Source organism: Bifidobacterium aemilianum (assembly GCF_003315635.1).
GTDB lineage: Bacteria > Actinomycetota > Actinomycetes > Actinomycetales > Bifidobacteriaceae > Bifidobacterium > Bifidobacterium aemilianum.
On record NZ_PDCG01000001.1, the window covers coordinates 230,686 to 285,532 of the forward strand.

Sequence of the window (54,847 nt, forward strand, 5' to 3'; positions counted from 1 at the left end):
TTTGTCAAGCAGAACAGCCACCTCCTCGACACCTCTGGTCGGCTTTGCGGATAAAAAACGAACATCGGGGGGATACAGGCACTATGCCCCGGGGGTGCTGGGAACCGGGGGGTAGGGGGACCCGCCCCCCCCATAATGCCGGTCACCATGGCTGCGACAGCGGTATTGATTGGGTCAATGTCGCAGTTTTGGCTTGTTTCAGCGGCCTGTTGCCTCTTGACTCATTGCACCGAAGGTGCATGAGCCGACAGTTATCGAGCTTGAATGCGCTGCCGCCTTTGCTGATGGGCACGATCTCATCAATGCTCGCGCTCCTTGGGTCAGGATGCTTGATGCTGAGGTCGATGGCTTGTCCGCATGCTGGGCAGATTGGATGTCCGCCGCTTAAAGCTATGAGCCTTTGCTTGATCTTGGCTCGGGCGGCTCCATTGCTGCGCCTAGGGTTTACTGTGCCTGCTGGTCTTGCCATGTGGAGGTGGGTGGGATCTGGGTGATTGCGGTCCATGCATTTTGCGGATAGGCCGCTATGGTGCGGAAGTGGCGGCCCCAGAGGGTGAGGGTGCCGGTCTTCTTGTCGATCCGGTAGCCCTTGGCGGTGGGTAGCTCGGTGGGGGCTTGGTTGGGGTGGGATACGTAGTACATGGGACCCTCCTGGTGTTTTGTGTGGGACTGCCCGGCTCGCGTCCATGGTGGTCTGAGCGTGGATGGCGTGGCCGGGCAAGAGGGATGCCCGCAGCGAAAGTCGAGTGAAAGACTGCGGGCAAGGATTACTGACGGTGCCGGCTGACGAGGACCGGCAGGGTCCGAAGCAGATACGGCGAAGGCCCCCGGAGTTGTTCTCTCGGAGGCCTTCACTAATGACATAGTCATCATAGCACACTGCGGCTTCAACCTACAAATCATTGGGTTTTGCTCTGGGCCAATTCGACCAGCTCACCCACCAGCAACTCGTAGTATCCTCCCTCCAGCCTCTCAGCATGAAGCTTGCCTCGCAGTAGCCAGTTGGTCACATCCTTGCGCGTGACCTTGATGCCGGTGTGCCTGGTGACCCATTCCGCGGCTCCCTTGGGTGTCTGCGTGGTGTGCATCCGCTCCCACTGCTCACGGGTCTCCTGCCGCATGCTGTCGAGGTCGAGCCAATGCCCGCATTTGCAGACGGCCCCGTGCTCGTCCGTGTCGGCGGTCACGTCATGCCCGCAATTAAGGCAGCGGCCCACGAAGGGCTTGACCCGTTTGCGCTCGGTCCGCTCTTCGATCCGCTGGTTGAGATGCACGATGGTGCGGTAGGACTCCCCCGCGCTCGCCACCTGGCACAGCTGGGCCATCCTGCCGAGCATGGCCGGTATCAGCTTGCCCCATGCGGCCCATAGGTTGATGGTGGCGGCTATGTCGTAGACCCTGCGCTGGATCTCGTCCTCCAGGTCTCCGGCCCCAAGGTCGATACCGGCGGGTGCAAAGCCGTCGCCGGACCCTCCACCTTCGCCCAGCTTGTACTTGCGCAACTTTTTCGACTCCAGCTTGCGCAGGTTGATTCTCAGGTCGTGCAGCTGTCTGGCGTACTCCTTGCGGCACTTGTGGCATATGTGCCAGCCTGGGTTGAGCTCGGCACCGCAGGTCTGGCAGTTGCTTGTCTCTCTCGCCATCTAGGCGCATCCCTCCTCGTCAGCCTCGGTGTAGTACACGTACTCCAGGTCGGAGTCGTCCAGCAGCCGGGTCAGCTCACTGGTCCAGTCGGCCACCGGGATACGGCTGAGCTCCCCGCAGGACAAGTCACCATTGCCGATGAGCATGTAGGCCAGGGCGAAGTCCTTGGGTGCTCCCGACTGCTCCATGGCCTGGTCCCATTGGTCCACGGTCACGGCACCGTAGTCGCCGAGCCTGTAGATGCCCTCTCCGGGCCTGAAACCGTCCGACCGGCACTCGGGTAGGAGTCGGTCGTCAACGGCTTTGTAGAGGCCCTCTATGTGCCTCTCAGAGACTCTTCCGCGCCCAGCCTTGGCCAGCACCGCCACAGTCAGCAGCGAGCAGGCTGGTATGGTGAGCACGCCCAGCAGATACCCGAACCAACATCTCATGACTCCTCCTTGCTGATTACCGCCCGTATCTCGTCCTCGCTGGCGCTGACCAGCGGGGCAATCTCCTCGACCGTGTAGCCGGCGGAGTGCCACCGGCGGATACGCTCCTGCAACGTCTTGCTCACTGTCCTGCCTCCCGTCCCAGTACGTCTGCGAGGCTCCCGGCCCCGGCTCGTGTTTGTCCCCTACCGATGAAGTGGTGGACGACGGGCTTGCGCGGCTTGGCCGGTGCCGGCTCGATGGACAGGGTGCTGGCGGCCTCCACCGCCAGCATTGCCGCCTGCTCCACGCTCATGCCCCGCTTGATGGAGGAGATCAGCGTCCTGCGGTAGGCCAGGTATCTGCCGCACTCCCCCAGGTCAAGACCCGATCGGTCCATGAGCCTGCCTATCTCGGCCTCTGAGGGTATGCGTTCGGCATGCATACTGCGGACCATGGCGTTCACGTCAGCCGCCCCCATCCACCTGCCCGAAACGCTCGAGTAGAAGCGTCGGACCGCCTCGATGGCCTCCTGGAAGGTGATGGACGGGTTGAGTTCGCTGTGGAAGTTCTGGGCCTCGAAGTCATCGAACGGGGCGTTGCCGTGATGGCTGCGGATGTTGGCGAACACCAGCGTGGCCTCCGATAGCTTCATGATCCGATCTCCTTCCTCGCTGCTTGCTCCTCTGCCCGCTCCAGCGCCAGCGCCCTTTCGACGACCTTCCGGTTGTGGTCCAGGTTCTGCTGACTGCGGCTCGGTCCCGGTCCTCCCCCGCCGCCGGCCCTGCGCTCAGGTAAGGGCGGGTTGGACCAGCAGTCACCCCGCAGCCAATTCGCCATGCTCTTGACGTAGGTCAGGTCAGAGGGCAGGTTGGGGTCAGTCGCGTACTTCTGAACACCTGCGTAGATGACCGCGAACGAGGTGCGTCGCTTGGCAGCCTTGAAGGCTTTGAACGCTTCCCGCTTGTCGGTCTTCTTCGGGTAGGCCGTCCAGCACTGCTCGAACTCCTGGGTGTACTCGTCGAACTCACCGCCCCCTGGGGGGCTATAGGGGGATTCATCTTTAGATGAATCTTCTTGTGTTCTTGTGTTCTTGTGTTTAGTCCGATTCAGTTCACTTTCATCCGGATGAATGTCGGATGAAAGTGAACTGAATCGGCGTTTTCTGTAGTTTTTAGAACTTTGCTCGCGTTTCTTCTCCACTTGAGCGCGCCGACTGTTGTGTTCGGTGTAGTCATGGATGACATAACCGCCGTTGCCGTCAGGCTCCAGCATGTCTACCGCACACAAGGCATCAATCTCCTCGTCGCCGATGCCGAGCACATAGTGCAGGTCACGGTCACTGATCCGACCATCGGTGAGATTGTCCGAACAATACGTGACCGCGAAAACGAACGCGCCCAAAGCCGACGGGCAGATGGACCTGAGTTCACGAGCCTTGCCGTTGAGGTAGAAGTCGTTCTTGAACTTCGCATATCCACGCCTAGCCATCGTTATCTCCTCTCTCTGGAAGCCATATCCATCCACTATGCTCACTGGCCGATGGGTACCTTCCAGGATCATGGGATCTGGGCAAGAAACGGGTTGCAACCAGGTAAAACCTCATCTTTTGCCTCCGATCCATGCGATGCCCACGGTCGCCACGAGCAGCACCACCACAAGCCAGCTCATGACTCCTCCTCCGGCCTGTCCTTTTGGCCTGCGATGGAATCCAGGAGCTCGTCCACGCCATCCAGGTGCCATTTGTCGGTGATGGTCTTCCCGTCCTTGCCGACCTTGACGGCCATCCACTCTCCCGTAATGGGGCCACGGAACAGCCTCAAGGTCCCATGCTGCCTACTCATCGCCGTCTCCTTCCACTGCCCCGGCCAGTCTGGCGAGGGTGTTCAGGTCCATGAGCACGTACTGGTCGCCCATGCTCTTCTCTCCCGCACCGGGACGCTTGAAGACCACCATCCCGTAGTCCGCTCCCGCATTGGCGGCCTCCTGGTGGGCCTGCTCCAGCCAGTCAGCCAGGGCGAAACGCCTGTGGGCCTTGCACTCCAGGACCACGCTCCTGCCTCCGATGTACAGGCCCTTGATGTCGCCCTCGTCCTTGGTGCCATGCAGGGCCTCGCGGTGGATCATGCCCTCGGGGTCGTCGATACGGTCCCGAAAGTACCGGACCGTCTGGGTCTCGAAGGCCGTGCCCTTGGCTTTCTGACGGCTCATGCGACCACCTGCATCTCAATCGACCAATCACCCAACGGGGATGTGACCACGCGCCACCGCAGCAAAGACCGGTCCACACGGAAGGCATCCACCTCGCCAGCGGCCAAGCTCTCGGCAATCGCCACAGCGACTGCACGACCACGGAAGGCATGCGGGAAGATGTTCCACTCCCCCGGATGCGTCGACAGCCACCGGCAATACGCCTCGATCTGCCTCTTATCCATGCTCATAGGGTCTCCCCCTTCCAAATCGCCACTTCGTCCTCCTCCTGCTTGTCCCATGTGGCCTGCAGGTATTCGATCGCCGCCTCGATCGCCTCAAGGTTCGGCGGGTCCACTGGCGGCTCAGAATGCGTCATTGGGGTCCCCCTCACCGAACTCGGCGTTGCTGCCAGCATTGCCTCCCCACGGGTCTCCTGCTGGAGCCTGGGCGTTCTGCTGGCCCCAAGCGGACGACTGCTGGGACTGCTGCTGGAAGCCATTGCCGCCACCGTTTTGGGTCTGCCTTTGCACCTGGGCGACCGCATACCTGAGACTGGGCCCGATCTCGTCCACGGTCATCTCCACCACGGTCCGGTTGGCACCGTTCTTGTCCTGATAGGAACGCTGGGAGAGACGTCCCTGGGCGATGACCCTCATGCCCTTGGACATGCTCCGCGCCACATGGGCGGCCATGTCACGCCAGACGGAGCAGCGCATGAACAGAGCCTGCCCGTCCTCCCACTGGTTCGTGTTGCGGTTATAGGTGCGTGGTGTGCTGGCGATGGTGAAGCTCGCCACCTGGCTGCCATTGCCCACCGTCCTCAACTCAGGGTCGGCGGTCAGATTGCCGATAATCGTCAGTACAGTCTCTCCGGCCATCACTCGGCCTCCTTATCCTCATATTTCGCCCTCAAGTCCCTCAGGCACATGTCCACCACCTGCTGGGCCAACGACATCTGATCGAACCCCTTGGCCTTCCCGTCGACAATCAAATCGAACAGTCCTTTGTTCCAACTGATTTTGGGATTCGCCCAGACCTCACCGGCCTCACACTCATAACCCAAGGAGTCGAATGACAGGGTGATGTAGCAGATGTTGTTCTTGTCGGTGTATGCCTTGGTGAAGGACGGGAACCCGTGCTCTTCCGTTGGTGTGAACTCACCATGGGGCTGGCAGGCCCAAACTACCGTGCAGAGCGCCATCCAGTAGCGCTTGGACAGCGGTGCCGCATCGTCACACAGATAGCACGGCATCTTCGGGATCACGTTCTCCCTGTAGTTGCGGTCGGAATAGGAGTCCAGCCCCTTGTCGATGCGGATGCCATGGCACTTCTCGCACTCATAGACACCCTGATAGTCGTTTCTGACCTGCTTCAGCACTTTGACCAGCCTCATGCCTGGCCCTCCTTAAACGTCGTTTTCAGGTAAAGATTCAATGGTTTCCTGCGCTTGCGCTGTTTCGCATCCATGACCGTCAGGTCATTGCAGGAGAAGCCATGCCATTCGGCATGGGGATACCCGTACACGCGGCCATGCGGCTCGTCCTGTCCTGCGGTACGCTCGCACTCCTCACACCAGCCGTCACCATGCGAGCATCGCCGGCACGGACAGCCATGGGCATCAGGCATCACACCCATCACTGCTGCGCCTCCCCTGTCTGGGGTCGACCAGATAGCTCCTCGACCAGCCTGTCGGCCTCGGCAGGGGTCAGGTTCGCGTCATCGAGACGCCCCTGGACCTCACGGCCTATGATCGAGCCGACCGTCTCACGCTGCGCCTTGGGGTCGGTGACCCCGGTACGGACCAGCAGGCCACGGATCTCGGTGAGTTTGGCCGCCGGCACGCCCTGGAAGCGACGCTTGGCCACAAACCCACGGGTCTGCCGCTCCTCCTGCCGTGCCGCCGCCTGCTCGGTGCCGCCCTCGTCACCCGAGGCCAGGTTGAAGGCCGAGGTGATCGCGTAGCGCTTGCAACTGGTCCACATGCCAGCATCGGCCTTCACGTCCCTGCCGGTCAGCACGCATGGATAGGACAGCAGCTCCTGGCTCTCACCGGTGCGCACGTCAACAACCCGCACATGCACCCTGTCCCCTTCCAACGGGGTGTTCAGCCACAGGTCCTGACCCATCAGGGCATTGGACACGGTCTTGTACAGGTCGTCGATGGTGGCGTACTGGATCCTGTCCCCTCCCAGCGTCATGCCGCCAGACTTCTCCAGGCTCATGGACTCCCTGGCCTTGGCTATGCGAGCCCAGACCGAGCCCTCAGCAATGTTCTTCTCGCTCATGCTTCCATCTCCTCGTATTCCCGCTCGATCTGCCACGACGTGAACGTCACCTCCTTGGGTGTCTTGTCCAGCCCGTAGCCCGCCATCCGCTGCCGCCAACCGTCGGGACTGTCCCTTTTGAAGGCGGCCAGCTCGTCCAACGCCTGGGCGATATGCTCCGAAGCCATGGACACCTCCTCACACCCCTCCGAGAAGCGCCACACCATGAAGTCGTATGGACGTTTCTTCTCCTGCACCACGAACTCGAAACCGATAGGACCCTCGTAGCCGGTGAGCCGGTAGAGCATCATGTAGAAGGCGGCCTGGATGTGGTAGCCAAGCCGGGCAGCCACACGAGGGAAGTCCCTGGGATCGTCAGCCGTGGTCTTGTAATCACGGATGCGCAGCACCCCATCCTCATCAGGCCCATCAGGCAGCCAGTCATACTTGCCCTTGAGCGCCAACCCCGACACCGGGTCATCGGCCAGCACAGCGACCTCACCACGGCCAGGAATGGCCTGGAAGTATGGAGCCGTCATCTTGGACATCCTGCGGGCCAGGTCCATGTCGTCCTGGGAGACCACCGTCACACCCTTGGCCTGCAAGACGGCCATCTCCTCCTTACCGGCCTTGGTACGAAGGTTGGGCTTGAGCGCCACCTCACCACCAGTGCCGAGCACCAGCCCATGAGCCAACGTGCCGAAACTCAAAGCGGCAGAGGACACGTCCAACCCATGCTCCAGATAATCCACATAAGCCAACGGACTGACCATGAACCGCTTGAGAGCGGACTGGTCCACCGCATCCAAGGCGAAATAATCCTTATCCGGCATCTCACGAATCTCAGCAACCATCACCCACACCATCCCTAGATCTCTTCAACCGCTCTTGCATCAACCCGCTCTCGTAGTCCCTGAGCGTCTCCACCACACGGTCCAGCAGGCCATCAACCGCATCATCCAGGTAGTAGTCATGGCCACGCTTCGAGCAATGCGGGAACTCCGCCTCTTTAACCTGCTTGGACGTGATCGGCTTCATCCCGCTCCACCTCCTCAGCCTGAAGACGCGCATACACACGCGGTGGCAGAAGCTCACACTCAATCGGCAAACAACCAGCACTCATGACTGCCTCCCGTAGACCAAGCTGTCCCTGACCTCCACGAGGTCCTCAGGCCGGTAGTAGTTTTTCTTGCCAATCCGTATGGCATGCGACCCGGCCAGTTCCGCAAGCCTTTCGCCGGTGATTCCACCCAGCACTTCACAGGCCTGCTTCGTGTTGTAGAGCAGGTGACCGCTGGCAATGGCCGAAGCAGTCAGCTCAGACCTATCAACGTCCTTCTTCATCACTCACCTCCAATCCACGTAGCCATGCCAAGGGTCGAGACCCACAGCCAGCCGAAGGCCACAAGATTGCCTATAGGGTGCGCGCACGCCTCATGGGACAGGAGCCACACGGCAGCCACAACGAGGGTCACCGCGTAGACGGCGAGCGCCACGGTTTGCTTGCTTCTGGTCATGCGGCCACCTCCATGTCTGCGAGCTGGTATCTGGTGCAGGCGTTGCCGCCCTTGCTCCTGCCCTTGCGGTCCACTTCGACGACATGGCCGATGCGGGTAAGCTCCTTGAGCCTGCTCCTGATCGTGCTGTCCGCTATCGGACCACCGGACAGCTCCTCGGCCTGCTGCTTGACCCGCCACTCCTCGGACGGGTAGTCCTTGGTGTGGCTCAGCCGCCCCAATGCCCGCAAAGTCAGTCGCTTGTACTTGGAGACATCCACGGTCTGCGCCGCCATATAGGACGTTTCGGGAGACCCAGCCCGTGTGGGCGCTGTCTCTGGTAATCTGGTTGATGACATGAGATTCCTTTCTGTGTCATCGCCGCAGGTGCAACTGCGGCATTTACTTTTGTGGAAACATGCAAAGAGTGGAGCAATCACCTGATGAACTCAGCAGCTTTCGTTCTGAACTTTTTCTTAAATGGCTTCGACGGGAGCGAGGGGGAACAGTTCAAATACTCCGATCTGGTAACCGCCCTTGCCGATGTCGACAACTCTCTGACCACAGCAGCCGCAAATGGCGACGAAGAAGCAAAGCTAGCCATACAGTGCATCAACGGCTTATGGGACTCTATAACCACCGAGTTCTCCCAACATCCAAGCACCGGATTCATAACCGCGAGATTCTCCCTGAACACCGAAAGCCAAATGGCGCTACGCATAGCTGAACGCATACTTGCCGCAAAAGTCGGCGAATATTCTCCCGAGAGACGCGACAGCATCAAGAAACTCATCGAAGGCATACCGGAACTGCTTAGCGAAATGACTTTGCCGCAAGAGTTGAAGCTGTATGTACTACGCCTCACACGAGAAGTAGAAACCGCTTTGGAAGAGTATGCGGTGACGAGCGACTTCAAGCTCGATCTCGCATTCTCCAGGCTGCAAACGTGTCTTAACACCGTGGCAGTTGTTCCAAAACCAGAAGAGGAGCAAGGAAAGTTCATTACATTCCTGAACAATAAACTCATCCCCTGCCTCATGGCTGTGAGTCTCTTTGCGGACATTGGCTATACCGGGATTGAGACCTATCAGTTCTTTGCTCCCCGGATTGCTCCCGTAAGTCAGCAAACGTCCGCTCAATAATCCCTGTCCGATACTCCCCAAACTCTTCAAGGGACAGACGATTAGACTCGCCATTCATGGCTTTCCGGCTGAACAATTCCTCCAGATCGGCAGTCAAGGCGAAGAAGACATCTGCAGCAGAGGTGAACTGATCACCCTGATACTTGGCTAGATTCAGCTTTGCCATCTCTCCCCCCTCACGCCGTCAACTGGTAGGAGCCGTCGAACCGGTCGGCCCACACCCTGTCGAAGAGGGGACGGTCGGCCTCCGTGTACGCGTTGACCTTGCGTATCTGACCGGACCCGGTGGTGATGTCCGCACGCTGCGGATCCCTGCCATGCTCCTTGACGTACAGCTTCTTCAAGTCCTTGCCGAACGGTCCGGCATGACGCTTCAACCCAGTACGGCCCAGGCCCTTCTCCCGCAGATAGTCCTGCACATACAAGGGGCGGGTCTTCGGGTCCAGTTCGGGGGTCTCACCCATCTCACGGGCAATGACGATACGGGTCTTGGCTTCCAGGAAATCCGGATGCACCAGCCCCTCCACGGCCTTGAGCAATTCCACCTGCTCCAACCGGCGCAGATGCTGCGCCTTCAACAGATGCTCGTTGACCGCCACACCAGTGGAGAAGTAGGCATCCAAAGCGTCCGCGGCCTCCTGCTGGTAGGCCACGATCAGGTCACGCGCCGCCTGCGACTTCACACGGGAGGTGTCAATCGTAGCCAACCACATCGTGAACGTACGACGATCAAGAGCAACCATCTCGTAAGTCTTGCCATCAGAACCAGTTGCGTGTATGACACACGTAACTGCCCAAGGCTGCCTCTTCAACCGTTGTATCTGACCATTTACGTCAAGGCCCAGGTTCTCGCATACTGGCTTGAGGGCCACTCGGACGCTCTCACCGTCCTTTTGCGCCTCGATTACCTGCCCCTTGAATGGGACCAGTGATAATGTTGATTCAGTCATTTCAGCTCCTTTCAAGCTGGTTTGATAAGCCAGGTTGCAGCCGGGCACTTCTATTGGTTCGGAGAAAGGCTTCCCATGGAATTGGTGGGTTACGTGCTGCAAGGTCTCACCGCCCTGTTCACTGGATCCACTGCGATAGCGGGCTTCTTGATGCGAAAGCGACCCCGTTGGGAAGCGTTCACCGTGTCCACGCAGCCGTTGATGCAGAGCAACCCACGCATCTTCGTGCGCATCGACAATGTCGGCAGCGGCACGGCATACAACGTGCGCACCGGCTCCAACCACAAGAGCGAATACAAGTTCCGCAGGAAACTGCAGGACAAGCTGGCACGAGTCGATCCCGGTGAATCCATCGAGCTGGAGATCGAAGGCGTTCCCATCGACCCGAAGAACCCCTTAGCTCCTGTGCAATTCGCTTCCGACACCACCGTGGAAGTCACTTGGACCCAGCCTCCCCTCTGGAGACATCGGAAATCCCACCATTGGCTTCTGGAGAATCTTGAGGTGGACGACTAGACCTGCTGCCAATCCTCGCCTTCAACTCCCAATACAGGTTCCATAGCCTGTAGAAGGCGCAGTACAACGGCGCAGTGCCGACAACCACAAACACCAGCACGACCACCACCAACTTCAAATCACTCATATCCACACCTCCTCTCACGCCGTCAACTGGTGGTCAGAAACACAAAATGAGTCAGGAAGCATAGAAAGCGGGCTTACTTGCAGACAATCCGCGTAGGTTGCAACCTGTCCGATTGAGATTGAGGACTTTCCTTCCAACTGCCTGCGGAGAGTCACGTAGGGGGTACCTGATTGGTCTGAAAGCCACTTGACTGAGCGGCAAGAGGCTTTCAGAGCGGCGATTATCTTGCATGCCGCCTGCTTTGTGACGCTTTCTTGATTAACCATACGGTTAATCTAATCACCGTTTGGATATACTGTCAAGTTAAATAACGGTCTATTTGGTTAATATATCCCCCGTATAGTGCTATCATAAAAACCATGACTGAATATGGAGACCACTTCGCCAAAGCGATAGCAGAAGAATTGCGCGCCCAGAAGGCTCGCACCGGAAAAACCAATGACGAATTGGCGGAAGCCGTCGGAGTCAGTGCCGTGACCGTACTACGGTACCTACGCGGCCAACGCCAAATTCCCATAGACGTGTTCGGAGACCTGTGCAACGCCCTCGGAGTCAGCGCAGCCAATATAACGGCAGCGGCCTTCGATACAGCACAAAAGGCTCGAGACGAGAAACTGGATCCATCACAACTGTCTGAAGACGAGAAGCATCGCATCATGAAGAAAAAAATTGCAGAGAAGGGACTTGGACTTGCAGCCAACGACGACCCAAACAAGTTCATCGAAATGGAACACGAAGACGAGAGCGCTTGACACTGCACTACTGGCCCATATGACATACGCGCAGATGCGCAACTATGCCAGCTCGTTAAACGTGACAGTTTTCAGCGATCCCCTCCCCGGAAGCCTCAAAGGGTTGTACGACGAGGAAATCCAAACCATTATCATCGACCGAAGACTCACCTACCGACAGAAACGATGCACCCTGGTCCACGAGCTCTTCCACTGGTCTTATGGTGACGATGCCTGCGAGACCATCGGACAATCACGAGCCGAGACCAGGACACGCAGGCACACCGCCCTCACCCTCATAGACACTATCGAATACCAGGCCGCCGAGGCCATGTACGACGCAGACCCCTACCAAATCGCCAACGAGCTCGACGTGACCCTGCAAGTCATTGACGACTACAGGGCCATACTGGACGAGCAGCGCAGGCTCGTCACCTTCCGCCACGACTGGGGCGATGACGTGCTTGTGAGCGCTTGACGCCGCCTGGCGGTAGGCTACCTATAGCAACGCACCGTAGCCAAGGAGAGCAGACATGACAGCGCCGCAAGGATTCCAGCCACAGCCGCCACAAGACGATTACATGCAAAACTCACCGCAGCAGCAAAACCTAAATCCCCTCTATCGCGAGCTGCAGAAATACAAGAAAAGAGCAACGGTTTTAACGGTATCCACTTGCATCCTGTCAGTGACAACCCTTGTTTTCGGCGGCATCGTGGGCACTGCCCTGGTCATGACCATCGAACAAAACAATAATGCTCTAGTTAAGGTATATGACGCTTGCATGTCAACGGATTTGGGCGCAATATCGCTTGGCGACAATAATTCCACACTGACGGTTAGCGAGAGTGGCAAACTGGACGCATACGACTGCGTAGCCTCCAAGCTTCCGATCCCCAAAGCCACCCAAACCAAGATAGGTGCCACAACAGGGTTCTCTGGTTCGCAATCGGATTCATGGGACGGATACAAGGCCACATGGTCGTACAGCGGCAGCAACGGTCTGGATCTCGTTATCCAAAAAGACTGATACCAGCTACCTTTGGCCCCGTTTCGGCGGGGCTTCCTTATGTTTGACCCCACCTGACGGTATCCTACCCATGTAAGCGCAGCAGCTACAAAGGAAAGAGAGAAGATGTCAAAGCAAGACAACGCCGGAACGAAGAAGCCGATCTTCAAGCGTGCATGGTTCTGGATCATCGTGGTCCTCGCCATCATCGTCATCTATTCGGCAACCATGAATGGCAACAAGACCAAGACCGACACCTCCGCGACCAGCGCCACAAGCTCAAGCCAGACACAGCAGCAGAAGCCGGAGGAACCCAAGAAGGAGAGCGTTCCCGCCGAGTACACGTCCGCACTGAACAAGGCCAAGACCTATTCCGATATGATGCACATGTCGAAGAAGGGCATCTATGACCAGTTGACCAGCGAGGCCGGGGATAAGTTCAAGCCCGAGGCAGCCCAGTACGCGGTGGACAACCTCAAGGCCGATTACAACGCCAATGCCCTCGCCAAGGCCAAGGTCTACCAGAAGACCATGAGCATGAGTCCCGACGCGATCCGTGACCAGCTGACCAGCGACGCGGGTGAGAAGTTCACACCGGAAGAGGCGCAGTACGCCGTGGACAACCTCAATAAGTAGCCGCTCACAACTTCCATTTGGCCCCGTTTCGGCGGGGCTTCCTTATGTTTGACCCCGCCAGGCGGTAACCTTCCCAGGTAAGCACCGAAGCTGAAAGGTAAGAGATGAAGAGGAAAGCACTGGCCCTGATCGTATGCTGCGGACTGATGGTCAGCATGGCAGGATGTGGAAACAAAAGCCCGAATTCAGCAGGGAAATCGTCAGATGATTCCTTGGATTCGCTGTATGAAAAACGCCCTCTTTTCTTTTCGTGCCGAGAGAAGGATGCCAGCGGGAACGATGTCAAGGACAGCAACGGCGAAGCAAAACTAGTGACCATTCACAACTATAAGGATTCATGGGAATACCCCGCACCGCTCGATTGCATGGCCCAAGGAGTCACACCAGACCCAACCGCGGAGCAGAAGGCGGCTCTGTCCAAAATAACCGCAAAAAATGATGAGAGCGACAAGGATAACGGGTTCACGCGGGTTCTGGCCGAATGTGCCAGCACCACCGGATACCCGATCGATGGAAGAAGCGACACCAGCACCGACCCCAACCAAAACCCTTTCAAAAACGCGGATGATGCAAAGGACGGATACAAGGTACTAGCCTTCTGCCCTGACCACCCACAGGCAGCGAAGATAAAGCAGAACGCGGATCAGGCATCAGCGAAGAGCACAGAGGCCCAACAGCCAAGTCAGTCTGTCCCTGTCGATTATCAATCTGCTCTTTCAAAGGCCCAAAGCTACTCGACAATGATGCACATGTCCAAAGCCGGCATATACGACCAGCTCACCAGCGAATACGGAGAGAAGTTCTCCCCCGAGGCCGCCCAGTACGCCGTCGACAACATCAAGGCCGACTACAACGCCAACGCCCTGGCCAAGGCCAAGACCTACCAGCAGTCGATGAACATGAGCCCCGAGGCGATCCGCGACCAGCTCACCAGCGAATACGGAGAGAAGTTCACACCGGAAGAGGCGCAGTACGCAATCGACAACCTCAACAAGTAATCAGATACAGCCTTCACTTCCAGGCCCCGTTTCGGCGGGGCCTTCGCATATCTGGGAAAGGCCACCTACCACTTATAAGGAATGGGAAAGCTCACACCAATGGCCTTCTCCACGACCATCGATATGAACACGACAGACAGGATGACCACCACCGTCTCCAAGGCCTCATCCATGATCCATGAGAACCGGAAGAAACCGGGATGCTCCTCCTTGAGCTTACCGGCCCTGTCACACGGGTCAGCGTCGCCGTGCATCATGTTGGCCACCTTGACGAAGAAGTGCATGAACGGATGCCAACCTGATGCCGCCAGCAGTGGAGCTGCATCAGAAGCGCTGCCGAATGGCCCGTTTTCGGGACTCATGTCCTCCACCATATCCGTGCGATGGTTGCCCTCCACAGGCTTAGACCCCACTTCCTTGGGAGATGAGGAAATCTCCCCGCCATTCAGGGGCTGGTCATCGCCGAATATAACATTCCCATCACCGTCGAGGATTTCATTTCCTTCACTATCGGTCATGAAGCTCACGACAGTCCCAAGAGCCTTGACCTATATGAGACCGCATCCACGGAAACCTTGAAATAATTGGCGATGTCGATATCCGAATTGCCATTCTCTTTCAGCTCACGGAACTTCATCTCAGGCATGAGGAGACTTCCCGCGAATTCGTTGGCTATGACCTCGAATACGTTCCCACGGTTCTCGTCCGATCTAGCGTCGACGTATCCCTCACCCGACCCGATGGGTTTTACCTTGAACCCATCGAAGCTGTCCGTGGACGCATGCGTCATGTAATGCCCAAGCTCGTGCGCTGCGGAGAATCGCTTTCTGCTCGGTGGCTGGTCTATGTCCAAATACATGGTCGCCGAATTGTCTCCACCGACGAGCATTCCCCAGCGATCCGTGCCAAGTTGCGAATCATATACTTCAACACCTGCCGCAGTGGCGATCTTGATAGGGTCGACGGGAAATTTGCCAGGCGTCCAATAGTTCTTCAATGCATCAGAGGCAAGTTTCCTGGCTATCTTCCGCGCGTCACCATAGGTCATTACCTTGTCGTCCGACACTTCAGCCACCTCCTGCCCGCTCGATTAACTTTTGCCCCGATTGAGTCACAATAGACACGCATCGGCGCTCTTTACATTCAGTATAACAAATCCTCCTATCACAGATTCCCGAACGGTCCTAATGGAAGTGTGTTGGCGTGTCACCACAAGTCATCCAGCTTCCTCGGAATCCAGAATCCCCCGATTCCCCTGGTCGGTAGGCCGTCCGCCACGATACCTGACCTGAGGCATCCGGATTGCATTTTAGTATACATATAGTATACATTTCCCGGTCAGCATGATTCGCCAGAGATAAGGAAGAAGCCCCACAGCCGTTGTGGCTGCAGGGCTTCCCTCTGGTGGGGCCTCTCGGGCTTGAACCAAGGACCGACGGATTATGAGTTACACTGCAGTGACAACACAGTTCCCACTGGCCCCGTTTCGGCGGGGCCTTCGCGTATGCGGGACATGACTATAAATCGTTTGGCTTCTCGTCTTCATCATGCGTCGCATGACCAGCATCCGCCATAGTGTCTTCTGATCCGCGCCTCTCGGAAAATCTGTGGCTAATTCGCCGTAGCGCTTTCCTAATGCGCCGAAACCGTCTGCTCTGTTTGATGTCGTCCCTTTCAGGGATGTACCAGGACATCTGCTTTCTTGCTTCGTTCTGGAGTGAGACAATCTGACGCACATATCTTTTGTAAGATATCCAATATGGAATGAGAAGGAACACCGCTAGTAATATCAAGCCAATAGCAAGATTCAAAAATCCCGAGTCCAAGTGATATGGGGAGGATCCTGGGAAAAAAATCAATACAAGTAATACCCCGGCAACCGAGACTGCAATAGATGGTGCAGCGAATATGGCAGAGGCAATATACGACTTTTTTCTCAAGTCTGCGTTGTCGTAGACTTCTTTGAAGGCCTTCATCCCTTTCTCTATCTCATGCTCGATTCCCACAGGAAGCTCATTCTGCAGGAAAACGGGATCGACAAATACTTTAAATCCCATACGGCGACGACAATAACAACAGATATTCGTACAGATTAAAATGAATAGAATCATACCAAGTAAATCCGCATATACGCATAATAATTGTGTAAAGAAACCTCTAATCCCCTTATTCGACATCGTAAACAACACGATGCACATGACTGCACTTGCCGGCCAAACAGCTACACACCACGTAACCAAACATCCAACCTGTGATACTCGTTCATTTCCTATTTGATCGTTCACTCTCCAGTTGCCCAGTAGCCGTATGAAACGTCGTCTCGCAAGTTTGCGATTGCACGCATTCTTTCTCGCATTGATCTCATGACGCAGCAAGTCATCAGTTGTTTTGCCCTGCTGCTCATCCAACAGATTCGATTGCTTGATCAGTGCGCTTGTGGTGATTTTGAGATGGAATCCGGGAATGCCGCTTTCCTGGCGCAAGAATTTCACAAAACCCAAAATAGCGGTCACAGCCGGAAGGACAACAGCGGCAGTCTTGCAAATATTCTCCCAGTTGTCTTTGAAGAACTGTAATACAGAACCCATCAACTTCCCTTTTCTGCGAAATCCAATCGGCTTCAGGAATACGATGAATAAGCATATGCCCAAATCGGTCCTTTTCCCAACGTGACCTGAGCGAATGTGTGACAAGGTGAATCTTTTTCACACCCGCATATAACACCCTATTCTCCGTATTCCTTCCGCATGAAAATGCTCGTAATTGGAAACCGTCATTCGATGCCGAGGGCTGAGTCCAATTTAAGCATGGCCTGCTTGCGTTCATCCAGGCCGGCGGTCCGGTAGTGCATGGTCATGGCCTCGCTGGAGTGGCCCACAATCTCTTGGATGAGTTGGAGGTCGACGCCTTGGGAGGCGAGGAGGGTGACGGCGCTGTAGCGGGTCTCGTGCCCGGTGTGCGCGTCGGGGTCTATGCCGGAGGCCCTCATCAGGGCGCGGAAGGCCTCGGCATCATCCCTCTTGGGAATGGGTGTGCCGTCCGCACGCCTGAAGATGAGGCCGTAGGGGTTGGGTATGGCCTTGGAGGCCTCCTTGTATCGGCGCATGGCCTCCATCAATGGTGGCACGATGGGCACAATCCTGCCGGTCCTGGACTTGGGCCGGGTCAACGCATAGGGGCCGCACAGGGGGCGCATGTCGTAGCCGTCCGGTGTCAGCCACTGGGCGTCCGGGCACATGGCCGCCTTCCTCCTGCCGCACGGGTACCCGCCGCCCGTGGGGGTCCCGCAGCCGTGGACCTTGGTCACGGTCTGCAGCTTCCAGTCGACCGCGTACACGCCAGTCCTCATGTTGAGGCTGTCCCAGGTCGCCCCAAGTATCTCGCCCTGCCTCATGCCCGTCAGGAGCCGCCACCACCAGATGGTGCCCTCCACAACCGGCATATGTGAGGACACGTCGAGCATGGCCCTCAGCTCGGGCACGCTGAACGCGCTGCGCCCCTCCCCCTGGTCCTTGCGGCTTGGGGTCCTGACGGCCAGGACGGGGTTGGAGGGTATGAGACGGTCGGCCCAGGCGGCCTGCATGATCTGGTTCAAACAGGTGCGGATCTGCCGTTTCAGGCTCAGGCCCGCCGGACCCTTGGGGTTGCCTTTCTGGTCGTAGGCCTGGGCGTTTTCGAGGATGCGGCGTACGGTGCTGGGCACGATCTTGGCCAGGCTGGTGCCTGCGTACCGGTCCAGGTGGCGGTCGATGACGGTGCGGTACATCTCGATGGTCTTGGGGTCCGCCTCGTGCGCCTTGTGCTCCAACCACTGATGGGCGTACTCACCCAGTCTCACGTCAGCCTGGCCGACAGCTCCGGTGGCCGCGTACTCCTCACGGGCGGCCTTGAGCTTGGCCTTCACCTCGGCGCTGGTCGTGCCGGTGAGGGTCTTGCGGATGCGTCTGCCCGCCGAGTCGTAGCCGAGGTCGACCCGGGCCATCCAGCGTTGGCTGCGCTTGGTGACGGTCCGCCCGTCCTTGCCTTTGACCTTGTAGGTGTGCCAGTACGTGTATGGCTTGGCCGCACCGGTCGCCCTCCGCTTCGGCATCGCTACCTCCTGAACAAAAATGTGTGACCCATGTGTGACCCATCCTATCGCGTATTGATAGGGTTCCTATCGGATGCCGATAAGGCTGTAAACGTTGGAATCAAGCCATTCCTGACATATACATCCTAGCAGGAAAAACACGGTTCACATAATTGTGGTTCAGGAGGTCGCGCGTTCGAGCCGCGTTAGCCACCCCAGACCAAACCCCTACTCCCACAAGGCGAGCAGGGGTTTTGCAAAGCTGGAATCAGAGCACTCAGCCCAAGACTTGTGTGCCATTTGTGTGCCATAATTCCCAAAACCAAATCCGCAGTGTGTCACATGCACCTGCACTTGCGGCCCCATCAATCCGAAGGACCAACCTGCACCGGCTTGAATCGGAGAGGCTGTGGAAGCACAAATTGGGCGATGGCGGCAGGTCAGGCGGAACTAACCAGGCCAACCGCCCGGCACGGCAGTGGCCTGCACCGTCACCAATTGGCGGCGGCCGTGTCCAGCATCATACGCACCGCCTGCTCGGTCGCATTGATGAGCTGTGTGCTATCCATGCCGAGATCCTTACGAAGCACATGATCGCTGTCTGCTACCACGGATGGCTGCCTGTTGCACAAATAGACCGTGGTTACCGATGTGCTTGTGCCATCGCTTACTCCCACATCGGCGGCTTGACCGATGAATGCATCCGATGAGATTCCTTCATCATGATTATAGGGGGCCTTGACCATGAACACGAGTCCTCTGAACCTGATCAGAATCGGAAACTTCATGTTTCCCTGTTCATGGTCTGCAAGCACGGTGATGAGCTTGTCACCGGCCCCGTCGAAGACGTGCTCGACCTGGTCGGGGCCGGCCTTGAAGAGCACATCGAGCTGTGAGCACTGGTCCCGGTCATGAAGCTGGTGGATGGGCAGCGACCAATGATGGGCCACCCCCAGCACCAGTGCCAGGATGAGCACGATAGCCGGGACTTTACCCTTCAATGAACGCCGTGGCGGTTCCTTCATCTGCCACGATCCTTCCCCAACGTGTCGAAGAAGCGCCGCTCGGCCTCCCGCACATCATCCCCTGCCTTCATGGGGGTGCCCCTGAGGAGCTCGGCCAGGGCCTTCGTGTCCCTGATCATCTGGTTGCCCAGGGGTGCATCCATGACCGCCAAGGCGCCGATCAGCACCAGCATGACCACGGAAGCGGCCACATACATAACAATGCGGCCCCTTAAAGCAATGCCACCCGTCCGGCGGAGGGCGTTCAAAGCCGTCAAAACCCGAAGCACCAGAATCGGTCGGATCATGGGAAGCTGCACGACCGCCAAATCGAAAAGATGACGCTTGAACCAATCCCACTTCCTGGGAGCCAGCAGAGTGGGTACAAGATAGTCGACCGCGAACACGCCCAGAGGACATTCATCATCCCATTGGCCAGAACATCCCATATTCCCGTTGATTCCCCAGTATCTGCCAGGCATAGACCAGGATGAACAGGACCGGCAACCCCGTCAATGGCCACTCTGTGGCCCTCTCCCACCCTCAAGCTTCACACTCAGATAGTACAACCCTCCATCCGATGGACTGACCCCACCCGGCGGTAGCATGCCCAGGTACACGTTGAAGTTCAAGGAGAAACAATGAAGAGGAAAGCGTTCGTACGCTTTACGCTGCTGCCATGTCTGGCAACCATCCTGCTCGTACTGCCCACAGGCCCCTCGGCACAAGCCGCCGATGCCGACACGGCTGAAAAGATCCTGCAAACGATTCCGGTCAAGGGACGGGCCCCCAAAACGGGATACGCCCGTTCCCAGTTCGGTCAGGCATGGAAAGATGTCGACAAGAACGGCTGTGACACACGCAACGATATTCTCAACAGGGAACTGACTGATAAGAAATTCAAGCCCGGCACGCATGACTGCAAAGTCATATCCGGAACACTCGCCGACCCTTACACGGGTAAGACCATCACCTTCAAGCAGGGGAAGAAGACCTCCAGCGCAGTTCAGATCGACCATGTAGTTGCCTTGTCGAACGCCTGGCAGACCGGAGGGCAGAAGCTTTCAAGCGAGCGGCGCGAACAATTCGCCAATGATCCCTACAATCTTCTGGCGGTGGACGGGCCATCCAACCAAAAGAAGAAAGACGGCGATGCGGCAACCTGGCTGCCGAAGAACAAGCAATACCGTTGCGACTATGTGGCCCGGCAGATCGGCGTGAAAAAGAAGTATGATCTGTGGGTCACCAAGGCAGAGAAAAAAGCCATGAGCAGCACTCTGGAATTCTGCCCGTCACAGTCAATCCCCCAAGACACTGACGTCGAAAAGCAAAACACCACTCCCGCACCCGCACCTACTCCGGCACCGGCTCCCGCTCCGGCACCAGCACCGACCCCTGCTCCAGCACCAGCACCCGCACCCGCACCCGCGCCAGCGCCAGATGGCAATGTCTACTATCAAAATTGCACCGCCGTCCGTGCCACAGGCAAGGCTCCTCTATAAGCCGGGCAACCTGGCTACCGCCCAGCCCTCGATCGTGATCACGATGGCATAGCCTGCGAATAGGATACGACAGGTCCTTTTGCACATAGCTAAGCATGCATTCCCGAAGTCGTTAACCATGCCATCTTCTGCTACGGCACCAGAGGCTGACGACGACCTCTCCCGGCCCCGCTTCGGCGAGGCCTTGGCATAGGTGATGGGTGAGGATGGCCCTCAGCCAGCAGGGTCATTCACCGGCACAAACCCGCAACAGCGGAACCTGGCCCCTCATCCAGCGACGGATGAGGGGCCAGGCGATGATACCTAGGCATGTGGCGGCCATGGCCACAAGGGTGACGAGGTAGAGGGCACGGACCCAGCCGCTTTGCCAGTGGTTCCACTCGTTGACCAGGACGATGGTGCTGTTGTTTCCACCCAGGATCACCGTGCCTTTGCCGGAGACTTTATGGACCGACAAACCCGGCCATCCTTCCCTATACGCAGGCCGAGGGGTTCCATATCCGCCATGTCCATGCTCTGCTCGACCAGATAGTCAACCGGGGGCAGGCGGCCGATCACCGTCCTGGCCTTGCGATTGCTCTCTTGCGCCGGTATGGCCATGAAACCGGCCTGCCGATCATCGGACACCTTCTTCCACTCACCCGCCGCCAAATCGGGCGACGGCCAGTCGCCGCCCTTGGTCCGAACGCGGAAATGGCTGGGAGGATACTTCTGAAGTCCCTCCACATTGGTCTCCACGAAGGCATTGATCGGCCTGTCGGGAATTGTCCTCGCCTGGCCTTGGCCTGTGTAGGAGCCCCCGACGAGGTCCCACACTTTGACCTCAAGGGGGTCTGCCCGGCCTCGCCCGCGGCCTGGGTCAGGGGCACGCGGACGGCGATCTTCCTGCCTTCCATGTACTCCAGATAGGGTGCCATATCGATCCTGAGCACCCCGGACCGACCGGGGACCAGCTTGGCGGTCTTGACGACCTCGCGGTCGGAAGAGGCTGGATCATCATCGGGGTCACGCACGATCTGGACGGGGACCGAACCGTTGACTTTTGCGAAGGCGGCCGATGTCAGGTCATATGCCAACCCACCCATAGGGGCGGAGCTGGGCACCTCCTTGTATATCTCGGCATAGTAGGCTCCAGGTCCGGAATCCCCCCGAACCTTAGGCCTAATAATCGCCTCTTGGAGGCCCGAACATGCGATTTCAACACACTGCCCCGGGTGGGGTCCTCGAGGTCGGCCGCCGACGCAGGGGCATAGAGGCTGGGGGTCACCTGCCCCTGACCCATGCGGGCATAGTCATCGCCTCTGCCAATCTGCCGGGGACCGGTCGCCACCACCATGGGACCGCCGGCATCATCCACTATCAGATAGACCCCAGCAGGGACCATGAGGGTTATCCTTCCGCCCTGCCCCTGCAGACCCGACATGAACGGCTTGAGGGTGTGGTCAGCCTGGATGGCCTTCTTGAAATCCCAGTCGATCTACCCCATCAGGGACTGAAAGTTCTCCTGCTGCTGGCTTTCGTAGCAGGACCCCAAGGAAGACCTGTAGGAACCGCTGGCCAGGGCACCATAGACGAACCGGGCCAGCCGCCGGCAATCAAAGGGCTTATCGGGATCACCGGACTTCCTGTGCTTGCCTCCCAGAATCATGTCATCCGGTTTACCGCCCACATGGGGATTGAGGAAGGCGGAGACCAGCATATCCCCCAGCCGGTCATCGATCAGACGTGTATCGGCATAGCTTTTGCCTGCGGATACGCTGACCTTGGTGTACTGCCCAAGCCTGATCAGGTCGAATCGGTGCCCCCGCAGGTCGCCATCGTGGTCAGCGTAGATCCTGATGGGCAGCTCCGGAGAGAGGACGGGATCGGGAATGGTCCGATCCTCGATGCGAGGGCCATCACTATCTCCCATGTGTATGGTGGCTGTCAACAGGTAGGCGAGCAACCCCACGGACAGAAGCAGCACGACCAGAACCGGCAGCAAGCCCGCCTCACCTGCGGTGATCTTCCAGCCAGGCTGGAGAACCTCAAGACTGCGGGGACTTGACGGCGTGAGCCATCCGCGGAAGACCCTTTACCACCGTCCTTCTTGCCGGGCACCTGCCCTGCCATCCCGGTCTGCTGGCAGGAACCCCGTCTTGCCTTCTTTCATGCACCCATTGGGATCACACCTCGATATTGAGTTGGGCCACGACCGCCCCCAGGACGGCCGCCTCAGATAGGAGGATGACGGCGGAGAACCACTGCCAGGCCGCGTCCTTGCCGATTTTTATGAACGTGACCACCCTCCGAATGTCCACCGGCAGCATATACATCATCAGCGCCAACAAGACCAGAGCGGTGACATTCGAATCCAAGGATTGGTAAAGATTGAAGATCAGGAAACGGCAGGCGACCGTTCCAAGGATGATGAGCGGCACGATGGCAGACAGCCAGGTCAGGGCCCTCCCCCAGAGCCCGCCGCCCACCCGGCCGACCAGGACCGGCTGGCAGATCATCACCCAGGCCAGGATCAGCAAGGCCAAGACCCACCGGGGCCAGAAGACCCTCCAGGAATAGAGGAAAACCTGATCGACCATGTTCACAAAGATCACGCCGGACCTGTGGGTGAGGGCGAACAGTATGGGGTTGGTCAGGGCCGAGCTGAGGAAGGCTCCAAACTAGATGATGAAGTAGGTGCTGAGAAAGTTGAGGAGGAGGTTTCGCTTGGAAACCTGGACCAGAATGAGGCAGGCCACCATGGCCAGGGCGGGTGTTGGAAAAATGAGAAGCCCGCGTCACTGTTCATATACACGTTGTCCTTGTATATGCCCATCGGCGCCCGGAACCACAGTTCAGTACCTTTGATCCTCATCTCCTTGATCTCGTAGAGGACCTCCAGAGCATCACTGGCGCAGAAGACCGAAAGTGGGACCAGGAACCGTGCGAGAAGACCGCGAGCGCTGAAGGCCTTGCCTGCACGCTCTCCAGCATTGGGCCCATCGTCATCGGCCACAAGCCGGTCGCTCTCCTGGACCGTCGGCATGCCAACAAGCATCGTGCCGAAAGTGGCCCCAGTATATCCAAGGACACAGGCACGTACCTCCCCGACATAGACCAAGCGCTCACCCGACTCACGCCCAGCGCCCAAAAACCCAAGGCGTGGGCTGCAAGCCTCACCACTGTACACACTCATCCACCCATGACAGGGAAGGGCACCAAAGTTGCCCCCTGGGCTATAGTCGAAGAGTCATGTCTGATTTCAATCAGCACATGGCTGGTGAAATATTGTGGTTTATTTAGGGGGGAACCATGAAAATAGCTGTAGCAGGAACAGGGTATGTCGGCCTATCGGTGGCGGTATTGCTAGCACAGAACAACGAAGTCCATGCAGTAGATATAGTGCAGGAAAAGGTGGCACTCATCAACGATGATGTAAGTCCCATCAGAGATACGGAGATTTCGACCTTCCTGGCCAACGACAAATCCGGCCGAAAACCATTGAACCTCCACGCAACCACAGACATGGAGCATGCTTATCGAGATGCCTCATTCGTGGTCATCTCCACACCTACCAATTACGATCCCTCACGCAACTATTTCGACACCTCAAGCGTCGAAGATGCCATCCGCTCCATACGTTCGGTAAACACCCAGGCATGGATCGTCATCAAGTCGACAGTGCCTGTTGGCTACACCAATCACATCAGACATGCCATGCATGATGACCACATCATATTCTCCCCCGAATTCCTGAGGGAGAGCAAGGCCCTCTATGACAATCTCCATCCCAGCAGGATAGTAATAGGAACTCCTGAGGATGATTCAGAGGCACATGAAGCGGCACGTGTCTTCGGGCAGCTTCTGACTCAGGGGGCCGACCCCGCCGAGCAGGATCGCACCAACCCCGATGGCTCCCAGGGCATACCCATTCTTTTGGTGGGAACCACCGAGGCGGAAGCCATCAAGCTCTTTTCCAACTCATACCTGGCCATGCGCATCTCGTACTTCAACGAACTTGACACCTACGCCTTGTCACGGCATCTGAACAGTCGGGACATCATCAGAGGTGTGGGTATGGATCCACGCATCGGGTCGCATTACAACAACCCCAGCTTCGGCTACGGCGGGTACTGCCTGCCCAAGGACAGCAAACAGCTCCTGGCCAACTACGATCAGGTGCCGCAAAAGCTCATTTCTGCCATTGTCGAGTCCAATCAGACCCGCAAAGATTTCATCGCCCAGGAAATCATCGAGCGTGCCCGGCATCGCACCGACCCCAAGGTGGGGGTCTACCGGCTCATCATGAAGCAGGATTCAGATAACTTCCGCGAATCCGCCATCCAGGATGTCATCCGCAGGATTACGGAAGCCGGCGTGCCGATCACTATTTTCGAGCCGACCTTTGATGGTCAGGAATTCCTGGGCTGCAAGGTGGTAAGTGATCTGGAAGAGTTCCTGGAAGCTTCCGACATCATCCTGGCCAACCGTTGGAACAAGGAACTCAGCCCCGCGAAGGACAAGGTCTACACCAGAGACCTCTTCGGACTCGACTGATCCTCTACCGAATCAGCGGGGACGGATGGCGAACATCCTCCGTCTCCGCTGCGCCTTCTTACCAAACAAGGGGTCTACTTTCCTATGACGAACCATCTGCGCAGCGGCATCCTATACACGGCCCTGGGCAAATACAGCAATGTCATCATCCAACTTCTGGTGAACATAGTCCTGTCACGACTGCTTTCGCCCCACGATTACGGGGTCGTGGCAGTCGCCCAGGTCTTCCTGCTGTTTTTCACCACCCTGGTCGATGCAGGACTGGGACCGGCGCTCATTCAGAACAAGAGTCTGACAGAACATGACAACCGGGTGCTGTTCCGGTACTCCATCCTCTTCTCCCTCTTGCTGTCACTGGCCTTTATGCTCCTGGGACCAGGCATAGCCCGCTTCTACGATGACGGGACTTACATCCCCTTGTCCATATCCATGGCATCGACCTTGTTCTTTCAGGGAATCAACATGGTGCCGAATGCGCTGATGAACAAGGACAAACGCTTCAAAGAGGTCAACATGCGGCTGGTCTTCAGCAACCTCTGTGGCGGTCTCGCAGGTATCTGCGGTGCTCTGGCGGGCTGGGGAGTCTACGCGCTGGTCCTCAGTTTCACCGTTCCAGCCATCTTCGCCTTTGTCATGAACATGCTCCTCTTACGCATTGCTCCAGCTCGGCGCTTCGACCGCTCCAGCCTGTCCAAGGTGTGGAATTTTGCCAAACACCAGTTCGGCTTCAACTTCATCAACTACTTTTCACGGAACGTGGACAAGATACTGGTGGGGAAGATGATGGGACCCACGGCTTTAGGAAACTACTCCAAGTCCTACCAACTCCTGCTCATGCCCAACCAGGTCCTGCTTGAGGTCATCAACCCGGTGCTTCTCCCTGTTCTTTCCGATTATCAAGACGATATCGTCTACATCCGGACCGTCTACTTCAAGATCGTCCATCTGCTCCTGCTCATCGGCTTCCCTCTTTCGGTCTTCATGTCCTGGGAAAGCGGGGACATCATCCGCGTCCTCTTCGGCAACCAGTGGGGTGGGGCCGTGCTACCTTTTTCCATCCTGGCGCTGACCGTCTGGATTCAGATGTCCCTTTCGTCCACCGGCGCCATCTTCCAGGCCCTTGGTCAAACCGGCTACCTCTTCTGGAATGGCTGCATCACGGCCATCGTGATGGTGTCGGGCATTGTCATCGGCTGTCTGATGGGCTCCATAACCTCCCTTGCCCTGACCTTGTCGGTCAGTTTCCTCATCAACTTCATCATCATCTTCTTCCTGATGATATATAGGCTCCTGGAATCAACCGTGCTTGACTTCGCCCATGAATGCATCGTGAAACCCTTGGGTGCCGGCCTGCTGCTTGCAGCAACCCTGGTGCTGGTACGAGTATTGATACCTCCGATGCCTCCCCTGGTGAGACTCCTTCTGACAGCCCTGACCTCGGTCCTGGTCCTTCTGCCGTATACCGCCATCACCGGCGAACTAAGTCTCCTGAAATCGCTCTTCTTCAGGTACAGCAAAGGAGCCCGATGACCATGTCCAGAAACGGGATCGACCCTGGCCCAGTTCCACCGCCACCCACCGGCAAGCGCCTCCAGACACAAGCAAGTAGGCAGCCGGCCCATGCGGCCAGGAGGGGAATCGGACGTATCCACCGCCCTAGCCTCACCAACAGCTGTTACTATCTGGCCTTGGCTTATTACACCGCTGCCACACTGCTCTCATACAGCTTCTTCATCAGCAGGCCGATCATCCATCTTCTATGTGGCGACAGCAAGCGGGTGCTTATCCTCTGCATCGTGTTGATCATCATCAATGAGTGCCTGAACGAACCGAAGTACAGTTTCCTTGGCACCCTGGTCTTCCTGCCCCTCATGCTGACATGTTCCCTGGTCACCATCAACACCGGCAACCCCATGACCCTGGCCATACTCTTCTTTGTCTATGGAGGTCGGCGTCTGAACCTGACAAGGGTGCTGGAGGTGGCCATCGCCGTCAGCCTGCTTACCGCCGCAGTCATCGTTCTCAGCTCCCAGGCCGGAATGATCACCGATTACATACAGGTCACCGATGAACGACGACGGCACTTTCTGGGCTTTCTCTATGCCCTTCATGGCCCTCAGGTCATCTTCAACTGCATGCTCTCCTACATCGTGGCCAAACAAGAGAAAATCAGGCCCCTGCCCTTACTCTCCCTGGTCCTGCTGTCACTGGGAGGTTATCTTCTGACCAATTCACGGTCACTGACCTTCATGTCCCTCCTGGCCGCTGTGATGGCGGGCCTCTATACCCTCTTCTACCGTAGGATCAGACAGTCCTCGGTCCAGTACTGGATTCATCTGATTCCCGCCATACTCACCTTCCCCATCCTGGCTGTCCTGTCTTTCTATATCCCCCTGCAGTACACGGCTGGAAACGGGATGATGGCACAACTCAACCGGGCATTAGGCTATCGTCTGTCCCTGGCCAAGGATGCCCTGCAGTCCCATGACCTGCACCTCTTTGGTGACCATATATCCTGGTCCGGCGGAGGGATAACACCCAAGGGCCAGGCCAACAACATCGCCGATTACAACTATGTGGACTCCAGCTACATCAAGGGGGCACTTGATTATGGAATCATATTCATGGGCCTGGCTCTGGCTATATGGACTCTGCTCATGATCAGAAGCGTCAGACGCAGGCAATACATCGTGATTCCGATATTTCTGATCCTGGCCCTGCATGCCACCGCGGACGACCTTTTCCTTCGTCTATGTTTCAACAGCCTCTGGCTCTGCGCCATCTGGCTGGTCCAAGACCTGGAACGATGGTCCGGGACTGAATGGGTGGAACATAGACTGCAGCACATCCGCAGGAAACTCGGATTCATGCCTAGCCATGCCAGCAGACGCTCACTATAGTAAGGCTGGAAAGCAAATCGGTACGCCTGCTCACTCCGGGAAGACTGGAAGCCTTCCCGGCCCCACAATCACCAAAGCTCCAACGCTCGCCTAACGACCCTGTCATTGGCTTGCAAAATTCCCATATTCCCTGGTCAGCAATTGGGAGCTGGCAGTGATGTCGACCCGGGCACATTGGGCGGCATGATCCCTCAGAAATGCGGAGCGGTTCCTGTTCATCTCCATCGTCGCCAACTGCTGGGCCCACCTATGGGCCGAGCCCTCCAAGGGCAGACTGGCAACCATATCGGAGAGGAAGGCCTGACCATCCACCCGGTCGGATACCAGACAAGGCAGACCGGATATCTGCGCCTCCAACAAAGTGATCGGCAATCCTTCAAAAAGGGAGGGGAAGACCAAGACATCCATGACCATATAAAGGTCTCGGGGATCCGATGATTGGCCATAGAGCATGATCCGGTCACGATGGGGACTGCGGGAGATGCGTTCAGCCAGCATCTGGCGGTCCGGCCCATCCCCGACCATGAGCAAGACGGCATCCGGCCTGTGCTGGGCCAGCTCCTCAAAAACCTCAATCAGGAAGACCTGGTTCTTCTGGGTGTTCAGACCGCCTACATGCCCCAGCACAAACCTGCCGTCAAGTCCCAGACGCGAGCGCTCCGACCGTCGTACATCACTGTCGTAGAGGAAATGCTCTATCTGCACACCATTGGGGATCACAGTGAAGGGTCGGTCGTCAAAGAGCCATCTCCCCGCTGAATCACTACAGGCGAAGCCACTGGTATAGGCATGGTTGAATGCCGGTTTGAGGAGAGTATGTAGGATCTTGTGGGTGCAGGTGGTGTTGTGGCTATGGGCAATACGTACGGCAATGCCATGATGCCGGGCTATAAGCAACTCCATGGTCATGGTCCGGCTGTTGCCGTGGATATGGACCATGTCGACCTGATGCTCCTGCAGGTAAAGCCCCAGTTGCCGGTAATATGCCAGGGGATTGTGCTTGCGATTCGGCAACTGTTCGATGGGAATCCGGGCCTTCATGGCAAGGTCCGCATATTGCCGGTCGACTTCTCCGCCAACCAAGACAGTGGATCGCACCCGTTCTCGGTCCATATGCCGGCAGGATTCCATGATGAAGGAGGAGATGCCGTTGCGTTCCAGGTTGTCGGCCACCATGACCACCTCCAATGGCCTGTCCCGCTTTATCGCCCTAAGACCTCTTTGCATAGCTCCTCAAATCTGCCCGTGAATTGTTCCTGATTGCTCTTGAAGTGCAAGTGCCTGGATTCGACCAGATGGTCGAAGTTCTCAATGGCATCACCCAGGTCATCCATCTGATAGATGGGGATCATGCCGCCCATGCGCTGGTCGACCATGTTGACGAACCTGACCTGGTGATCATTGACGTGCTCACCGAACTCAAAGCGACGGGGCACGACCAGGGGAACCTTCCCCATCTGCATGGCCGCCATGAAGCTGGCCGGCCCTCCATGGGTGATGATGATATGTGCCCGATTCATATACCCCTGCATGGCATCAGCATCCAGAAAGTCTTCTGCCTGGCAACCCCGGGGCACCAGTGTCGAAAAACCATATTGGACCACCAACTCCTCCTTGATGGTCTCCTGGGCCACGAGCTCGGCCACAGCTTCCATCAGTCTGTTGAAAGGCTGCTCATGAGTGCCCACCGTCACGAAAATCATCTGTTCCCCCTCCTAGAAGATTGATCCGAGATTAACGGCATTCCTATAGACCTTTGTCATCTCCTCCCACTGCACTATGAAGAGGTCGCTCACCGAGTGGACCAGTTTGCCTGTCAATGTGGGGGAATCAAAGCGGTCGAAAACCTCCAGATAGACCAACTTGGCTCCGAAGAGCTTACCCAGGTAGAAGAAAGGAACCGCCACGGCCGCCCCACTGGAAATGATGAGGTCCGGCCTTTCCCTGCGAAGGATCTTCCAGGCCAATCCGGTATTCCTCAGCAGATTCAGCAGATTGCGGTTGGTCGGGTAATAGCAATGGTAAACATGCTCCCCCTCCAATCGGCTGCGGGCATCCTCCTTGTCGAAGGTAACCCAGAAACGCTCATGTTTGCTCCAGAATGGTCTCAGCATCATCATGTGTGTCAGATGCCCACCACTGGAACCCACCAGGCAAATCTTCATACCATCATCCCCCATTCCACGATTCCCATTCCTACTCAACGAGTTGCCTCTATGGCGCATAGGATGGGATAAGCCAGGAACCGGCTCTTCCTCAAGATGGACACACGCCGGGAAGCCCGGCTGGCCTGGTCCACCAGCTCCGGGCACCGGCCACGCAGGCGCCGGTCAAAGGCGATGAGCTCATGCATGTGGGCCGGGGTGGGGCTCAGGTAGCAGAACCAGTGGAATTGCCCGCAGATCTCATCCACCAGCCGTTGCCCCAACACCCTTCTCTTGCCGGAATCGGAATCAGGGAGTGACTGATATGTATCCAGGAGCCTCCACAAGACACGTTCGTGCTCCCGGTAATGGGCCCTCACCCCCCGTTTGCTGATGCTCTGCCCGTCCACACCGACCCTATGGCAGTAAATGGGCTGGTGGGATACATACAATGTCTCCAACAACGGCAGCGGCAAGTAGACCAGTTCCACATCCGTGTAGAAGCAATGCTCACTGAGGGACTTGTCCATGGCCTGCAGGATCCGTGTCCGATAGCAGATCTCATGCATGCCCATGGCTGGGCGGAAAGTCACCTGATCGAAGGTATAGAGGCCTTCGGGATAGTCTTCCAGACAGTCCACCAGATGCTCGCGCCGGCGGCTTTGGTCTACGTTCAGCCGAGGTGTGATGATGCAATCGGCATCACAGCTCCCCAGCATGGCGACCAAAGAGGCTAGGTGGTCGGTCTTGTACCAGTCGTCACCATCCAACTGTTTGAAATATTTTCCCCGGGCCAGGCCTATGGTCCGATTGATGACGGACCCGTAGCCACCGTTCTCCTTGTAGACGGGATGAATGGATGGGAAGCTGGCGGCGTAGCGCTCGACCCGCGCCATCGTACCGTCCCTGCCACCATCGTCGACGACCAGAACCTCGATGTCGTCCACCACCCGTGGATCCGTCAATGAGGCCAGGGCACTCTCTATGGTGTCCTCAACCTCATATGCCGCAACCGATACCGTCAGAAGCGGATTCTTGGTCCGTCCATCCTCTGGCTGACTCATACATTCCCCCATCGGTTATCCTTGACTTATGGCCTACTCAGCCCTCACGCTTCAGACAATCCGCTTTCTGACCAGAGGCCTGAGCGTCATACGAAAGAAATCCTTGATATTCCGTTTCAAATCAAAAGGTTTCAGTCTCACCGACCTCCTGTAGTAGGCCATGGCCTGATGACCATCTCCCAGAATGCTGTAGAAGTAGGTACCCATACGGTAGAAACCGGCCGCCGCTGATGGATCGCCGTCCAGATCCTCGGCGAATTCACGGTGAATTCGTTCATAGGCATCGGTCCTTCCTTGAGGATGGGCTGAGATCCGGTCTCCGGCGTGAAAATGATATCGGGCCAAAGGCTGAGAACAGCAGGCCGCTGAACCCCTCTTGGCCAGACGCAGGTACAGCTCCCAATCCTGAAGGGCAGGCATGGCCTCATCAAAGCCACCTACAGCCAAAAGAGCCTGTCGTCTGATCAGAGGGAAGGAGCAGGAACCGATGAAATTCTCCGACAGAAGCTGCGAAAAGATGTTCCCAGAAGGAAGGGGCCGTTCCCCCAGCAGGCTTCCCCTGCGTGAAGGCTCCTGATCATAGAGCAGCTCCGCCTCACAGTAGACCAGGTCAATCGCGTCCCCGTTTTCTGCCACCGCCACCTGAGCGCCAATCTTGTCGGGCAACCATTCATCGTCATCGTCCAGACAGGCCACATAGGTGCCTCGAGCCTGCCTGATGGCCAGATTCCTGGCCTTGCAAGCCCCTCCATTATGGTCGACCACTATATAGTTGACCGGCCGAGAGGAAGAATAGGACAGGCAGAGATGCCTTAGGGATTCGACCAGCCCGGCCTCCTCCGGGCAATCGTTGACCAGGAAGACCTCCAATTGGGGGTAGTCCTGCGCCATAATGCTGTCCAAGGCTCGGCGCACCACTGCCTCCGGCCTCCTATAGGTGGTCATAATCGCTGATACCAGCGGATGCTTCCCTTCTTCCATATCTGTCTCTGCCCCCTTCATTTCATGCATACGAAACTGCGCAAGACCGCAGCTTCAGCGAATCAATCCCGCCAGTATCCACAGCTCATTCGGATTGGCCGGTCACTTGCTTGACGCGAAACATTGATTGATAACTCCAGGCCCCGGATCCATCCACCCCATCGGGGTCTGATCAAGGGCAAGGTCCTGCTGCGCCTGTGGAGAAGTAGTGACGTCAAAGGACAGGACCACCGACTCTCCTGGGGCCAACCGGGCAACCGTGGCATAGAGGTTCTTCCCGTCCATCCGTTGTTTGCTGACAGGGTCGGCATCGCCCTTGACAGAGATGTTGGACAGTTGTCCTCCAGCCGGCGCGTAGATCAGCGTCTTCTCCACCGCCGTGCGTCTGGGCTGCCCAGCCTGCCCCTGGCCGGTCACATAGGTTGGCACCAGGTCCGCCTGCCAGTCCTTCAACGTGTTGGTCATGGTGTACTCAAAGTGATACCGCTTAGGGCCGCGCTGCTGGCAGTCACTGCTGACGATTTTTGCGGAACGGTGGACATACCAGTCCATTTTCGAGGAATTCTGCTCGGTCACGTATACGCCCACCGTGGGCTTTCTCGCATCGTCGGGAGTATGAGCGGTCAAATTCGCCTTCTCCATGACCGATTCCTCCTGCCGGTCAAACATATAGATGGCGAAGTGTCGTTGCAGTGACAAATCTCGCCAATTCCTCAGAATCCGGCTGACCTTGCCCGCGTCCAGCCCCGAGAAGACCTGGGTCATGGACTGGCGGGCCACTTGTCCAAAATATACGTCCTGCTGCTCAGGCGTGTATTTCTTGTATATGGTGTTGAGCAGAAACTCCGCTGTGTCGATGCCCGTCAACACCTGGCCATCGGGCATGGTGACGCTGCCACTGACCTTGATCATTTCCTGCAGGCATACCGGATCGACCAGGATGACACCGTCCAGTTGCTTCTGCTTCCCCCAAGGAGTCTTACCCCATATATTCCTCATCTGCTCAGCTGTCCGTTGGGTATCAGGAACAGCAGCAATATCCCTCACGTCCAAAGACATCTTCAGGGGACCCCATTGCGAAAAGATACGTTTCTCATCCTCGGTGGGAGCGCCCTGCCCGGCACTGATGTATTCGGTGTTGGACCGGAAGTCACCGAAACTGACCCTGCCCGTGTCGATATCGGCCGTACCGACTGCACCAACCAGGCCTCCGGCAGAACGGGCCTCCGCAGGCGTCATGGCCACAATCGCATAAGTTCGTGGACCGGATTGGCCCAAGAGTCCCGGGAGAACCTGCAGGCCATATGCGTAATCGTCAAGAACTGTGGATACATAGTCCAGTCGTTTGGCTGCCTCCTCGTAACTCTGTCTGAACTTGCTGAGACGCGGTCGGGGCAAGGCCTTGAGGGCTCTGTTCTGTTCCTGGGTGATGGTGTTCGCCTTCGACAGCGACTTTCCCGCATCAAGCAGCGGGGTCAGATTGATCTGGCCATCAACCGTGCTCAAGGGTGCCCCCTGCAAGTGCCCTAAGGCACTGGAAAGCTCCGGCAGCGCGTCGGCCATGAGGGAATCCATGGTGGATGCCATACCCTGCATGGTACGGACATCGTCACCCACCACCGGCACTCCGACCAAAAGCTTCCAAATAAATCCCTGGGTAATCTCCCGGGCCTGTTGGGTGTTCTGCCGCTGAGGCTCAAGTTGCCTGAGAACCTGGGACATGCCCTCAACATCGAGGCTGGAATCGATCTGGGAGATGCTGGCCATTGATATGTTGAGATCTTTTTTGACCTCCTGAACCTGCCCATAGAAGAGGGCCAGGCAAAAGGTCAGCAGAAAGAGGAATGCCATTGCTGTCCACCGGACAATGAGACGACCAATCGAACGGGTACGCCCATCCTTGTCAACACTGATAGCATCATGTCTACTCACGGATTCCCCCAAACCCTAGTCAACCCGCTTAGCCTAGCAGGACCAGCCCACCACATCACGCCCGGGGAGTTTCATATGAACGCCTTGAAACAAGAAGACAGTCCATGCCCATACCGAAAGATCCGACACGAGCGGTGTCTTAGCGTTCGCAGGTAGCGTATACTCCTGCCCTGAGAGGGCATGGGAATTCTCGAGGGAACGCCATTCAATGGCAGTGCGCTCGGCCGGTCCCACGCCATCCTGATTGCCTATCTTGGGGGAGGTAAGGAAGGGTGTTCATTGGCGACAGCATACGAACTGAGGACGAATGTCCGGTATGCGGGCAACCATCTTCTCGTAAACCTTCGCATGGAGGCAGCCGGATAGGGCTGAGGAGTCCGGAGGACACAGCAGAAGAAGACAGAAACCGCCAGTTTCCTGCCTATTCGTTTCCTCGCTGGAATCTTGGCTACACCGCCGGCCTCCTGCTCATGGATTCCCTGATGCCTTGGGGCGCCACGCTTATATCCCTTCCTCTCCTGTCCACCCATAGCCATCCCATTCCACCAGGGGAGTACTCCTCCAACGGGCTGGTCTTCTTCCTGGGGCCGCAAGCATTGCTTGGATTATCAGCCTGGGGGCCACCCACATCTATGCCCAGCACAGCATGGATGCAGGTCCGGAGATGTATGGCAAGGTGATTACCGCCTTCTTCTATGACTTCCTCATCCTCAGCACCGTCGATAATCTCCTGGATCTTGCCATCCCCCACAGACTCATATTCCTTGTGCCCTTCCTCACCACTGTGCTTGCTCTCTTGGAACGCTGGCTCATGCGAAGGGAACTCCACCGCCAACGCAGGAAGGGCAAATGCACCTATCCGACCCTGCTGATAGGCTCCCCCGAGAAAATTCGTCTAACACTGAAACGGATGGAAACCAACACGAGTGTGGGTTATGAACCCATAGCCCTGTGCGCCATTAAGGACGACCCCGGACAGGAGCCGGGCACTCCGACAAGCGCCGACTTCCAAGCCAGTACGGAGCGGGAACGGAATCTGCCCCTCCTGCCCCTCGACGCAGACCTGCCGAAGAATGCATAGTCCCTACAGGCCCATACCGTCTTGGTCACTGATGTCATCAATCGTGATTCCGAAACTATGAAGACTCTGGCACTTGCCGTAGAGGCCTTGGGCATGGAACTGGACATCCCCACCTCGGTGGCGGACATAGGCGGCTCTTCCCTCTGCCTTCACAATGACCCCACCATGCCGGTTTTGACCGCCCAACTCCCTCAATATTTTAGGACGACCCTGATCTTGAAGCGCCTCTTCGATTTGCTTCTATCCCTGTGCCTAGTGGCGGTGGCCTCTCCTATCATGCTGGGGGTGGCTTTCCTGGTCAAGCGTGAGAACAAGGGTCCCATTATCTTCAAGCAGGAGCGGATCGGCCTCTACGGTAAGCCCTTCACCATGTATAAGTTCCGATCCATGAGACCCGATGCCCACAAGGCCAAGACTCTCTTGGCCAAAAAGCACAATATGGAGGACCGCTTCATATTCAAGCTCAAGGAGGATCCCCGGGTCACCTCCATCGGGCATTTCATCCGCCGCACCTCCCTGGATGAGCTCCAGCAGCTCTTCAATGTGATCAAGGGGGACATGAGCCTGGTTGGTCCTCGCCCTGCACTGGCTGAAGAGGTGGCCAGATATGACTTCCTGTACTCCTCCCGCCTGCTGGCCAAACCGGGCATCACCGGCCTCTGGCAGATTTCAGGCCGAAGCAACCTCAACCAGGCTGAGTCCGAATTCGCCGACATCTCCTATATTCAGGATTGGTCACTGCCTGGAGACATCGCCATTCTTCTGAATACCGTTGTGGTGGTGCTCAGGGGCACAGGATCATACTGATACCCATTCCCCTATGCCCCGTCACTGTCCGCAAGAACAGGGCTGGGAGTCTAGGAGACTAGGGCCTAGCACACCATCACAAAGCTCACAGCCGCTGCCGACCCCCGTATCAGACAATGCCCTCCTTCCGTAGGAAGGAGGGCAGGATGGAAGGGGCCGGCAACCACCAAGGCATATCAGGCGAAGGCCCCGTCTCATCAGTACTTGAAGACCGGCACGTTGGCGCCCTTGTAGATCTTGGTCGTCATGTCCGCCACGGCCTTGGTGTGGTAGGCGTCCACCACCTTCTTGTAGGTTGGATTGTTCTTGTCCTCCTCGCGCGCCACCAGAATGTTGACGTAGGGGTGGTTGGCGGGGCTGGTCAGGTCACCGGGGGCGGTGAAGATCGCCTCGTGCACGCTCATACCGGCGTCGATGACGAAGTTGGCGTTGACCACTCCTCCGGCATAGTCTGGCAGTAGGTTGATGATACCTGCCGGGTCGGTCTGGACGATGTCGAGATTCTTGGGGTTGGAGATGATGTCCTCGGGGTTGGGCGTCATGGCGTTGGGGTCCTTGAGCTCTATCAGGCCAGCCTGCTGGAGGACCTTCAGGGCCCGGCCCATGTTGATGGCGTTGTTGGGAATGGCCACCTTGCTGCCGTCGGGAAAGTTCTTGGGGCTCTTATAACGCTTGGAGTAAAGGTTCATGGGTGAGATGTAGGTGTCGCCGATGACCGCCAGCTTGTAGTGGTTGATTTTGACGTCGTTGGCCAGGTAGGCGTAGGTGACGGCGGCGGAGATGTCGACCTCATGGTTGGCCAGGACCTGGTCAACATAGTTGGCTTCCTGGAAGGGCTTGAGGACAATATGGATGTTGTCGCCACGGCGGTCCAGCTCCTGCTGGACGGCGTCCCAGATCTGGTCGTCGGAACTGCCGATCACCGACACGGCGACCTTGGTCTCGCCCCTGTCTGCGGCATGGAGTCTCCAGGAGATGCCACAGATGACGACAAGGGCCACCACCATGAAGGCGCTCAGTATGGTCAGCTCGATCTTGGCCCTGCGTTTTCTGTTGGAACTGCGCCCTGTAGCCATGGTGCTCTCCTTATTTATCTAACTAATTCCAGCCGGGATACCCACCTACCGACTTGGCTGGCGGACCATCAGGCCCTTTCCCGACTCTCTGTCTACATGTTTCCTCAGTGCTTCCCAGCGCTGCCTAGTGCTCGACGACCTCGGCCAGAAGCCGTCCGAAGAGTTCGATGATGGCCACCAGCAGCACCAACACTATGACTGTTGCGATGGTCACGTCGTACATGTAGCGCTGGTAGCCCAGGCGGATGGCGAAGTCACCGAGTCCGCCGCCACCGACGATGCCGACCGTGGCGGTCTCGCCGATCAGCGAGATGAGCGTGATGGTGGTCACCCGGATGATGGAGGGGACTCCCTCACGTAGGTAGACATGCCAGATGATCTGCCAGGTGGACATACCCATGGACTCCGCAGCTTCGATATAGCCGGGATCCACCGATTCCAGGGCGGATTCGATCTGCCGGGAGAAGAAGGGCGTGATGCCGACGACCAGGGGGAAGATGGCACCCTTGGGGCCTATGGCCGTACCCATGAGCAGACGGGTCAGCGGCACCAGGGCCGCCGCCAGAATGATGAAGGGGATGGAGCGAAACAAGTCGATGAGCTTGTCCAGAATGTTGAAGATCAGGCCATTGTGACGAATACCGCCACGCCGGCTGACGATCAGCGCCACACCGATGACCAAGGAGCAAATGAAGGAGATGACCCCGGCCGCGCCTACCATGATCAGGGTCTGCACGAAGGAGTCGAAGAACTCCGGCAGACGGCTCATGACATCAGGAAACCAACGGTTCAGCAGATCAACCACGGCTCAGAACCTCTCTTCCGATATTACGGGATTTCAGATATTCCAAGGCCTGCGCGATGTTCTCGTCGCTGCCCTCAAGCTTGACCACCAGACCACCCAGGGGCGCCCCCTGGACCACGTCGACATCACCGAAAATGATATTGACATCCAGGTCGAAACGCCGGGACATGTTGGAGACCAGGGCCTCCGAGACCTCCTTGGAGACATAGCTCATCTTCAGGAGCACCTGCCCGGCTTCGAGATGCACGATCGGCGAATCCTGGTCGATCAGATCGTTGACCTTGTCCAGGTTGGAGGTCGTGGCCACAAAGGACTTGGTCAGGCTGGCCTGGGGCTTGGCGAAGACGTCGAAGACCCGGCCCTGCTCGACTATGGTGCCCTGGTCGATGACGGCGATCTTGTTGCAGATCTGCCTGACCACCGACATTTCATGGGTGATCATCACGATGGTCAGCCCCAGATCATGATGCAGCTGCTCCAAGAGCCCCAGAATAGACTTGGTGGTGTTGGGGTCCAGGGCGGAGGTGGCCTCGTCGCTCAGGAGGATGTCAGGGTGGTTGGCCAGGGCACGGGCGATGGCCACCCGCTGCTGTTGGCCACCTGACAGCTCACCGGGGTAGGCTTCGGACAGCTCGCCCAAACCGACCAGGTCCAGCAGTTCCATGGCCCTACTGGTCCGCTGCCTGCGGCTCATGGTCGAGTTGTGCAGGGGCAGCTCGACGTTGCCCACCAAGGTCCGTGAGGGCATGAGGTTGAAGTGCTGAAAGATCATACCGGTGCGCTGGCGGAGGTCACGCATGCCGGAGTGGTCCAGGTCCTTGACCTCCTGGCCCCGGACCTTGATGCTACCCGCATCGTAGCCTTCCAGACCGTTGATGCAACGGACCAGGGTGCTTTTGCCTGCACCGCTCAGACCAATGATGCCGTAAATGTCGCCCCGATCAATGGTCAGGTTCACATTCTCCAAGGCTGTCTTGTCGCCTTCGTCCTCAGTGCGGTAGGTCTTGGTCAGATCACTGATCTGCACCACCGGAGTCCCAGCATCAATGGCGCTTGCCATGTCCCGTTCCCCTTCCATTCGTTCCAATGCTCGGAGGTACACAGCTGCTGCCCGCCTCCGAACGCTCTGTCAAGAGTACGGCAACCCGGCACGGACACGAGGAGGTGGTTATAGAGGAAACTTATGGACGCTTATCAGCGCCCGGATCGAAGGCACGCTACATGGCCCCGCAGCAAATCCCAAGACTCTCTAGACTGTACGTTTGCTTACAGTTTGCGTGGGGCAGGCGGACACAGCCCCGCCGAACCCGGCAAGCTGCCATAATGAGTAGCTGTACTTGCTCAGTCTGGGCATTCGGACGAGCAGCAGCGTACAAGGTCATGAGTAGGAACGAGAGGACCACAGCATGAAGGACAGCAAGGAAACCGACGCCTCCACAGCGGCGACAGGAGAAAAGGCCGGCAGCGGGAATAAGACACCTGTGGACACCAAACCCCTCTTCCCCGGCCGCACCTTCATATCCAACGTGCTTGACGTGGCCGGCAACAAGGACACCATGACCGACCAGATGACCGGCAAGTACCTGCAGCGCGCTGTTATGGCCGGCCTCTTCGTCGGCATCTTCTTCACCGCTTTCTTTATTATCATCGGCCAGTTCAGCACAGACCCGGGCGACCCTGGCCTCAAGCTCTTCGGGCGCGTGCTGGCCTCCTTCACCTTTGGCTGGGCCCTGGTGCTGATCTACTACACCAATTCGGAGCTGCTGACCTCCAATATGATGGTGGTCGCCGTGGGCAGCTACCACAAGCGTCTGGGTTGGCTCCATTCCCTGCGAATCCTTGGACTCTGCCTGCTGGGCAACCTGCTTGGCGCCCTGGTCGTGGCCCTGATCCTGCGCTGCTCCACCATCGTCTCCGGCCCCACCATGGATCAGATGCTGGCCGCAGCAGCGACCAAGACCGGCTACATCAGTTCTGGCTGGACCGGTTGGGCCGACCTCTTCGTACGCGGCGTCCTCTGCAACTTCTGCATCAACATAGCCATGCTCATGGTCTATAACGGCAAGCTGACCAATGACTTCACCAAGTGCACCATCATGGTGGTGGCAGTGTTCGTCTTCGCCTTCTGTGGCTTCGAGCATTCGGTGGCCGACTCGGCACTCTTCCTGATCCTGGGCACCTATGGGGCCGTGAACGCCTGGCAGGCCATCGCCGTGGTCGTCATCGCCATGCTGGGCAACTTTGTGGGCGGCGGTATCCTCATCGGCCTGAACTTCGCCACCATGAACGACGAGCGGGGCGTTGTCGCAGAAGCCTAACGCTTCCGGCAGTATGCAGGGAGGGGGCTGTGGCCACTGACGATGTCTCAGCGGCCACAGCCCCCTCCCTGTCATTAGGAACGAAGCGCTTGGGCGATAGGCTCATCACCACCGATAATGTCGTAGACCCGGCCGACACTCTGCGCAAGCTCCAGGCTTTGCGCCAGGGCCTGGGCCACATCCGCGATGGAAATGGAACCCGACTGGCCCGGTTGGGCGTTGATGTGACCGGTTGCCGGGGTCTCGACCAGGGTGCCCGGCTCTATGATGGTGTAGTCCAAGCCGGAGTTGAGCAGGTGCTCGTCGGCCACGAACTTGGTCACATAATAATCCGGCAGCCCGTCGATGGCCGACTTCACCTTGGGGTCCTCCCAGCGGGAGATGTCGGCGGCATACATGGCACCCAGCATCACATAGCGCTTGATGCCGGCCTTCTTGGCGGCATCTATGGTCTTGATGGCGCCGAAGGCATCCACCTGAACAATGTCCTTGCCCCGCGATCCGGCAGTGAAGACGATGGCGTCGGCCTTGGCTTGGGCAAAGGCCTTGGCGATCTGCGAGATGGACTCATGGAGGTCAAGTTTTCTGGCCTCCATGTGCTCTCTGGCTTCCAGGGACTCAGGGTGCCGGGCGAAGGCCACCACCTCATACCCCTTATCCCTCAATGCCTCACAGGTCAGCTGACCGACCCGCCCCGTAGCGCCCACAACAATGACCTTCATAGCCGACTCCTTTAGATATTCTTGGCTTCCAACGCTCTCACTGTAGGTCCCCCAGCAGGAATGCGCCCAGGAGAAAACCACCTGGGCGCCCAGTTTCCGAGGTCTCAACGCTTTGGGCACATATGATCGATGACTGCATTAGGCCGAGAAGAAGGAGGGCACGACCGGGGTTGGTGGTTTAGACTGCTGATAGTCGAATAAGGAGCGAGCGCATGCTGTCTTTTGAGAATGATTACAGTGAGGGTTGCCACCCGGCCATTTTGGAGCGCCTGAAGCAGATCAACCTGGAGAAGAACCCTGGCTACGGTGCTGATGGTTACTGCCAGGCGGCCAGGGACAAGATCCGGCAGGCTTGCGAGAGTCCCCGGGCTGATGTCTGGTTCCTGGTGGGTGGCACCCAGACCAACCAGACGGTCATTGATGCCATCACACCCCAATATGCCGGGGTGGCGGCCGCCGAGTCCGGGCATATCAACGTCCATGAAGCCGGGGCCATCGAGGCCACAGGTCACAAGGTGCTGACCCTTCCCGAGCATGACGGCAAGATTGACGCCAAAGAACTGGATGCCTACTGTGGGGACTTCTACCAGGACGGCAACTATGAACACATGGTCTTCCCCGGCACGGTCTACATCTCCCAGTCCACAGAGTACGGGACCATATACTCCCTGGATGAGTTGAAGGCCATCTCCCAGGTCTGCAAGCGTTATGACATGCGCTTGTTCGTCGACGGTGCCCGGCTGGGATACGCGTTGAGCGCCCAGGGCAACGACGTCAGCCTGGTCGACCTTGCCCGCTTGGCCGATGTCATCTACATTGGCGGCACCAAGCAGGGGGCCCTCTTTGGCGAGGCCGTGGTCTTCCCCCGGGGCGACTCCCCCAAGCACTTTCTGACCCTGATCAAGCAGCACGGCGCCTTGCTGGCCAAGGGCTGGCTCCTTGGCGTCCAGTTCGACACCCTCTTCTCCGAGGACCGGTACAGTGTCATCGCCTACCAGGCCAACCAGGCCGCTGACCGCATCCGTCAGGCCTTGCGCGCCAAAGGCTACCAACTGACCTTGGACAATCCAACCAACCAGATTCTGGTGACCATGGATCAGGCGACCATCGACCGGCTCAGCGCCCAGGTCAAGCTAGGCTACATGTACCCGGTTGATGAGTCCCATGCCGTGATGCGCATCTGCACCAGCTGGGCCACCAGCAGCGAGCAGGTGGACCAACTCGTCGGCCTGCTCTGACTGGGCACTCATCCGGTCTACGCCGGGTGGGGGGGGGGAGGGCGCAATACCACCGCAAGCGCGGCAGCCTGTGGTGGAGCTTAGCAACCTGCCATCGGTTGAGATCCATCCTGCTCGTTCTCTATGGCCTGGCGTTCCATGGCCACGAACTTACGGACGCACGCCTTTACCGAGTATTGGTCCCGGGCACTGCGGGCGTAGCGCATGCCCCAGGCCGCCAATTCCTCGGGGTGGTCGATCCACCAGTCGATGCGATTGGCCAGCGCTTGGGCATCCCTTACGGGAAAGAGGGAGGAGGGGGTCAAGGCGAATTGCTTGGCCGCGGACAGGGGTGAGTCGGCGATGATCGGGACCAGGCCCGAGGCCATGCCCTCGATCACACTCAAGGATTCACTGTCGGCGATGGAGGGGTGGGCCAGGAGGTCGCAGGACCGCAGCAAGCGCGGCATGTTCTCATTCTTGTGGAAACCGATGCTGGCAGGACAAGTCAACAGCTTCTTGGCCGAGGCCTGCAGCTGACGTTTGAGAGGACCGGTGCCGCAGATGGTCAATTCAATCTGCCTGGCATGGCGGCACAGGGAGACGGCACGAATCAGGGTCGCATGGTCCTTCTCGTTGGTGAGCCTGCCGGAAGCGATGATGCGGAAGTGTCCGCCGGCCCCAACCCTGGAGGAGGCCTTGTCCCGGGCCGCCTCCTTGGGGGAGAAGCGTGGCGAATAGCCATTTGAGATCACATGGATCCGGGCCCTGTACCCATGTCTGGCCAATTCGTCGGCCATCATCTGAGTGGGGGTGTGGATATGCTCCACCTTCCCATAAAGCCAGTGTTTGAAGAGCCAGTAGATGAAGGAGGACAGGCCGGGCAGATATTTGAGCGGCCCCGCCGAGTAGGTGATGTTCTCCGGCTGCAGGTGGAAACCGGCCGTAACAGGAATCCCCATGGACCGTGCCACAGCATAGGCCTTGCGGCCGAAGGCGAAGGGCATGTATATGTGGACCACATCGGCCCCCTTGAAGGCCCGGCGGAAGAGGACGCTGGAGGGGCGGGCGAATTGCATCTGCTGCTTGGCCGCCACCCATGAGACAAGGGGCACCCGATTGATCTCGGCCGGGTATTCGGGGGCGCCGACACCGACCAAACGCACCTCATGGCCCTGCTTGCTGAGTTCCCGGGCATATTGGAGGGCGGAATTTGAGGTACCGTTGCCCTGGTTGCCGATGGTGTCAACCACCAGCACGATGGTCAGGGGCTGCTGGGCTCCACCATCAGCCATTCGTCCAGGCCCCGAATCCATACGCTTACGGTCTTCCCAAGGACCTGCCTTACTGTCTTCAACCATGTTCTTATCCTATCGCCGCCCCTGCCAGCGGCCTCAGCTCCAGCATGCCCTCCCCCATGACCCGACATGGACCTGAGATTGGGGCGGCAGTATCTTCTCGCCCTGGTTCCTGTGGGGGACTTGGCGGCATGCAAACAGCCACAGCTGCCGGCAGTCAGGACTGGCGGCACACAGGAAGTGGAACCTCCCAACAGCGTGGGAGGCTCCAGTCCTGGGACATTTCAGGTTGCCGCAGGCACAGCCCGCAAGCATGAATCAGGCCCGCCTGGCCCCAACCCTTCCATGGCGAGGTGGCGAGCGCCACGCCTCCGAGGTGAATCCAAGGACCCGTCCTCCCATCGGCGCCCAGGCAGCACGACACCATGAAGGTCAGGGGATTCCCCTCTCCGCCGTCTCACGGCCGTGAGGCACACCAGAGGGCCCACCCAACCGATTCCCGGCTGGATGGGCCCACAAGAAAGCGTATGGCGGCCGCCCCTACCTGCCCACCTCCATGAAGTGCAGGTCCTTGAGGTAGCCCTTGCCGGCGGTGATGTCATATTGGATGAGCTTGTAGTCATCCATGAGCTGATTGGTCCTGGCGTCGAAGTCCTTGGCAGCCATGGGCTTGCCATGGGCGTCCAGATAATTGGGCTGGCCCTCGGGAATCCGGTCCCAACCCTGGATATTGTTGACCACTGGCGGTTCCATGGCTGGAATCGCGTCGTGCATGCGAGTCAGGAAGGCCAGATAGGGCGAGACCTTGGCGCCCATATGCTCGGCCGTCTGGGCGGCGAAGTAGTTGGGCGAGGTGTAGTCGCTGTTCTCGTTGCGCTGGCCGCGACTGGCCGAGGCCTTGTTGGACCAGATGAAGTAGTCGGTCAGGTGCAGATCCAGGGAGTTGTTGGAGTCCGCTCCCGCCGTGGAGTATATGCCCGGGAGGTGATCCCCGTAGAAGACCACGGTGACCGGCTTGCTCAGGCCATCGAGCTGGTCCAGGAACTGCTTGGTGGCCCGGTCGGTCAGTTCGACCCCCTTGGCATAGGTGTCAATGGAGGTCTTCTCGTCAGCTTCCAGCTTGGGGCTGCCGGGCTTGTTGCTGGCCTTGAACTCGTTGTTTGCATACCAGGAGTGATAGGGCATGTGGTTCTGCATGGTGGCCATCTGGATGAACTGGCTCTTACTCGTGGCGCTGATCTTCTCGAAAGCGCTCTGGTAAGTGGCCTCGTCGGAGACATAGGGAGAGCTTCCCAGCTTCTGCTGGTGGGCAATCACATCCGGCTCCTCCAGGGTGTAGAAGTGGGAGATGCCGAATTTCTTATAATCCTGGGCCCTGGAATACATGGAGGGCTCATAGGGGTGGAAGGCCAAGGAATTGCCCACCTGCCCCCACAGCTGGTTGATGGTCGGCGTCCATTGCTCTCCAGGCACCAGCTGCTGGTAGGGGCTGGTCAGCGATGAGTCGAAGTTGGCCATGGACAGACCTGTCAGGCTCATATATTCCAGGTTGGCTGTGCCGCCGCCGTAACCGGATGAGAGCATGTAGCCACTGGTGGTCTGGTCCTTGATGGAGCGAATCCTGGGCATGGGGTCCTTGTTGATCTCCACCCCGGGCACACGGTTGGGGTCCGAGTAAGACTCGGAGAGGATGTAGACCACCGTGTTGTCCTTCATCTCGGTGGTCCGGCCGGTATTGATGTTCTTGGCCTCGGACTGGTAGCGCTTGGCCAGGGCCTTCATGGATTCCTGAGAATAATCCTGGGGTTTGTCCATGATCTTGGGATTGCACTGGCGGATGAAGGAGACCAGGGGTCCGTTGCGCTGGGCGTCGTAGACCGAATCCCACATGGAGGGAATGTCTCCCATGGACTTGGACAAGCCATCAGCCCAGGAACCGACCGTTGAGACCTGAGCGGTAAAGGCCCCGAACACCGTGACCGAAAGCGCCAGCAGCAGCAACCTGACGGCAGCGGCCAATCCGGTCCGGTCCATGGGCCGAATCAGCCTGCCGTGGCGCCCATCGATATGGTTGAGGTAGACGAAGATGCCTATCAGAACAGCCACATAGAGCAAGACCCCCGCAATCAACCAGAAGGCGCCCGAGGGTAGGAAGCTCATGATATTGCCGGTGTTGGAGCCGAAGAGCTTCACATCCGAGGGCAGGACGGTCTCATAGCGAACGGAGACCTTGAAGTGCTCGATCAGGGCCACGATGGCGGCGGCCGAAAGCAGGAGCGGTGAGACAACCCAGAACCGGTTGATCAGGAAGAGCAGCATGGCATAGATCAGGCCCAGGAGCAGCAGGTTGAGGACGAAGACGAAATTCTGCTTGGTCCACATTTTGGCAACCATGTCCCAAACGCCGGTCAGGGGGCTGGACAGCTCGACCCTGGTGGAGTTCTGGGTCACACCCCACTGGAGCGTGAGCACCGCGATGATGTCGAAGACCAGGAAGAGCAGGGCATAGAGCCAGGAGGCGAAAGGCTTGCGCGCGCAAACCGTGCCCTTGGCCAGGCCATCCGAATCCCCATGGTCAAGGCCATTATCGGCGCTTTGGGCATCCAGCCGCTCCGGCTCGTCCTTGGGCTCCCCCATGCCTTCAACTGCGGTACTTGTAGTCATTGTATGCACTTCCTCTGGTCTCATGAATTGGTATTGCCATTCCCGTTTCAGTATTCAGCTCTGCGCACCGGCAGGCAGATTCACTGGTCTGCGCCTCCGCTCACATGCACGCACAGTAATCAGCATGGCGCCCACGGTCAGGTCTCATGTCCAGCAGCCTTGGGCCACCCGGCTCTTTGCCTGCCGGCCCAATGCCTTCCTTGATTCACGCCCCAGTCTAGTCATATCTTTCGAGCCATAGCCAAAACTACACTATTGATACACAATCTCAATAATTTACTATCGAACCTGCCCATCCCAACCTCACCGAAGCACGGGCGGAGTGCGGGGTCGGTCAACAACTCCCACAACTACAGCGTGAGCGACCCTGGCAGGGATATTCTCGGATGAATTATGCCCCGACCGGTCATACCTATGGATGATTCCGGTGGAAGGGTGTGGGCTATATTATCAATGGGCAATACTGGTAGCCCGTGAAAGAGGGATGAATGAGCTTCTTCACCAAGATCCATCTGACCAGCGGTTGGCTCCCCGTTGGATTGTATAGCCTGACGGCGGTCGGGCTGCTGCTGGTGGTAATACTCGCCTCAAGCAAGAGCAGACGCAAACCCCTGCTCACCCAACTGGCGATCGGACTTGGAGGATTTCTTATCGGGTACCTGGCCGTCTGGCTCCTGTCCGATGTCTTCCTGGTCTTTGAGGTCAGTCTGGGATGGGCCGTCATGCTGGCGGTGGCCATTGGCTTTGGTCTGGCCTTCTTTCTGCTGGCCGCAGCCGTGCAATCCAAAGGACTCAGACGTATCATCAGCATGGTCACAGTGCTCCTGGTCATACTGAGCTGCGCCCTGCGCATTGACCAGATTTACGGCGAGTACGCCACCGTGGCCTCAGTGCTCGGCATCTCCGATTATCCGAATCTGGACTTGGAGCAGGTCAGCCCCGCCAGCAGCGATGTCAAGTCATGGAAGACCAAGGCCGACCAAGGCCAGCTGCCCCAGCTGCCCGACAAGGGCATCATCCGGTCCGTCACCATCCCGGCCACGGAATCCGGCTTCAAGGCCCGCAAGGCCAACGTCTACCTACCGCCGGCAGCCCTCAGCAAGACTCCCCCACGGCTGCCCGTCATGATCATGCTGGCCGGCCAACCCGGCTCACCAGACCGCTTCTTCGGCGCCAGCAACATCGCCGCCAGCCTGGACTCCTATGCCCGGAAGCATGACGGCCTGGCCCCCATTGTGGTCTCCCCCGACCAGAATGGGTCCAACACCCACAACACCCTTTGCGCCGACACCAAGGTCTATGGCAACGCCGAAAGTTACCTGACCAAGGACGTGACCAAGTGGGTCAAGACCTACCTACCGGTCAAAAAAAGCCCGCAGGCCTGGCTTATCGGCGGTTTCTCGCAAGGAGCCACCTGCAGCACGCAACTGGGACCGGCCCACCCGGACATTTACGGACACATCTATTCGGCTTCGGGCCAGGTCGCCCCGGTAGACCACACCCGCAAGAGGACCATCGACCGGTATTTCGATGGTTCGGAGCGCGAATACCTCAAGCATGTGCCCGCCAACATCATGAAAGGCAAGGCCCCCCTCCACCAGACAGTCTTCACAGCCGCCGGCGATTGGGACCCCAAATCCCAGAAGGACCAGCTGGCCATCGGCAAATCCGCCAGGGCGTCCGGCATGTCGGTAACCACCATCGTGGCCCAGGACTCCGGTCATGACTGGCATACGGTCAACACTGGCCTACTGCCACAGATCGACAGGTTCTGCCAGGAGACAGGACTGGGCAAGTCCACGAAAGCCCTGGCCAACTACCCGAAGGTGCGCATCATCAGTGAGGATTGACACTCCCTGAGCTCGGGAAGACTCGCGGCCAACAGAAACCGGCCCGCACGCGGATCATCCATTGGCTGTGACCTATAGTGATTGATGAGACTGCAAGATGACAAAGGACTTTGACAAGATGGCAGACAACAGGCAGCCCAGCAAGGAAGACGAGGCGGGGAATCAGCTTCCACCGACCCCCAAGCCTGAGGGCCATGGCAGTACGGCGGCAGCACCGAACCCAGGCGAGGGCACGCACACCGTTCAGGCAAAGCCCAGCGATGCAGACGGGGCCACAGATGTTCAACGCCTGAAGGAGCGGACCGGTGCCCAGCCCAAGGTCCTCAAGACCGCCGCCACCCGCCTGGTTAGAGAATCGGTCAAGAAGGGCGCTTCCTCACACAACTCATGGCTTCCCCTGGGCAGGGACATCATCCAATGGATCAGGGAACACACCTTGGCGGTTGCGGCCACCGCCATCTTCCTGGTTGCCAACATTGCCCGCTGGGTCTTCCTGGCCTTCCGCCATATCGCCAACTCACCCAACAGTCTCAGCGTCACCCTGGCCCAGATGCTCTCCGGGCCCTCACTGACCGGCCGGCCGGGCAAACAAGGCCTGCCACCCATCATGCATATAGACCTGATGAAGCAATTCCTGCATCTGTTGCGGTCTTTGGTCTTCGTTCATGGTGTCATCGCGCTGGTTATCTATGCCGTGGTGCTCATGGTGGCCCTCTCCGTAGCCCAAACGCGACTGGGCACCCTCAAGACCATTGTGGTCACCCTCCTATCGACGCTCTCCGGCATCATTCTGGGCCTCTTGATCTGCTGCGCCATCAATATGGGACTGAACGACTGGCACTGGATGCGTGGCGTTCCCCTCGCCCTATCGCCGTTGACCCTGGTCATCGGCCCCCTTATGGCAGCCAGCGCCTACGAGGACGTGCTCTGGAGGCGGCGTATTGTGCTCCTTGGCTACAGCGTCGTCTGTGCCGTGCTCCTCTTCGGCGGGAATCCTGGCAGCTACTGCACCCTGGCAGCGGCGGTGGTTGGACACCTGACAGGTCTCATCATCCACGGCAAGGCCCGCGACCATGTCCAGTGGTGGCAGGGTACGGATTATGAGATCCGCCGGCTGTTCGCAGCCATCCAGCTGGTGCTGGCCGTCGGACCGATTCTGGCCATGACCTCCCGCTCCCACGCCGGCATCCTGACCAACCTGGCCCTCTTCACCACACCGGCATTTGGCGACAATTCCGCCATCAGCAATTGCCTGGATGGCCACTCCACCAGCTCCTGCACCCTGCTGACCGGCCTGCACCACTTCGCCCTGGCTGGGGTCTGGGTCCGCGCCATCCTGCCCATCGCCGCCCTGGCCATCGTGGCCTGGGGACTCTACCGGGGCCGTAGGCTGGCAGCCTGGGTCAGCATTGCCCTGAATGGCGCGACGGTGGTGTTCGCCATCATCTACTATCTGCTCTCCCCCTTGCTGGTGGCCCTACCCATTGACACCTACGGCGACCAGTTCGGCTTTTCGCCCGCCTTTGTATCAACCGTCATACCGCCCCTGCTACTGGTGCTCCTGCTCTTGAAGAATCTGCCGCATTTCTCCATCCACACCTCATCCAAGCGTGTGGTGACCGGCATTACGGCGATTCTGGGGGCAGCCATGGTCTCCTCCTGCGGTTATCTGATCTTCGGCCTGTCCCTGCCGCAACTCTTCCGCCCCCGGGCAACCGCACCGGCCCTCCTCCTCAACCTCCTCCACCTGGTCATGCCCACCGGGTTCGCCGGCGGCAGAGCAGCCATCAAATCGGTCTCACCGATCTCCTCAGTGGTGACCCAGGGATTCGTGGTGCTCTTCTGGATTGTGGTGCTCATGGTCTTCATCTTCTGGTTCAAGGATGTGGTCTCCGTGGACGAACGTGACCGTCAACGGGCCAACCTCCTGGTTCAGGCCGGCGGCTCCTCCATGAGCTTCATGACCACCTGGGAGGACAACCACTACTGGTTCTCCCCCACCGGCCGTTCCGCCATCGCCTACCGCATCATGCATGGGGTGGCCCTGACCGTCACCGGCCCCTTCGGCGATCCCAGCGAATACATGGGCGACCTGCGCGAATTCATCCGCTTCTGCAACGACCACTCCTGGTCCCCGGCCTTCTACGCCGTCCATGAGGACCAGCGCAAGGAGCTGGAGAAGCTGGGCTGCTCCTCCATTCAGGTGGGCACCGAGATGGTGGTGGACCCCAACAGCTGGCAGACCCGTGGCAAGAAGTGGCAGGACATCCGCACGGCCATCAACAAGGCCAAGCGTGACGGCTTCACCGATGTGCTGACCTCCTACGACAAGGCCGGCTGGCAGGTCCAGCAGCAGATCGTCGACATCTCCGAAGAGTGGGCCCAGCTCAAGGCCCTGCCAGAGATGAAGTTCACCCTGGGCGGCGTTGAGGAACTGCGCGACCCCAGAGTCATGCTCCTATACTGCCAGGATGAGCAGGGCAAGGTGCTGGGCGTGACCTCCTGGCTGCCCACCTACCGAGATGGCCGCGTGGTGGGCTGGACCCTGGACTTCATGCGCCACCGGACCGACAGCCCCAACGGCATCATGGAGTTCCTCATCGCCCGCATGGCCGAACGTCTCAGGGACATGGGCCAGGAGAATCCCGCCCAGGCCGTGGAGTTCATGAGCCTGTCCGCAGCCCCTCTGGCCGGCATCGGCGAGAGCGAGGAGGAACGGGACAGTGTGGGAGCGCAAATCATCGAGCATGGGCTCTCCATCGTCGCTGACCTTCTGGAACCGGCCTATGGTTTCAAATCCCTCTTCTTCTTCAAGAAGAAGTTCCAGCCCGCACCTGCCCCGATCTACATGTCATACCCAGACTCGGCCAAGATGGCACAAATCGGCCTGGCGGTGGTTGGCGCCTACCTGCCCGAGCTCAAGGCCTCGCAAATCGCCGAGATGCTGAAGACCCTCAAGCCCGCCAAGGACGGGAAGGTCGGGAATGCGGCAGCGGCAGAGCAGCCCTCCAAAAACGAGAAACCGGCACCGGGCAAGAAGGCTGGGAAACCTGCACAAGGTGAGCACGATGCCAAAGTCGGGGAGGATAAGCAGGCTCCCCGGCACGACAAGGCCGAGAAGGACCAGAAGTCCCCGATCGACAAGAATCTAGGCAGCCGGAACAACCCCGCCGACACCGCGGACACCAACCACTCGTAAGGTCTGAAGGCAGAACGCAGGGGCCTCACCCATAGATGGGTGAGGCCCCTGCGTTTGTCCACTATGCCTATGGGATAACTCCTGTGCGGCCTTGCAAGGACCAGCAGCCCCCGCCAACACAAGCGAGGACCGGGCCAGAAGCCGGTCAGGTCCCCTACTTGAGGGCCTTGGCGAAGTCCTCCTGGAGGTCGCCGATCCATGCCAACAGGTCCTGGTAGCCAACAGGCATCTGCTCACTGAGATCCACCTGAGGAACCTGGCCCACCTTGGCACTGACGATGATCTGCTCAGTCATGGAGTTGGTCTCCTGGGTGTTGACCACCAGCACGGCTACCTTGCCTTGCCCCACAAGCCCTTGGAAATCCTTGATGTCATTGGGGGTGGGCTCGCTCTCGTTGGCGGCAGCCTGCCGGTAGCCGCGCGGGGTCAGGTCCTTCATCCCCAGATCCTCAGCCAGATAATCTGCCACGGACTCGGTGGCGGCGTAGGTCAGGGCATTGGTCCTGCTTCTGGTGCGCGCAATACGGTCTTCCAGCTTCTGCTCCTTGGCCTGCCAGGACTTCAGCCCCTGGGCAAAGGTCTCCTTGCCTGCCGCATCAGCAGACTCGTAAGCCTTGCTGATGGCCTGGGCCGCCTGCTTGCGGGCGTGGGCCGAGAACCAGAGGTGGGGGTTGGCACCCTCCTTGATGCCGCTGACCTGTGCCAGGTCGACCAGCTTGGTCTTGGAGGAATCCACGCTCTTGGATGCCCAGGAGTCATAACCCGCACCGTTGACGATGAGGACATCGGCCTGGGAGATCTTGGCCATATCCTGGGTGGTGGGCTCATAGTCGTGGGCATCGACACTGACCCTGCCCACGATGCTGGTCACCTCCACCCGATCAGCACCCAGGTCCCGGGCCAGGGATGACCACTGATTGACACTGGACACCACCTTGAGCTTGCCGGCCCTCTGCCCTACAGGGTCGCCGCAGGCCGCCAGTCCAACAGAAAGCCCCAGAGCCAGCAGCAGAGCCGCTACCCGTCGCAGGCCCTCCCCCAGACCCTTACGGCAGGCGGAGCCGCCCGGTTGACCTAACTGCTTCAGCTTCTCCATGTGCATCGTCACTCTTTCACACCAGCCTGGCGGTTGCAGGGTCGCAGGCACCGTCACATACCGGTACTCGCTTACCGATATTTGTTCTCAATAATCATAACAGAGTCTTGCTACAGCACAGAGTCTTGACTGACCGCGATGACCAGTAAGGCAGGCACAGCGCATTACTGAGCCACCCGACAAGTCTTTCGCGCCGAACTACCGCCTTCAGCTACACTACCCCTGCCTCATCACTCCGACCAGGGTGCACCGCAGCTATTGGCAATCAGGGCACAGGCCAAAGACCTCTACGGTGTGGGAGCTTACGATGAACCCGTGCTCCTGGGCTATGCCCTGCACCCAGCGCTCTGGCGGCTCTATCTCGACCGTCTTGCCACAATGACGGCAGATGAGATGGTGGTGGTGGGCGTTGTCCTTGCACAGGCGGAAAACCTGCTGGTCATTGAGGCGAACGGTATCAACCAGACCGGCCTCGACCAGGGTATTCAGCTGCCGGTAGACCGTGGCCAGGCCGATGTGCGCATCAGCCTCGGTCAGGAGACGGTGGAGGTCATGGGCCGACATGAAGTCAGGGCAGCGTTGAAGCTGTTCAAGAATCGCTTCCTTCTGCCGGGTCTGCCTGGTTCGCCGGGCAAGCGAACCGGCACCCGCCGTCTGACCACTCATCGCAAACCACCCTTCACCACTGCATGCACCAGCAACTGCCCTTCACTCTAGCCGATGGCAGGCCAACAACACAGGCCCCTGCCCCTTGGGCGAAGTTCCAGCCAATGGATCACTCCTGCCCGAAGGTCAATACAACCTTGCCGAAGACATCCCCGGAATCAAGCCGTGAGAAGGCCTGGAACGCCTCTTCAAAGGGGTAGGTCGCGTCTATGACCGGGTGGATGTCAGCCAGCTCAACCAGGCGCAGCAGGCGGGCGAAGTCCTCGATGGATCCCATGGTGTTGCCGACCACCCGTATGTCCTGGAAGAAGATGCGGGTCAGCTCGGCTCCAGGCTGGTCGCCGCTGGTGGCCCCACAGATGGCGATGGTGCCGCCGGGGCGCACCGCCTTGACCGAATGGGACCAGGTGGCCGCACCGACCGACTCGATGACAGCATCAACCTTATGGGGCAGCCTGGCACCACTGGCAACGCTCGAGGAAGCGCCAAGTCCCATTGCCCGCTCACGCTTGGCCTTGGACCGGGAGGAAACGAAGACCTCCAAGCCGGCGGCATGGCCCAGTTGGAGGGCGGCTGTCGACAGGCCGCCACCGGCACCCTGGATGAGCACGCTATCTCCGGGTTTGAGACCCGCCGCGCTGAAGAGCATGGAATAGGCCGTCAGCCAGCTGGTCCCCAGGACTGAGGCCTCGGCATAGCTGAGATTGGCCGGCATGGGAAGGATATGAGCCGAGGGCACCGAAGTCAGGGCGGCCATCGTACCCGGGTAGTGCTCGGAGAGGATGCTGCGGCCTTCCCCCGCCGGAAGACCGGCCAGGTCCGCGCCGACCACCGTATAGGGAACCACCGCACTACCTGCCCCCAGGGTGTGGCCGCCATAGCCGACCACATCCTCCAGGAGGGTTCCGGCCGCATCGGTGCCCAGAATCATAGGGGTGGCCTCCTGGCTCAGGCCAACGCCGGCCAGACTCCACAGGTCATGGTGGTTGACACTGGCGGCCTTGACACGCAAGGTGGACCAGAATTCCCGTTTGGCGGGTTCAGGCTGCTCGCCGACAGCCAATACGGACAAGGGGTCCTGGGCATTGACCCCGCAGGCATATATCGACTTCATAGATGGATCCTTCCAGGATGCGGCTTCCTTCATCTTAGGCTTCAGCCCACACCACAGGGGACCCCAAACAGCTAGCTCCCGTCACGACAGGCCAGGGGGGGGGCAGAGTGACAGGCTATTGGCGTATCAGCTGAATCTGCTTGACCCCGTCCTTGCTGCTGTGGCGGTAGAGCACGAACCTGTGGCCGATGACCTGGACCAGGTCGGCGCCAAGCCTGCCTGCCAGTTCCTCCCCGGCTTCACGGGCATCCACCGGGCTGCCGTCCTGCACCACACATTTGATGAGCTCGTGGGCATCCAAGGTCTCGGCAGCTTGGGCCAGGGTGGCCTCAGTCACCCCGCTTTTGCCGATCCACAGCATGGGGTTGATTCCGTTGGCCAGTGCCCGCAACTGCTTGACCTGCTTCTTGCTCAATGCCATATCCATCCACTTTCCTTCAGACTCGCCCTCACTTGCCAGTCGTCACACTGCCGGCCCTTGGGGCAGCAAGGACCATGCTCTCCCCTGGCGATGCCCAGCTGGTCAGCCTCACAAGTCACAGCAGCATGATTCGGCCGCACCGCAATAAGGGCTGTATTCCAATCCGTATAGCCCAACAGTATAAGATGAGGCAACCATCAACACGCCATCTGCCGGCCGTACCCAGGGAACTAGGCGGCAGGCCCAGCCGCCTCAGTGTTCCCCAGA

63 protein-coding genes and 2 pseudogenes (1 of these 65 cut by a window edge) are annotated in these 54,847 nt (G+C 58.5%); 18 read left to right on the plus strand and 47 right to left on the minus strand.

Annotated features, from left to right (window positions below; all coding sequences use genetic code 11):
• From CRD60_RS00960 to CRD60_RS01035, 20 genes are all read right to left on the minus strand, one after another.
• A protein-coding gene (locus CRD60_RS00960) for a P27 family phage terminase small subunit (protein WP_161522150.1) crosses the window boundary here: on the minus strand, positions 1 to 21 show its beginning. It extends 402 nt beyond the left edge of the window; 21 of the gene's 423 nt are visible here — the first part of the coding sequence; its start codon is at positions 19 to 21; its stop codon lies beyond the left edge, outside the window.
• Between the two features lie 121 nt (positions 22 to 142).
• Entirely contained in the window at positions 143 to 505 is a 363-nt protein-coding gene (locus CRD60_RS09350) for an HNH endonuclease (RefSeq protein WP_407923149.1), read from the minus strand.
• A complete protein-coding gene (locus CRD60_RS08720; protein WP_161522152.1) occupies positions 445 to 642 on the minus strand; it encodes a hypothetical protein in 198 nt (65 codons plus the stop codon). The genes CRD60_RS09350 and CRD60_RS08720 overlap by 61 nt, the downstream gene beginning before the upstream one ends.
• Positions 643 to 899: 257 nt before the next feature.
• The gene (locus CRD60_RS00970; RefSeq protein ID WP_113859444.1) at positions 900 to 1,643 is read right to left on the minus strand and encodes a hypothetical protein; all 744 of its coding nucleotides are present in this window, start codon (positions 1,641 to 1,643) and stop codon (positions 900 to 902) included.
• Complete coding sequence (locus tag CRD60_RS00975) at positions 1,644 to 2,075, minus strand: hypothetical protein (RefSeq protein ID WP_113859445.1); 432 nt, start codon at positions 2,073 to 2,075, stop codon at positions 1,644 to 1,646.
• Positions 2,072 to 2,200: an antitoxin gene (locus CRD60_RS00980; protein ID WP_113859446.1), complete on the minus strand. Its 129-nt coding sequence runs from the start codon at positions 2,198 to 2,200 to the stop codon at positions 2,072 to 2,074. Before CRD60_RS00980 ends, CRD60_RS00975 begins: the two co-directional genes overlap by 4 nt.
• Positions 2,197 to 2,709: a hypothetical protein gene (locus tag CRD60_RS00985; RefSeq protein WP_113859447.1), complete on the minus strand. Its 513-nt coding sequence runs from the start codon at positions 2,707 to 2,709 to the stop codon at positions 2,197 to 2,199. The genes CRD60_RS00980 and CRD60_RS00985 overlap by 4 nt, the downstream gene beginning before the upstream one ends.
• Positions 2,706 to 3,545 (minus strand): hypothetical protein, encoded by an 840-nt coding sequence (locus CRD60_RS00990; RefSeq protein WP_127975599.1) that lies wholly within the window; start codon positions 3,543 to 3,545, stop codon positions 2,706 to 2,708. Before CRD60_RS00990 ends, CRD60_RS00985 begins: the two co-directional genes overlap by 4 nt.
• Before the next feature lie 176 nt (positions 3,546 to 3,721).
• Complete coding sequence (locus tag CRD60_RS08725) at positions 3,722 to 3,898, minus strand: hypothetical protein (protein ID WP_161522153.1); 177 nt, start codon at positions 3,896 to 3,898, stop codon at positions 3,722 to 3,724.
• A complete protein-coding gene (locus CRD60_RS00995; protein ID WP_113859449.1) occupies positions 3,891 to 4,265 on the minus strand; it encodes a hypothetical protein in 375 nt (124 codons plus the stop codon). Before CRD60_RS00995 ends, CRD60_RS08725 begins: the two co-directional genes overlap by 8 nt.
• Positions 4,262 to 4,495, minus strand: coding sequence for a hypothetical protein (locus CRD60_RS01000; protein WP_113859450.1), 234 nt, complete (start codon positions 4,493 to 4,495; stop codon positions 4,262 to 4,264). Before CRD60_RS01000 ends, CRD60_RS00995 begins: the two co-directional genes overlap by 4 nt.
• Positions 4,492 to 4,623 (minus strand): hypothetical protein, encoded by a 132-nt coding sequence (locus CRD60_RS09250; protein WP_269088585.1) that lies wholly within the window; start codon positions 4,621 to 4,623, stop codon positions 4,492 to 4,494. The genes CRD60_RS01000 and CRD60_RS09250 overlap by 4 nt, the downstream gene beginning before the upstream one ends.
• Positions 4,610 to 5,125 carry a single-stranded DNA-binding protein gene (locus CRD60_RS01005; RefSeq protein WP_113859451.1) on the minus strand — a complete coding sequence of 172 codons (516 nt, stop codon included), beginning with the start codon at positions 5,123 to 5,125 and terminating at the stop codon, positions 4,610 to 4,612. Before CRD60_RS01005 ends, CRD60_RS09250 begins: the two co-directional genes overlap by 14 nt.
• Entirely contained in the window at positions 5,125 to 5,640 is a 516-nt protein-coding gene (locus CRD60_RS01010) for a hypothetical protein (protein WP_113859452.1), read from the minus strand. The genes CRD60_RS01005 and CRD60_RS01010 overlap by 1 nt, the downstream gene beginning before the upstream one ends.
• A 241-nt stretch (positions 5,641 to 5,881) precedes the next feature.
• Entirely contained in the window at positions 5,882 to 6,532 is a 651-nt protein-coding gene (locus tag CRD60_RS01015; protein ID WP_113859453.1) for a hypothetical protein, read from the minus strand.
• Positions 6,529 to 7,365: a PD-(D/E)XK nuclease family protein gene (locus CRD60_RS01020; RefSeq protein ID WP_113859454.1), complete on the minus strand. Its 837-nt coding sequence runs from the start codon at positions 7,363 to 7,365 to the stop codon at positions 6,529 to 6,531. The genes CRD60_RS01015 and CRD60_RS01020 overlap by 4 nt, the downstream gene beginning before the upstream one ends.
• Positions 7,355 to 7,549 carry a hypothetical protein gene (locus CRD60_RS01025; protein ID WP_127975600.1) on the minus strand — a complete coding sequence of 65 codons (195 nt, stop codon included), beginning with the start codon at positions 7,547 to 7,549 and terminating at the stop codon, positions 7,355 to 7,357. The genes CRD60_RS01020 and CRD60_RS01025 overlap by 11 nt, the downstream gene beginning before the upstream one ends.
• An 81-nt stretch (positions 7,550 to 7,630) precedes the next feature.
• Positions 7,631 to 7,855, minus strand: coding sequence for a hypothetical protein (locus CRD60_RS01030; protein WP_113859456.1), 225 nt, complete (start codon positions 7,853 to 7,855; stop codon positions 7,631 to 7,633).
• Positions 7,855 to 8,028 carry a hypothetical protein gene (locus tag CRD60_RS08730; protein ID WP_161522154.1) on the minus strand — a complete coding sequence of 58 codons (174 nt, stop codon included), beginning with the start codon at positions 8,026 to 8,028 and terminating at the stop codon, positions 7,855 to 7,857. The genes CRD60_RS01030 and CRD60_RS08730 overlap by 1 nt, the downstream gene beginning before the upstream one ends.
• Complete coding sequence (locus CRD60_RS01035; RefSeq protein WP_113859457.1) at positions 8,025 to 8,303, minus strand: hypothetical protein; 279 nt, start codon at positions 8,301 to 8,303, stop codon at positions 8,025 to 8,027. The genes CRD60_RS08730 and CRD60_RS01035 overlap by 4 nt, the downstream gene beginning before the upstream one ends.
• Positions 8,304 to 8,450: 147 nt before the next feature.
• Here CRD60_RS01035 and CRD60_RS01040 point away from each other — a divergent pair, with 147 nt between their 5' ends.
• On the plus strand, positions 8,451 to 9,149 hold the full coding sequence (locus CRD60_RS01040; protein ID WP_113859458.1) for a hypothetical protein: 699 nt from the start codon (positions 8,451 to 8,453) through the stop codon (positions 9,147 to 9,149).
• Positions 9,150 to 9,325: 176 nt separating this feature from the next.
• Here CRD60_RS01040 and CRD60_RS01045 read toward each other — a convergent pair whose 3' ends face one another.
• Positions 9,326 to 10,099, minus strand: a complete 774-nt coding sequence (locus CRD60_RS01045; RefSeq protein WP_113859459.1) for a phage antirepressor N-terminal domain-containing protein — start codon at positions 10,097 to 10,099, stop codon at positions 9,326 to 9,328.
• A gap of 201 nt (positions 10,100 to 10,300) precedes the next feature.
• Here CRD60_RS01045 and CRD60_RS01050 point away from each other — a divergent pair, with 201 nt between their 5' ends.
• The 6 genes from CRD60_RS01050 to CRD60_RS01075 all read left to right on the plus strand — a co-directional run bounded on the left by CRD60_RS01050 (position 10,301) and on the right by CRD60_RS01075 (position 14,114).
• Positions 10,301 to 10,615 (plus strand): hypothetical protein, encoded by a 315-nt coding sequence (locus CRD60_RS01050; protein ID WP_127975601.1) that lies wholly within the window; start codon positions 10,301 to 10,303, stop codon positions 10,613 to 10,615.
• A gap of 486 nt (positions 10,616 to 11,101) precedes the next feature.
• The gene (locus CRD60_RS01055) at positions 11,102 to 11,494 is read left to right on the plus strand and encodes a helix-turn-helix domain-containing protein (protein ID WP_113859461.1); all 393 of its coding nucleotides are present in this window, start codon (positions 11,102 to 11,104) and stop codon (positions 11,492 to 11,494) included.
• Between the two features lie 19 nt (positions 11,495 to 11,513).
• Positions 11,514 to 11,951 carry an ImmA/IrrE family metallo-endopeptidase gene (locus tag CRD60_RS01060; protein WP_113859462.1) on the plus strand — a complete coding sequence of 146 codons (438 nt, stop codon included), beginning with the start codon at positions 11,514 to 11,516 and terminating at the stop codon, positions 11,949 to 11,951.
• Positions 11,952 to 12,006: 55 nt separating this feature from the next.
• The gene (locus CRD60_RS01065) at positions 12,007 to 12,501 is read left to right on the plus strand and encodes a hypothetical protein (protein WP_113859463.1); all 495 of its coding nucleotides are present in this window, start codon (positions 12,007 to 12,009) and stop codon (positions 12,499 to 12,501) included.
• 105 nt (positions 12,502 to 12,606) lie between these two features.
• Entirely contained in the window at positions 12,607 to 13,116 is a 510-nt protein-coding gene (locus tag CRD60_RS01070; RefSeq protein WP_113859464.1) for an Ltp family lipoprotein, read from the plus strand.
• Positions 13,117 to 13,220: 104 nt separating this feature from the next.
• Positions 13,221 to 14,114, plus strand: a complete 894-nt coding sequence (locus CRD60_RS01075; RefSeq protein ID WP_201737181.1) for an Ltp family lipoprotein — start codon at positions 13,221 to 13,223, stop codon at positions 14,112 to 14,114.
• A gap of 65 nt (positions 14,115 to 14,179) precedes the next feature.
• Here CRD60_RS01075 and CRD60_RS01080 read toward each other — a convergent pair whose 3' ends face one another.
• The 6 genes from CRD60_RS01080 to CRD60_RS01105 form a co-directional block, all read right to left on the minus strand.
• Positions 14,180 to 14,632, minus strand: coding sequence for a hypothetical protein (locus CRD60_RS01080; protein ID WP_127975602.1), 453 nt, complete (start codon positions 14,630 to 14,632; stop codon positions 14,180 to 14,182).
• 5 nt (positions 14,633 to 14,637) lie between these two features.
• Entirely contained in the window at positions 14,638 to 15,180 is a 543-nt protein-coding gene (locus tag CRD60_RS01085) for an ImmA/IrrE family metallo-endopeptidase (RefSeq protein WP_113859466.1), read from the minus strand.
• 451 nt (positions 15,181 to 15,631) lie between these two features.
• Positions 15,632 to 16,702, minus strand: a complete 1,071-nt coding sequence (locus tag CRD60_RS01090; protein WP_127975603.1) for a hypothetical protein — start codon at positions 16,700 to 16,702, stop codon at positions 15,632 to 15,634.
• 185 nt (positions 16,703 to 16,887) lie between these two features.
• Positions 16,888 to 18,204: a tyrosine-type recombinase/integrase gene (locus tag CRD60_RS01095; protein ID WP_113859468.1), complete on the minus strand. Its 1,317-nt coding sequence runs from the start codon at positions 18,202 to 18,204 to the stop codon at positions 16,888 to 16,890.
• 470 nt (positions 18,205 to 18,674) lie between these two features.
• On the minus strand, positions 18,675 to 19,160 hold the full coding sequence (locus CRD60_RS01100; RefSeq protein ID WP_127975604.1) for a hypothetical protein: 486 nt from the start codon (positions 19,158 to 19,160) through the stop codon (positions 18,675 to 18,677).
• A 44-nt stretch (positions 19,161 to 19,204) separates the two neighbouring features.
• On the minus strand, positions 19,205 to 19,636 hold the full coding sequence (locus CRD60_RS01105) for a hypothetical protein (RefSeq protein ID WP_127975605.1): 432 nt from the start codon (positions 19,634 to 19,636) through the stop codon (positions 19,205 to 19,207).
• A 192-nt stretch (positions 19,637 to 19,828) separates the two neighbouring features.
• Between CRD60_RS01105 and CRD60_RS01110 the strand changes: the two genes are divergently transcribed.
• A complete protein-coding gene (locus CRD60_RS01110; protein ID WP_145961901.1) occupies positions 19,829 to 20,689 on the plus strand; it encodes an HNH endonuclease family protein in 861 nt (286 codons plus the stop codon).
• Between the two features lie 3 nt (positions 20,690 to 20,692).
• Positions 20,693 to 20,752, plus strand: a pseudogene (locus tag CRD60_RS09355) (excalibur calcium-binding domain-containing protein); the annotation flags it as partial.
• Positions 20,753 to 20,915: 163 nt separating this feature from the next.
• Here CRD60_RS09355 and CRD60_RS01115 read toward each other — a convergent pair.
• The 4 genes from CRD60_RS01115 to CRD60_RS01135 all read right to left on the minus strand — a co-directional run bounded on the left by CRD60_RS01115 (position 20,916) and on the right by CRD60_RS01135 (position 23,283).
• Positions 20,916 to 21,113 carry a hypothetical protein gene (locus tag CRD60_RS01115; RefSeq protein WP_113859471.1) on the minus strand — a complete coding sequence of 66 codons (198 nt, stop codon included), beginning with the start codon at positions 21,111 to 21,113 and terminating at the stop codon, positions 20,916 to 20,918.
• Positions 21,110 to 21,505, minus strand: a complete 396-nt coding sequence (locus CRD60_RS01120) for a hypothetical protein (RefSeq protein WP_113859472.1) — start codon at positions 21,503 to 21,505, stop codon at positions 21,110 to 21,112. Before CRD60_RS01120 ends, CRD60_RS01115 begins: the two co-directional genes overlap by 4 nt.
• Before the next feature lie 661 nt (positions 21,506 to 22,166).
• Positions 22,167 to 22,601 (minus strand): hypothetical protein, encoded by a 435-nt coding sequence (locus CRD60_RS01130; RefSeq protein ID WP_127975607.1) that lies wholly within the window; start codon positions 22,599 to 22,601, stop codon positions 22,167 to 22,169.
• Between the two features lie 253 nt (positions 22,602 to 22,854).
• Positions 22,855 to 23,283, minus strand: a complete 429-nt coding sequence (locus tag CRD60_RS01135; protein ID WP_127975608.1) for a hypothetical protein — start codon at positions 23,281 to 23,283, stop codon at positions 22,855 to 22,857.
• A 697-nt stretch (positions 23,284 to 23,980) separates the two neighbouring features.
• Between CRD60_RS01135 and CRD60_RS01140 the strand changes: the two genes are divergently transcribed.
• The 3 genes from CRD60_RS01140 to CRD60_RS01150 all read left to right on the plus strand — a co-directional run bounded on the left by CRD60_RS01140 (position 23,981) and on the right by CRD60_RS01150 (position 28,125).
• Positions 23,981 to 25,225 carry a nucleotide sugar dehydrogenase gene (locus CRD60_RS01140; RefSeq protein WP_113859476.1) on the plus strand — a complete coding sequence of 415 codons (1,245 nt, stop codon included), beginning with the start codon at positions 23,981 to 23,983 and terminating at the stop codon, positions 25,223 to 25,225.
• Positions 25,226 to 25,309: 84 nt separating this feature from the next.
• Positions 25,310 to 26,755, plus strand: coding sequence for a lipopolysaccharide biosynthesis protein (locus CRD60_RS01145; protein WP_113859477.1), 1,446 nt, complete (start codon positions 25,310 to 25,312; stop codon positions 26,753 to 26,755).
• Positions 26,752 to 28,125: a hypothetical protein gene (locus CRD60_RS01150; RefSeq protein ID WP_113859478.1), complete on the plus strand. Its 1,374-nt coding sequence runs from the start codon at positions 26,752 to 26,754 to the stop codon at positions 28,123 to 28,125. The genes CRD60_RS01145 and CRD60_RS01150 overlap by 4 nt, the downstream gene beginning before the upstream one ends.
• Positions 28,126 to 28,227: 102 nt before the next feature.
• Here the strand turns inward: CRD60_RS01150 and CRD60_RS01155 are convergent, their stop codons facing one another.
• The 6 genes from CRD60_RS01155 to CRD60_RS01180 all read right to left on the minus strand — a co-directional run bounded on the left by CRD60_RS01155 (position 28,228) and on the right by CRD60_RS01180 (position 34,165).
• Positions 28,228 to 29,352, minus strand: a complete 1,125-nt coding sequence (locus CRD60_RS01155) for a glycosyltransferase (protein ID WP_113859479.1) — start codon at positions 29,350 to 29,352, stop codon at positions 28,228 to 28,230.
• A complete protein-coding gene (locus tag CRD60_RS01160; protein ID WP_113859480.1) occupies positions 29,328 to 29,828 on the minus strand; it encodes a glycosyltransferase in 501 nt (166 codons plus the stop codon). Before CRD60_RS01160 ends, CRD60_RS01155 begins: the two co-directional genes overlap by 25 nt.
• 12 nt (positions 29,829 to 29,840) lie before the next feature.
• A complete protein-coding gene (pssD, locus tag CRD60_RS01165) occupies positions 29,841 to 30,305 on the minus strand; it encodes a PssD/Cps14F family polysaccharide biosynthesis glycosyltransferase (RefSeq protein WP_201737182.1) in 465 nt (154 codons plus the stop codon).
• A 20-nt stretch (positions 30,306 to 30,325) separates the two neighbouring features.
• A complete protein-coding gene (locus CRD60_RS01170) occupies positions 30,326 to 31,333 on the minus strand; it encodes a glycosyltransferase family 2 protein (RefSeq protein ID WP_161522155.1) in 1,008 nt (335 codons plus the stop codon).
• A 51-nt stretch (positions 31,334 to 31,384) separates the two neighbouring features.
• The gene (locus CRD60_RS01175; protein WP_161522156.1) at positions 31,385 to 32,314 is read right to left on the minus strand and encodes a glycosyltransferase family 2 protein; all 930 of its coding nucleotides are present in this window, start codon (positions 32,312 to 32,314) and stop codon (positions 31,385 to 31,387) included.
• A 102-nt stretch (positions 32,315 to 32,416) separates the two neighbouring features.
• Positions 32,417 to 34,165 carry a DUF4012 domain-containing protein gene (locus CRD60_RS01180; protein WP_113859483.1) on the minus strand — a complete coding sequence of 583 codons (1,749 nt, stop codon included), beginning with the start codon at positions 34,163 to 34,165 and terminating at the stop codon, positions 32,417 to 32,419.
• A 727-nt stretch (positions 34,166 to 34,892) separates the two neighbouring features.
• Between CRD60_RS01180 and CRD60_RS01185 the strand changes: the two genes are divergently transcribed.
• Together CRD60_RS01185 and CRD60_RS01190 are read left to right on the plus strand one after the other, a co-directional pair.
• Positions 34,893 to 35,327, plus strand: coding sequence for a nucleoside-diphosphate sugar epimerase/dehydratase (locus CRD60_RS01185; RefSeq protein ID WP_127975609.1), 435 nt, complete (start codon positions 34,893 to 34,895; stop codon positions 35,325 to 35,327).
• A 57-nt stretch (positions 35,328 to 35,384) separates the two neighbouring features.
• Positions 35,385 to 36,134, plus strand: a complete 750-nt coding sequence (locus CRD60_RS01190; RefSeq protein ID WP_127975610.1) for a sugar transferase — start codon at positions 35,385 to 35,387, stop codon at positions 36,132 to 36,134.
• A gap of 197 nt (positions 36,135 to 36,331) precedes the next feature.
• Here the strand turns inward: CRD60_RS01190 and CRD60_RS01195 are convergent, their stop codons facing one another.
• The 3 genes from CRD60_RS01195 to CRD60_RS01205 form a co-directional block, all read right to left on the minus strand.
• On the minus strand, positions 36,332 to 37,210 hold the full coding sequence (locus tag CRD60_RS01195; protein ID WP_113859486.1) for a MetQ/NlpA family ABC transporter substrate-binding protein: 879 nt from the start codon (positions 37,208 to 37,210) through the stop codon (positions 36,332 to 36,334).
• Between the two features lie 124 nt (positions 37,211 to 37,334).
• Positions 37,335 to 38,015, minus strand: a complete 681-nt coding sequence (locus CRD60_RS01200) for a methionine ABC transporter permease (RefSeq protein ID WP_113859487.1) — start codon at positions 38,013 to 38,015, stop codon at positions 37,335 to 37,337.
• Positions 38,008 to 39,075: a methionine ABC transporter ATP-binding protein gene (locus CRD60_RS01205; protein WP_236630754.1), complete on the minus strand. Its 1,068-nt coding sequence runs from the start codon at positions 39,073 to 39,075 to the stop codon at positions 38,008 to 38,010. The genes CRD60_RS01200 and CRD60_RS01205 overlap by 8 nt, the downstream gene beginning before the upstream one ends.
• Positions 39,076 to 39,421: 346 nt before the next feature.
• Between CRD60_RS01205 and CRD60_RS01210 the strand changes: the two genes are divergently transcribed.
• Entirely contained in the window at positions 39,422 to 40,333 is a 912-nt protein-coding gene (locus CRD60_RS01210; RefSeq protein ID WP_113859488.1) for a formate/nitrite transporter family protein, read from the plus strand.
• A gap of 74 nt (positions 40,334 to 40,407) precedes the next feature.
• Here CRD60_RS01210 and CRD60_RS01215 read toward each other — a convergent pair whose 3' ends face one another.
• Entirely contained in the window at positions 40,408 to 41,055 is a 648-nt protein-coding gene (locus CRD60_RS01215) for an SDR family oxidoreductase (RefSeq protein WP_113859489.1), read from the minus strand.
• A 212-nt stretch (positions 41,056 to 41,267) separates the two neighbouring features.
• Here CRD60_RS01215 and CRD60_RS01220 point away from each other — a divergent pair, with 212 nt between their 5' ends.
• Positions 41,268 to 42,293: a threonine aldolase family protein gene (locus CRD60_RS01220; protein WP_113859490.1), complete on the plus strand. Its 1,026-nt coding sequence runs from the start codon at positions 41,268 to 41,270 to the stop codon at positions 42,291 to 42,293.
• 80 nt (positions 42,294 to 42,373) lie between these two features.
• Here CRD60_RS01220 and CRD60_RS01225 read toward each other — a convergent pair whose 3' ends face one another.
• Both CRD60_RS01225 and CRD60_RS01230 read right to left on the minus strand, forming a co-directional pair.
• Positions 42,374 to 43,588 carry a glycosyltransferase gene (locus CRD60_RS01225; RefSeq protein WP_407923156.1) on the minus strand — a complete coding sequence of 405 codons (1,215 nt, stop codon included), beginning with the start codon at positions 43,586 to 43,588 and terminating at the stop codon, positions 42,374 to 42,376.
• A gap of 522 nt (positions 43,589 to 44,110) precedes the next feature.
• The gene (locus CRD60_RS01230) at positions 44,111 to 46,234 is read right to left on the minus strand and encodes an LTA synthase family protein (RefSeq protein ID WP_236630755.1); all 2,124 of its coding nucleotides are present in this window, start codon (positions 46,232 to 46,234) and stop codon (positions 44,111 to 44,113) included.
• 488 nt (positions 46,235 to 46,722) lie between these two features.
• Here CRD60_RS01230 and CRD60_RS01235 point away from each other — a divergent pair, with 488 nt between their 5' ends.
• Entirely contained in the window at positions 46,723 to 48,084 is a 1,362-nt protein-coding gene (locus CRD60_RS01235; protein WP_113859493.1) for an alpha/beta hydrolase-fold protein, read from the plus strand.
• A 343-nt stretch (positions 48,085 to 48,427) separates the two neighbouring features.
• Positions 48,428 to 51,043, plus strand: a pseudogene (locus tag CRD60_RS01240) (bifunctional lysylphosphatidylglycerol flippase/synthetase MprF); the annotation flags it as partial.
• Positions 51,044 to 51,437: 394 nt separating this feature from the next.
• Here CRD60_RS01240 and CRD60_RS01245 read toward each other — a convergent pair.
• From CRD60_RS01245 to CRD60_RS01260, 4 genes are all read right to left on the minus strand, one after another.
• Positions 51,438 to 52,385, minus strand: coding sequence for a metal ABC transporter solute-binding protein, Zn/Mn family (locus CRD60_RS01245; RefSeq protein ID WP_236630756.1), 948 nt, complete (start codon positions 52,383 to 52,385; stop codon positions 51,438 to 51,440).
• A gap of 249 nt (positions 52,386 to 52,634) precedes the next feature.
• A complete protein-coding gene (locus CRD60_RS01250; protein ID WP_113859494.1) occupies positions 52,635 to 53,045 on the minus strand; it encodes a Fur family transcriptional regulator in 411 nt (136 codons plus the stop codon).
• A 109-nt stretch (positions 53,046 to 53,154) separates the two neighbouring features.
• Positions 53,155 to 54,159, minus strand: a complete 1,005-nt coding sequence (locus CRD60_RS01255; protein WP_113859495.1) for a zinc-binding dehydrogenase — start codon at positions 54,157 to 54,159, stop codon at positions 53,155 to 53,157.
• 115 nt (positions 54,160 to 54,274) lie between these two features.
• Positions 54,275 to 54,580 (minus strand): YhbY family RNA-binding protein, encoded by a 306-nt coding sequence (locus tag CRD60_RS01260; protein ID WP_113859649.1) that lies wholly within the window; start codon positions 54,578 to 54,580, stop codon positions 54,275 to 54,277.
• Between the last annotated feature and the right edge of the window lie 267 nt (positions 54,581 to 54,847).

Bases quoted from the DNA above. Each gene is read 5' to 3' on its own strand.
- CRD60_RS09350 (WP_407923149.1), bottom strand. From the start codon at position 505: ATGGACCGCAATCACCCAGATCCCACCCACCTCCACATGGCAAGACCA.
- CRD60_RS08720 (WP_161522152.1), bottom strand. From the start codon at position 642: ATGTACTACGTATCCCACCCCAACCAAGCCCCCACCGAGCTACCCACC.
- CRD60_RS00970 (WP_113859444.1), bottom strand. From the start codon at position 1,643: ATGGCGAGAGAGACAAGCAACTGCCAGACCTGCGGTGCCGAGCTCAAC.
- CRD60_RS00975 (WP_113859445.1), bottom strand. From the start codon at position 2,075: ATGAGATGTTGGTTCGGGTATCTGCTGGGCGTGCTCACCATACCAGCC.
- CRD60_RS00985 (WP_113859447.1), bottom strand. From the start codon at position 2,709: ATGAAGCTATCGGAGGCCACGCTGGTGTTCGCCAACATCCGCAGCCAT.
- CRD60_RS00990 (WP_127975599.1), bottom strand. From the start codon at position 3,545: ATGGCTAGGCGTGGATATGCGAAGTTCAAGAACGACTTCTACCTCAAC.
- CRD60_RS08725 (WP_161522153.1), bottom strand. From the start codon at position 3,898: ATGAGTAGGCAGCATGGGACCTTGAGGCTGTTCCGTGGCCCCATTACG.
- CRD60_RS00995 (WP_113859449.1), bottom strand. From the start codon at position 4,265: ATGAGCCGTCAGAAAGCCAAGGGCACGGCCTTCGAGACCCAGACGGTC.
- CRD60_RS01000 (WP_113859450.1), bottom strand. From the start codon at position 4,495: ATGAGCATGGATAAGAGGCAGATCGAGGCGTATTGCCGGTGGCTGTCG.
- CRD60_RS09250 (WP_269088585.1), bottom strand. From the start codon at position 4,623: ATGACGCATTCTGAGCCGCCAGTGGACCCGCCGAACCTTGAGGCGATC.
- CRD60_RS01005 (WP_113859451.1), bottom strand. From the start codon at position 5,125: ATGGCCGGAGAGACTGTACTGACGATTATCGGCAATCTGACCGCCGAC.
- CRD60_RS01010 (WP_113859452.1), bottom strand. From the start codon at position 5,640: ATGAGGCTGGTCAAAGTGCTGAAGCAGGTCAGAAACGACTATCAGGGT.
- CRD60_RS01015 (WP_113859453.1), bottom strand. From the start codon at position 6,532: ATGAGCGAGAAGAACATTGCTGAGGGCTCGGTCTGGGCTCGCATAGCC.
- CRD60_RS01020 (WP_113859454.1), bottom strand. From the start codon at position 7,365: ATGGTTGCTGAGATTCGTGAGATGCCGGATAAGGATTATTTCGCCTTG.
- CRD60_RS01025 (WP_127975600.1), bottom strand. From the start codon at position 7,549: ATGAAGCCGATCACGTCCAAGCAGGTTAAAGAGGCGGAGTTCCCGCAT.
- CRD60_RS01030 (WP_113859456.1), bottom strand. From the start codon at position 7,855: ATGAAGAAGGACGTTGATAGGTCTGAGCTGACTGCTTCGGCCATTGCC.
- CRD60_RS08730 (WP_161522154.1), bottom strand. From the start codon at position 8,028: ATGACCAGAAGCAAGCAAACCGTGGCGCTCGCCGTCTACGCGGTGACC.
- CRD60_RS01035 (WP_113859457.1), bottom strand. From the start codon at position 8,303: ATGGCGGCGCAGACCGTGGATGTCTCCAAGTACAAGCGACTGACTTTG.
- CRD60_RS01040 (WP_113859458.1), top strand. From the start codon at position 8,451: ATGAACTCAGCAGCTTTCGTTCTGAACTTTTTCTTAAATGGCTTCGAC.
- CRD60_RS01045 (WP_113859459.1), bottom strand. From the start codon at position 10,099: ATGACTGAATCAACATTATCACTGGTCCCATTCAAGGGGCAGGTAATC.
- CRD60_RS01050 (WP_127975601.1), top strand. From the start codon at position 10,301: ATGCAGAGCAACCCACGCATCTTCGTGCGCATCGACAATGTCGGCAGC.
- CRD60_RS01055 (WP_113859461.1), top strand. From the start codon at position 11,102: ATGACTGAATATGGAGACCACTTCGCCAAAGCGATAGCAGAAGAATTG.
- CRD60_RS01060 (WP_113859462.1), top strand. From the start codon at position 11,514: ATGACATACGCGCAGATGCGCAACTATGCCAGCTCGTTAAACGTGACA.
- CRD60_RS01065 (WP_113859463.1), top strand. From the start codon at position 12,007: ATGACAGCGCCGCAAGGATTCCAGCCACAGCCGCCACAAGACGATTAC.
- CRD60_RS01070 (WP_113859464.1), top strand. From the start codon at position 12,607: ATGTCAAAGCAAGACAACGCCGGAACGAAGAAGCCGATCTTCAAGCGT.
- CRD60_RS01075 (WP_201737181.1), top strand. From the start codon at position 13,221: ATGAAGAGGAAAGCACTGGCCCTGATCGTATGCTGCGGACTGATGGTC.
- CRD60_RS01080 (WP_127975602.1), bottom strand. From the start codon at position 14,632: ATGACCGATAGTGAAGGAAATGAAATCCTCGACGGTGATGGGAATGTT.
- CRD60_RS01090 (WP_127975603.1), bottom strand. From the start codon at position 16,702: ATGGGTTCTGTATTACAGTTCTTCAAAGACAACTGGGAGAATATTTGC.
- CRD60_RS01095 (WP_113859468.1), bottom strand. From the start codon at position 18,204: ATGCCGAAGCGGAGGGCGACCGGTGCGGCCAAGCCATACACGTACTGG.
- CRD60_RS01105 (WP_127975605.1), bottom strand. From the start codon at position 19,636: ATGGGATGTTCTGGCCAATGGGATGATGAATGTCCTCTGGGCGTGTTC.
- CRD60_RS01110 (WP_145961901.1), top strand. From the start codon at position 19,829: ATGAAGAGGAAAGCGTTCGTACGCTTTACGCTGCTGCCATGTCTGGCA.
- CRD60_RS01130 (WP_127975607.1), bottom strand. From the start codon at position 22,601: ATGGGAGATAGTGATGGCCCTCGCATCGAGGATCGGACCATTCCCGAT.
- CRD60_RS01140 (WP_113859476.1), top strand. From the start codon at position 23,981: ATGAAAATAGCTGTAGCAGGAACAGGGTATGTCGGCCTATCGGTGGCG.
- CRD60_RS01145 (WP_113859477.1), top strand. From the start codon at position 25,310: ATGACGAACCATCTGCGCAGCGGCATCCTATACACGGCCCTGGGCAAA.
- CRD60_RS01150 (WP_113859478.1), top strand. From the start codon at position 26,752: ATGACCATGTCCAGAAACGGGATCGACCCTGGCCCAGTTCCACCGCCA.
- CRD60_RS01155 (WP_113859479.1), bottom strand. From the start codon at position 29,352: ATGCAAAGAGGTCTTAGGGCGATAAAGCGGGACAGGCCATTGGAGGTG.
- CRD60_RS01160 (WP_113859480.1), bottom strand. From the start codon at position 29,828: ATGATTTTCGTGACGGTGGGCACTCATGAGCAGCCTTTCAACAGACTG.
- pssD (WP_201737182.1), bottom strand. From the start codon at position 30,305: ATGGGGGATGATGGTATGAAGATTTGCCTGGTGGGTTCCAGTGGTGGG.
- CRD60_RS01170 (WP_161522155.1), bottom strand. From the start codon at position 31,333: ATGAGTCAGCCAGAGGATGGACGGACCAAGAATCCGCTTCTGACGGTA.
- CRD60_RS01175 (WP_161522156.1), bottom strand. From the start codon at position 32,314: ATGGAAGAAGGGAAGCATCCGCTGGTATCAGCGATTATGACCACCTAT.
- CRD60_RS01180 (WP_113859483.1), bottom strand. From the start codon at position 34,165: ATGGCATTCCTCTTTCTGCTGACCTTTTGCCTGGCCCTCTTCTATGGG.
- CRD60_RS01185 (WP_127975609.1), top strand. From the start codon at position 34,893: ATGGATGCAGGTCCGGAGATGTATGGCAAGGTGATTACCGCCTTCTTC.
- CRD60_RS01190 (WP_127975610.1), top strand. From the start codon at position 35,385: ATGAAGACTCTGGCACTTGCCGTAGAGGCCTTGGGCATGGAACTGGAC.
- CRD60_RS01195 (WP_113859486.1), bottom strand. From the start codon at position 37,210: ATGGCTACAGGGCGCAGTTCCAACAGAAAACGCAGGGCCAAGATCGAG.
- CRD60_RS01205 (WP_236630754.1), bottom strand. From the start codon at position 39,075: ATGGCAAGCGCCATTGATGCTGGGACTCCGGTGGTGCAGATCAGTGAT.
- CRD60_RS01210 (WP_113859488.1), top strand. From the start codon at position 39,422: ATGAAGGACAGCAAGGAAACCGACGCCTCCACAGCGGCGACAGGAGAA.
- CRD60_RS01215 (WP_113859489.1), bottom strand. From the start codon at position 41,055: ATGAAGGTCATTGTTGTGGGCGCTACGGGGCGGGTCGGTCAGCTGACC.
- CRD60_RS01220 (WP_113859490.1), top strand. From the start codon at position 41,268: ATGCTGTCTTTTGAGAATGATTACAGTGAGGGTTGCCACCCGGCCATT.
- CRD60_RS01225 (WP_407923156.1), bottom strand. From the start codon at position 43,588: ATGGATTCGGGGCCTGGACGAATGGCTGATGGTGGAGCCCAGCAGCCC.
- CRD60_RS01230 (WP_236630755.1), bottom strand. From the start codon at position 46,234: ATGACTACAAGTACCGCAGTTGAAGGCATGGGGGAGCCCAAGGACGAG.
- CRD60_RS01235 (WP_113859493.1), top strand. From the start codon at position 46,723: ATGAGCTTCTTCACCAAGATCCATCTGACCAGCGGTTGGCTCCCCGTT.
- CRD60_RS01245 (WP_236630756.1), bottom strand. From the start codon at position 52,385: ATGCACATGGAGAAGCTGAAGCAGTTAGGTCAACCGGGCGGCTCCGCC.
- CRD60_RS01250 (WP_113859494.1), bottom strand. From the start codon at position 53,045: ATGAGTGGTCAGACGGCGGGTGCCGGTTCGCTTGCCCGGCGAACCAGG.
- CRD60_RS01255 (WP_113859495.1), bottom strand. From the start codon at position 54,159: ATGAAGTCGATATATGCCTGCGGGGTCAATGCCCAGGACCCCTTGTCC.
- CRD60_RS01260 (WP_113859649.1), bottom strand. From the start codon at position 54,580: ATGGCATTGAGCAAGAAGCAGGTCAAGCAGTTGCGGGCACTGGCCAAC.